The organism is Amycolatopsis acidicola (genome assembly GCF_007713735.2).
Taxonomy (GTDB): Bacteria; Actinomycetota; Actinomycetes; order Mycobacteriales; family Pseudonocardiaceae; genus Amycolatopsis_E; species Amycolatopsis_E acidicola.
In genome coordinates this window covers 1-54,650 of sequence record NZ_VMNW02000060.1, presented here as the reverse complement: position 1 = coordinate 54,650, position 54,650 = coordinate 1, and the positions used below count along the sequence as shown (strand labels likewise).

Annotated in this window: 48 protein-coding genes and 1 pseudogene; 24 read left to right on the top strand and 25 right to left on the bottom strand. The window is 70.3% G+C overall.

Features of this window, described 5'->3' with window-relative positions; all coding sequences use genetic code 11:
• Both FPZ12_RS45790 and FPZ12_RS30765 read left to right on the top strand, forming a co-directional pair.
• Positions 1 to 312: pseudogene (locus FPZ12_RS45790) on the top strand (hypothetical protein); the annotation flags it as partial.
• Positions 313 to 338: 26 nt separating this feature from the next.
• Positions 339 to 1,040: a hypothetical protein gene (locus tag FPZ12_RS30765; RefSeq protein WP_150980565.1), complete on the top strand. Its 702-nt coding sequence runs from the start codon at positions 339 to 341 to the stop codon at positions 1,038 to 1,040.
• Between the two features lie 282 nt (positions 1,041 to 1,322).
• Here FPZ12_RS30765 and FPZ12_RS30760 read toward each other — a convergent pair whose 3' ends face one another.
• Together FPZ12_RS30760 and FPZ12_RS30755 are read right to left on the bottom strand one after the other, a co-directional pair.
• The gene (locus tag FPZ12_RS30760) at positions 1,323 to 2,444 is read right to left on the bottom strand and encodes a DNA glycosylase AlkZ-like family protein (RefSeq protein ID WP_144755503.1); all 1,122 of its coding nucleotides are present in this window, start codon (positions 2,442 to 2,444) and stop codon (positions 1,323 to 1,325) included.
• An 87-nt stretch (positions 2,445 to 2,531) separates the two neighbouring features.
• Entirely contained in the window at positions 2,532 to 2,942 is a 411-nt protein-coding gene (locus FPZ12_RS30755) for a DUF3224 domain-containing protein (protein WP_144755506.1), read from the bottom strand.
• A 63-nt stretch (positions 2,943 to 3,005) separates the two neighbouring features.
• Here FPZ12_RS30755 and FPZ12_RS30750 point away from each other — a divergent pair, with 63 nt between their 5' ends.
• Together FPZ12_RS30750 and FPZ12_RS30745 are read left to right on the top strand one after the other, a co-directional pair.
• On the top strand, positions 3,006 to 3,974 hold the full coding sequence (locus tag FPZ12_RS30750) for a helix-turn-helix transcriptional regulator (RefSeq protein WP_144755510.1): 969 nt from the start codon (positions 3,006 to 3,008) through the stop codon (positions 3,972 to 3,974).
• Positions 3,967 to 4,773 carry a uroporphyrinogen-III synthase gene (locus FPZ12_RS30745; RefSeq protein ID WP_144755513.1) on the top strand — a complete coding sequence of 269 codons (807 nt, stop codon included), beginning with the start codon at positions 3,967 to 3,969 and terminating at the stop codon, positions 4,771 to 4,773. The genes FPZ12_RS30750 and FPZ12_RS30745 overlap by 8 nt, the downstream gene beginning before the upstream one ends.
• Here FPZ12_RS30745 and FPZ12_RS30740 read toward each other — a convergent pair.
• Genes FPZ12_RS30740 through FPZ12_RS30730 form a run of 3 tightly spaced genes read right to left on the bottom strand, consistent with a single transcriptional unit; the run spans position 4,770 to position 6,627 of the window.
• Positions 4,770 to 5,441, bottom strand: coding sequence for an enoyl-CoA hydratase-related protein (locus tag FPZ12_RS30740; protein WP_144755516.1), 672 nt, complete (start codon positions 5,439 to 5,441; stop codon positions 4,770 to 4,772). The genes FPZ12_RS30745 and FPZ12_RS30740 overlap by 4 nt on opposite strands.
• A gap of 50 nt (positions 5,442 to 5,491) precedes the next feature.
• A complete protein-coding gene (locus tag FPZ12_RS30735; RefSeq protein ID WP_144755519.1) occupies positions 5,492 to 6,307 on the bottom strand; it encodes a siderophore-interacting protein in 816 nt (271 codons plus the stop codon).
• Between the two features lie 32 nt (positions 6,308 to 6,339).
• A complete protein-coding gene (locus FPZ12_RS30730; protein ID WP_144755523.1) occupies positions 6,340 to 6,627 on the bottom strand; it encodes an MGMT family protein in 288 nt (95 codons plus the stop codon).
• A 69-nt stretch (positions 6,628 to 6,696) separates the two neighbouring features.
• Between FPZ12_RS30730 and FPZ12_RS30725 the strand changes: the two genes are divergently transcribed.
• From FPZ12_RS30725 to FPZ12_RS30710, 4 genes are all read left to right on the top strand, one after another.
• Positions 6,697 to 9,870 (top strand): ATP-dependent helicase, encoded by a 3,174-nt coding sequence (locus tag FPZ12_RS30725; protein WP_144755526.1) that lies wholly within the window; start codon positions 6,697 to 6,699, stop codon positions 9,868 to 9,870.
• A complete protein-coding gene (locus tag FPZ12_RS30720; protein ID WP_144755529.1) occupies positions 9,867 to 13,082 on the top strand; it encodes an ATP-dependent helicase in 3,216 nt (1,071 codons plus the stop codon). The genes FPZ12_RS30725 and FPZ12_RS30720 overlap by 4 nt, the downstream gene beginning before the upstream one ends.
• Positions 13,083 to 13,178: 96 nt before the next feature.
• Positions 13,179 to 14,180: a potassium channel family protein gene (locus tag FPZ12_RS30715; RefSeq protein WP_144755579.1), complete on the top strand. Its 1,002-nt coding sequence runs from the start codon at positions 13,179 to 13,181 to the stop codon at positions 14,178 to 14,180.
• Positions 14,181 to 14,282: 102 nt separating this feature from the next.
• On the top strand, positions 14,283 to 14,729 hold the full coding sequence (locus FPZ12_RS30710; RefSeq protein ID WP_144755532.1) for a hypothetical protein: 447 nt from the start codon (positions 14,283 to 14,285) through the stop codon (positions 14,727 to 14,729).
• Positions 14,730 to 14,964: 235 nt separating this feature from the next.
• On the opposite strand, the gene FPZ12_RS30705 is transcribed toward FPZ12_RS30710, so the two are convergent.
• Positions 14,965 to 15,873 carry a neutral zinc metallopeptidase gene (locus tag FPZ12_RS30705; RefSeq protein ID WP_144755535.1) on the bottom strand — a complete coding sequence of 303 codons (909 nt, stop codon included), beginning with the start codon at positions 15,871 to 15,873 and terminating at the stop codon, positions 14,965 to 14,967.
• A 301-nt stretch (positions 15,874 to 16,174) separates the two neighbouring features.
• Between FPZ12_RS30705 and FPZ12_RS30700 the strand changes: the two genes are divergently transcribed.
• Genes FPZ12_RS30700 through FPZ12_RS30680 form a run of 5 tightly spaced genes read left to right on the top strand, consistent with a single transcriptional unit; the run spans position 16,175 to position 21,069 of the window.
• Positions 16,175 to 17,122 carry a DUF7847 domain-containing protein gene (locus FPZ12_RS30700; RefSeq protein ID WP_144755538.1) on the top strand — a complete coding sequence of 316 codons (948 nt, stop codon included), beginning with the start codon at positions 16,175 to 16,177 and terminating at the stop codon, positions 17,120 to 17,122.
• The gene (locus FPZ12_RS30695) at positions 17,119 to 17,745 is read left to right on the top strand and encodes a DUF4129 domain-containing protein (protein WP_243770110.1); all 627 of its coding nucleotides are present in this window, start codon (positions 17,119 to 17,121) and stop codon (positions 17,743 to 17,745) included. Before FPZ12_RS30700 ends, FPZ12_RS30695 begins: the two co-directional genes overlap by 4 nt.
• On the top strand, positions 17,742 to 18,848 hold the full coding sequence (locus FPZ12_RS30690; RefSeq protein ID WP_144755541.1) for a DUF4350 domain-containing protein: 1,107 nt from the start codon (positions 17,742 to 17,744) through the stop codon (positions 18,846 to 18,848). The genes FPZ12_RS30695 and FPZ12_RS30690 overlap by 4 nt, the downstream gene beginning before the upstream one ends.
• Positions 18,845 to 19,792, top strand: a complete 948-nt coding sequence (locus FPZ12_RS30685) for an AAA family ATPase (protein ID WP_243770109.1) — start codon at positions 18,845 to 18,847, stop codon at positions 19,790 to 19,792. Before FPZ12_RS30690 ends, FPZ12_RS30685 begins: the two co-directional genes overlap by 4 nt.
• A complete protein-coding gene (locus FPZ12_RS30680; protein ID WP_144755547.1) occupies positions 19,792 to 21,069 on the top strand; it encodes a DUF58 domain-containing protein in 1,278 nt (425 codons plus the stop codon). Before FPZ12_RS30685 ends, FPZ12_RS30680 begins: the two co-directional genes overlap by 1 nt.
• A 1-nt stretch (position 21,070) precedes the next feature.
• Here the strand turns inward: FPZ12_RS30680 and FPZ12_RS30675 are convergent, their stop codons facing one another.
• From FPZ12_RS30675 to FPZ12_RS30665, 3 genes are read right to left on the bottom strand one after another with little or no spacing between them, the layout of a single operon-like run.
• A complete protein-coding gene (locus FPZ12_RS30675) occupies positions 21,071 to 21,310 on the bottom strand; it encodes a hypothetical protein (protein ID WP_144755549.1) in 240 nt (79 codons plus the stop codon).
• Positions 21,311 to 21,350: 40 nt separating this feature from the next.
• Positions 21,351 to 21,569, bottom strand: a complete 219-nt coding sequence (locus tag FPZ12_RS30670) for a hypothetical protein (protein WP_144755552.1) — start codon at positions 21,567 to 21,569, stop codon at positions 21,351 to 21,353.
• Positions 21,570 to 21,600: 31 nt separating this feature from the next.
• Positions 21,601 to 22,608, bottom strand: a complete 1,008-nt coding sequence (locus FPZ12_RS30665) for a stage II sporulation protein M (RefSeq protein WP_144755555.1) — start codon at positions 22,606 to 22,608, stop codon at positions 21,601 to 21,603.
• A gap of 23 nt (positions 22,609 to 22,631) precedes the next feature.
• On the opposite strand from FPZ12_RS30665, the gene FPZ12_RS30660 reads away from it, so the two are divergent.
• The gene (locus FPZ12_RS30660; RefSeq protein ID WP_243770108.1) at positions 22,632 to 23,426 is read left to right on the top strand and encodes an RDD family protein; all 795 of its coding nucleotides are present in this window, start codon (positions 22,632 to 22,634) and stop codon (positions 23,424 to 23,426) included.
• 31 nt (positions 23,427 to 23,457) lie between these two features.
• Here FPZ12_RS30660 and FPZ12_RS30655 read toward each other — a convergent pair whose 3' ends face one another.
• Entirely contained in the window at positions 23,458 to 24,489 is a 1,032-nt protein-coding gene (locus FPZ12_RS30655) for a neutral zinc metallopeptidase (protein ID WP_144755558.1), read from the bottom strand.
• Positions 24,490 to 24,618: 129 nt separating this feature from the next.
• Positions 24,619 to 25,344, bottom strand: a complete 726-nt coding sequence (locus FPZ12_RS30650) for an SDR family oxidoreductase (protein ID WP_144755562.1) — start codon at positions 25,342 to 25,344, stop codon at positions 24,619 to 24,621.
• A gap of 66 nt (positions 25,345 to 25,410) precedes the next feature.
• Between FPZ12_RS30650 and FPZ12_RS30645 the strand changes: the two genes are divergently transcribed.
• The 8 genes from FPZ12_RS30645 (at position 25,411) to FPZ12_RS30610 (ending at position 33,297) form a co-directional block, all read left to right on the top strand.
• Positions 25,411 to 25,986, top strand: coding sequence for a TetR/AcrR family transcriptional regulator (locus FPZ12_RS30645; protein WP_144755565.1), 576 nt, complete (start codon positions 25,411 to 25,413; stop codon positions 25,984 to 25,986).
• 256 nt (positions 25,987 to 26,242) lie between these two features.
• Positions 26,243 to 27,532: a M16 family metallopeptidase gene (locus FPZ12_RS30640; RefSeq protein WP_144755567.1), complete on the top strand. Its 1,290-nt coding sequence runs from the start codon at positions 26,243 to 26,245 to the stop codon at positions 27,530 to 27,532.
• A complete protein-coding gene (locus tag FPZ12_RS30635) occupies positions 27,529 to 28,914 on the top strand; it encodes a M16 family metallopeptidase (protein ID WP_144755570.1) in 1,386 nt (461 codons plus the stop codon). Before FPZ12_RS30640 ends, FPZ12_RS30635 begins: the two co-directional genes overlap by 4 nt.
• Positions 28,911 to 29,906 (top strand): NAD(+) diphosphatase, encoded by a 996-nt coding sequence (gene nudC, locus FPZ12_RS30630; protein ID WP_144755573.1) that lies wholly within the window; start codon positions 28,911 to 28,913, stop codon positions 29,904 to 29,906. Before FPZ12_RS30635 ends, nudC begins: the two co-directional genes overlap by 4 nt.
• Complete coding sequence (locus FPZ12_RS30625; RefSeq protein ID WP_144755576.1) at positions 29,907 to 30,251, top strand: YrdB family protein; 345 nt, start codon at positions 29,907 to 29,909, stop codon at positions 30,249 to 30,251. It begins immediately after the preceding gene.
• A gap of 379 nt (positions 30,252 to 30,630) precedes the next feature.
• A complete protein-coding gene (locus FPZ12_RS30620) occupies positions 30,631 to 32,067 on the top strand; it encodes an MFS transporter (RefSeq protein ID WP_243770107.1) in 1,437 nt (478 codons plus the stop codon).
• Positions 32,064 to 32,471 carry a MarR family winged helix-turn-helix transcriptional regulator gene (locus FPZ12_RS30615; protein WP_243770106.1) on the top strand — a complete coding sequence of 136 codons (408 nt, stop codon included), beginning with the start codon at positions 32,064 to 32,066 and terminating at the stop codon, positions 32,469 to 32,471. The genes FPZ12_RS30620 and FPZ12_RS30615 overlap by 4 nt, the downstream gene beginning before the upstream one ends.
• A gap of 40 nt (positions 32,472 to 32,511) precedes the next feature.
• Positions 32,512 to 33,297, top strand: coding sequence for a putative hydro-lyase (locus tag FPZ12_RS30610; protein WP_166462965.1), 786 nt, complete (start codon positions 32,512 to 32,514; stop codon positions 33,295 to 33,297).
• A 5-nt stretch (positions 33,298 to 33,302) separates the two neighbouring features.
• Here the strand turns inward: FPZ12_RS30610 and FPZ12_RS30605 are convergent, their stop codons facing one another.
• Positions 33,303 to 34,256 carry a GlxA family transcriptional regulator gene (locus FPZ12_RS30605; RefSeq protein ID WP_144757464.1) on the bottom strand — a complete coding sequence of 318 codons (954 nt, stop codon included), beginning with the start codon at positions 34,254 to 34,256 and terminating at the stop codon, positions 33,303 to 33,305.
• Positions 34,257 to 34,327: 71 nt separating this feature from the next.
• Between FPZ12_RS30605 and FPZ12_RS45785 the strand changes: the two genes are divergently transcribed.
• Positions 34,328 to 34,498: a hypothetical protein gene (locus FPZ12_RS45785; RefSeq protein ID WP_166462964.1), complete on the top strand. Its 171-nt coding sequence runs from the start codon at positions 34,328 to 34,330 to the stop codon at positions 34,496 to 34,498.
• Here the strand turns inward: FPZ12_RS45785 and FPZ12_RS30600 are convergent.
• The 7 genes from FPZ12_RS30600 to FPZ12_RS30570 form a co-directional block, all read right to left on the bottom strand.
• The gene (locus FPZ12_RS30600) at positions 34,488 to 35,270 is read right to left on the bottom strand and encodes an IclR family transcriptional regulator domain-containing protein (RefSeq protein ID WP_144757462.1); all 783 of its coding nucleotides are present in this window, start codon (positions 35,268 to 35,270) and stop codon (positions 34,488 to 34,490) included. The two genes, FPZ12_RS45785 and FPZ12_RS30600, sit on opposite strands and share 11 nt — an antisense overlap.
• Positions 35,264 to 36,394 (bottom strand): muconate cycloisomerase family protein, encoded by a 1,131-nt coding sequence (locus tag FPZ12_RS30595; protein ID WP_144757460.1) that lies wholly within the window; start codon positions 36,392 to 36,394, stop codon positions 35,264 to 35,266. The genes FPZ12_RS30600 and FPZ12_RS30595 overlap by 7 nt, the downstream gene beginning before the upstream one ends.
• A gap of 11 nt (positions 36,395 to 36,405) precedes the next feature.
• Positions 36,406 to 37,254, bottom strand: a complete 849-nt coding sequence (catA, locus tag FPZ12_RS30590; RefSeq protein WP_144757458.1) for a catechol 1,2-dioxygenase — start codon at positions 37,252 to 37,254, stop codon at positions 36,406 to 36,408.
• The gene (locus tag FPZ12_RS30585) at positions 37,251 to 38,738 is read right to left on the bottom strand and encodes a 4-hydroxyphenylacetate 3-hydroxylase family protein (RefSeq protein ID WP_144757471.1); all 1,488 of its coding nucleotides are present in this window, start codon (positions 38,736 to 38,738) and stop codon (positions 37,251 to 37,253) included. The genes catA and FPZ12_RS30585 overlap by 4 nt, the downstream gene beginning before the upstream one ends.
• Before the next feature lie 78 nt (positions 38,739 to 38,816).
• Positions 38,817 to 39,371, bottom strand: coding sequence for a flavin reductase family protein (locus FPZ12_RS30580; protein ID WP_243770105.1), 555 nt, complete (start codon positions 39,369 to 39,371; stop codon positions 38,817 to 38,819).
• An 89-nt stretch (positions 39,372 to 39,460) separates the two neighbouring features.
• Positions 39,461 to 40,396, bottom strand: a complete 936-nt coding sequence (locus tag FPZ12_RS30575; RefSeq protein WP_144757456.1) for a phosphotransferase — start codon at positions 40,394 to 40,396, stop codon at positions 39,461 to 39,463.
• On the bottom strand, positions 40,368 to 42,041 hold the full coding sequence (locus FPZ12_RS30570; RefSeq protein WP_144757454.1) for a DUF6461 domain-containing protein: 1,674 nt from the start codon (positions 42,039 to 42,041) through the stop codon (positions 40,368 to 40,370). Before FPZ12_RS30570 ends, FPZ12_RS30575 begins: the two co-directional genes overlap by 29 nt.
• 134 nt (positions 42,042 to 42,175) lie before the next feature.
• Here FPZ12_RS30570 and FPZ12_RS30565 point away from each other — a divergent pair, with 134 nt between their 5' ends.
• Positions 42,176 to 43,498 (top strand): protein kinase domain-containing protein, encoded by a 1,323-nt coding sequence (locus tag FPZ12_RS30565; protein ID WP_144757452.1) that lies wholly within the window; start codon positions 42,176 to 42,178, stop codon positions 43,496 to 43,498.
• On the opposite strand, the gene FPZ12_RS30560 is transcribed toward FPZ12_RS30565, so the two are convergent.
• The 6 genes from FPZ12_RS30560 to glgX all read right to left on the bottom strand — a co-directional run bounded on the left by FPZ12_RS30560 (position 43,495) and on the right by glgX (position 54,027).
• A complete protein-coding gene (locus FPZ12_RS30560; protein ID WP_144757450.1) occupies positions 43,495 to 44,268 on the bottom strand; it encodes an SDR family oxidoreductase in 774 nt (257 codons plus the stop codon). The two genes, FPZ12_RS30565 and FPZ12_RS30560, sit on opposite strands and share 4 nt — an antisense overlap.
• A gap of 37 nt (positions 44,269 to 44,305) precedes the next feature.
• On the bottom strand, positions 44,306 to 46,492 hold the full coding sequence (gene glgB, locus FPZ12_RS30555) for a 1,4-alpha-glucan branching protein GlgB (protein ID WP_144757449.1): 2,187 nt from the start codon (positions 46,490 to 46,492) through the stop codon (positions 44,306 to 44,308).
• Positions 46,493 to 46,495: 3 nt separating this feature from the next.
• Complete coding sequence (locus FPZ12_RS30550; RefSeq protein WP_144757447.1) at positions 46,496 to 47,875, bottom strand: maltokinase N-terminal cap-like domain-containing protein; 1,380 nt, start codon at positions 47,873 to 47,875, stop codon at positions 46,496 to 46,498.
• Positions 47,876 to 47,878: 3 nt separating this feature from the next.
• Complete coding sequence (gene treS, locus FPZ12_RS30545; protein WP_144757444.1) at positions 47,879 to 49,690, bottom strand: maltose alpha-D-glucosyltransferase; 1,812 nt, start codon at positions 49,688 to 49,690, stop codon at positions 47,879 to 47,881.
• A gap of 75 nt (positions 49,691 to 49,765) precedes the next feature.
• Positions 49,766 to 51,745: a maltotransferase domain-containing protein gene (locus FPZ12_RS30540; protein ID WP_144757442.1), complete on the bottom strand. Its 1,980-nt coding sequence runs from the start codon at positions 51,743 to 51,745 to the stop codon at positions 49,766 to 49,768.
• Positions 51,746 to 51,906: 161 nt separating this feature from the next.
• A complete protein-coding gene (gene glgX, locus FPZ12_RS30535; protein WP_144757440.1) occupies positions 51,907 to 54,027 on the bottom strand; it encodes a glycogen debranching protein GlgX in 2,121 nt (706 codons plus the stop codon).
• Positions 54,028 to 54,650: the final 623 nt, after the last annotated feature.

Below are 54,650 nucleotides of genomic sequence, written 5' to 3'. Positions count from 1 at the left end.
CCTGCCACCCCCGGCGCTCCGCCCACCTTCGGCCCGCCGGCCACCCCCGGTGGTCCGCAGCGCCCGGCCAAACCGGCACGTCAGCTCTCCATCGCGATCGCGAGCATCCTCGCGGCCGCCGCGCTCGTCGTGGGTGGCGCGATCGGTTTCGTCGTCGGGCATTCCACCGGCTCCGACTCCTCCACCACGGGGCAGTTCGGCCCCGGCGGCGGGATGGGCGGCTACGGCCCGCCGAGCGGCGGGATGGGCGGCATGCCCGGCCAGCAGCAGCAACAGGGCTCCGATTCGGGGTCCACCCAGTCCACCACCTGAGTTTCCAGGTCCACCGGAGGTATTCGATGAGTCTCGTTCTCCTTCTCATCGTCGTCGTGATCGTCGGCTGCCTGATCATGGCGTTCGGCAAGCGGTCCGGCGCCTCCCGTGGCGGGTTTCCCTTGGGCGGACAGCACAATCTGGGCGACGCCGAAGCCGAAGCGCGCCGGTGGGTGGAACGGCTCGGCGCGGGTATCGCCGGGCTCGACGGTGCCGGGAACACCGCCGCCACCCAAGCCCTGGCGGACGCGTCCGAGCGGTACAACGCGGCGAGTGTGGAGCTGGGGCGGGCGCGCTCGGCTACGCAGTTCGGGCTCGCCGGGCAGACCGCCATCGAGGGGCTGCACTACATCCGCGCGGCACGCACCGCGCTGGGGATGGACCCGGGGCCGGAAGTGCCGGCACTGGGCCAGGTCGAAGGAATCGCCGGGCAGCAGCGCGTCGTCGTCGGCAACCAGGAGCACTACGCCTCACCGCAACCTGGGGACGCGACGCCGTACTACTACCCGGGCGGGCAGGTCGGGGGCCGCCCGGTGCCGGCGGGCTGGTACAGCACGCCGTGGTGGAAGACGGCACTGGTCGCCGGGGCGGCCGGGGTCGGCGGGGCATTGCTCTTCGACGCGCTGCTCGATGGCTTCGGGGGCCATCACCACGGGCCCGGTGGGTTCGGCGGCTTCGGCGGACCCGGCGGGTTCGGGGACTTCGGTGGGCCCGGAGGCCCCTTCTGAGCCCATCCATCGAAGGCTGACCGCACGAACCGCTCGGGGCTCGTGCGGTCAGCCTTTTCGCTGGCGCTTTCGTTGGCGCTTTCGTTGGCGCGTGGGTGAGCGGCGCGGCGGGCCGGGGTGCCCGGCGTGTTTGCCGCTCGCGCTGGTGTGTTGGCGGCTCGTGCTGGCGTGTTTGCGGCTCGCGTGGGCGTGTTTGCCGCGCGCGCTCGTGCTGGCGTGTTTGCGGCCTGCGTGGGCGTGTTGGCCGCTCGCGCTGGTGTGTTGGCTGGTCCGGCGCGGGCGTCAACCCCAGCTCACCCGCAGGTCCGCGAAGCCCCGGGCGACGGCGACTCGTTCGGCCTCCTCCTCGGCGGCCTTCCGCGCCGGCGGCGGCAGCGTCCAAAAAGGACTCACCGTGAAGTCCAGCCGTTTGCGGCCGCTGCCCTTCGTGCGCCACGTTCCTGCCAGCTCGCCCTCCACCAGTAGCGCGCCTGGGTTGCCGAGGATCTTCCACACCTCCTTCTGCCGCGCCTTGTCCGGCACGAGCGTGGCCCGGTCCCGCGACTGCAGGAACGGATCCCACGGCGGCAGCAACCGGACTACATCGGGCTCCGGCGGATTTTCCAGCAACCCCAACGCATCCACGGGCACGAACGCACGACGCCCGCCGAAGCGCACCTCCGCCAGGTCCGCCGGCCACATCTCCTTCGCCTTCGTCGCCGTGGTTCCGACGAACCCCGCCGCCTCCGACGCCGTCGCGGGCCCGTGCAGCCGCAGGTACTCCTCCACCACCGACGTCGCCGCCGCGACGTCCGGCTTCGTGCGCAGCCGTCCGCGCCCCGCGACAGGCGCGAGCGTGGCGGGGAAGGCGCCGGGCTCCAGCCGCGCGCCGCCATGAATCGCGGCCAGGCGCATGACCTGCTCCAGGATGTGCACGGTGTCGCAGCCGCGGCAGAAGTAGCTCAACCCGCCTGGGACGATCTTCGTGACGGCCGTGCTCACCGCGCCCTTGGTCATCGGCTTGTCGACGACCTGCCGGATCGCGCGAGCGGCGGCGAACAGCCCCTCCCGCGCGCCCATCCCGGCGGCCTCCACCTGCTTGCGCTGCCACTGCATCCGCGCCATCGCGTCGGCCTCGTCGAGCGGGACGAGCGCGGCCGTGACCTCCGCCAGTTCCGCCGCGCGGTGGAAGTGCGGCGCGCCCCGATGTGTCCACGCCAGCACGAATCGCGGGTCCTCGCCGAGGGATTCTTCCGTGACCGTGCCGTTCAGCCGTGCCGCGATGGAGACTGCCGCCGTGTCGCGCTGGGTGCTCTGCAGCCCGAGCCCGAACACCGCGAGCGAAGCGACGTCCGTGGTTTCCCGGTGCAGTCCGTGCGCCGCCACCCGGTAGGCCAGCATCTGTTCGCGATCCACTTCCAGCAACGCGGACTCCTTACAGCGTCGTTCTTCACCGATCCGATCACGGCCACGGCGGAAACGGGTCCATTTCGGCAGTTCGGCCGTATCCGCCTACTTCTGACCGGATCGGTCAAGCGAGTACTCGAAGCTGTAGCCCATCGTTTCGCTGGCTCCGCCGATCGTGCCGCGCCCGGTCAGCCCGGCCAGCTCACCGGTGCCGGAGCCCGGGACCACCGTGAACGAGCCCTGGACACCCGTGCTTCCGTAACCTACCTCGTGCCGGATGACGAAACTGCCCTTCCGGCCGGCCACGCTGCCCTCGATGCGCTCGTACCCGGGCGCGGTCTGGCCGCCGCCCTCGTAACCCTCGCCCGCGTAGTACAGCAAGTAGTCGCAGACCGACACGCCCTCGATCAGCCCGCTGTACTCGAAGGTCGCGTGCACGTGGGCGAAGCGCGGCCCGTCCTCCGGTCCCGCGACGACGCCTTCTTCCCAGTTCTTCATGGCGAACGTGTTTGTCATGAACCCAGCATCACGCCGATACCTGTCAGCCAATGTCAGGTTTTCTGAGGGAGAATGAACTCCATGCGGGCGAGCAGGCTGCTTTCGATCTTGTTGCTGCTGCAGAACCGCGGCCGGATGACCGCCGACGAGCTGGCCGCGGAGCTGGAGGTCTCGGTGCGCACGGTGTACCGGGACATCGACGCGCTGTCCGCCGCCGGTGTGCCGGTGTACGCCGATCGCGGCCGCACGGGCGGGTACCAGCTGGTGGCCGGGTATCGCACCAGGCTCACCGGGCTCACCGAGGAAGAGGCGCAATCGCTTGCGTTGAGCGGGCTCCCTGGCGCGGCGGCCGAACTCGGGCTCGGCACTGTGCTCGCGGCCGCCCAGCTCAAGCTGCACGCCGCGTTGCCCGCCGAGCTGCGGCAGCGGGCCGGGCACGTCGCCGCCCGGTTCTTCCTCGACGTCCCCGGCTGGTTCCGCGGCATCGAAAGCCTGCCGAACCTGGCCGAGCTGGCGCGGGCGGTGTGGCAGGACACGAGGGTGAAAGTCCGGTACCGCCGCTGGGACGACAGCGAGGTGGAGCGCGTGCTCGAACCACTGGGGCTGATCCTGAAGGCCGGGAACTGGTATGTTGCCGCGCGCCGCGAAGGAGCGGACCGCACGTATCGGGTTTCCCGGATCCTCGAGCTGGAGGAACTGCCGGGGAAGTTCGAGCGGCCCGCGGATTTCGACCTCGCCGAGTACTGGCAGCGGTGGTCCGAACAGTTCGAGCGGCGGATGTACCCGAGGGTCGCGGTGGTGCTGCTTTCCGCGCGCGGACGCGGTCTCGTACCGTTCTACCTGGGCGCGGTCGGCGCCCGCGCGCTGGCCGGGACGAGCAGTGAGCCGGACGAGGACGGGTGGTTGCGGGTGGAGTTACCGGTGGAGCCGGGCGCCCCGGCGCTCGGCGAGCTGCTGCGGTTCGGTCCTGAGCTGCGGGTGCTCGAGCCGGCCGACCTCCGCGCGGAGGTCGCCGCCGCAATCGCGAAGATGGGCGAGAGCTATGGCTGATCTCTCCGGAGTTACCATCGGGGTGACCGCGGAACGTCGCGCCGAGGAGTTCATCGGCGCGCTGGAACGCAACGGCGCCACGGTGCGGCACGCGCCGTTGATCCACATCGTGCCGCTGCCGGACGACAGTGAACTGCTGGCGGCGACGGAAACCGTGCTGTCCCAAGGCATCGATGCGCTGGCGGTGACGACGGGCGCGGGCTTCCGCGGCTGGCTGGAGGCCGCCGAAGGCTGGGGCCTCGGCTCGCGGCTGCTGGACACTCTCGGCCGCGCGCGGATCTTCACCCGCGGCCCGAAGGGCAAGGGCGCGGTTCGCGGCCATGGGCTGACGGAGGAGTGGTCGGCGCCGGAGGAGAGCAACCGGCAGCTCTTCGCGCACCTGCTCGACGCCGGGGTGTCCGGGCTGCGGGTCGCCGTACAGCTCCACGGTTCCCCGCTGACCGAGCACACGCGGGCGCTCGCCGCCGCCGGCGCGCGGCTGATCGAGGTGCAGCCGTACCGATGGGAGTGGCCGGCGGACCTGGCCCCGGCGAACCGGTTGCTGGACGGAGTGCTGGACAGGCACGTGCAAGCGCTCGCGTTCACGAGCGCGCCGGCCACGGCCAACCTGCTGAGCCTGGCGCGCGAGCGCGGCCGGTACGACGAGCTGCTGCAGGCGTTGCAGGGCGACGTCGTGTGCGCGTGCGTCGGGCCCGTCACTGCCGCGCCCCTGACTGACGTGGGAATCCCGACGCTGCAGCCCGAACGGCAACGCCTGGGTGCGCTCGTGAAGCTCCTCGTCGCCGAACTGGGCTCCTAGCCCATCGGGTTTTCCTTGTCGCCCAACGCTTTCAGGGCCTCGGGGTACATCCGGGTCTTGATCGTGCCCAGCGCCGGGCCCGCCTTCGCCGCGTGCGTTTTCGCGAGTTCCAGCGCCGTAGCACGGACGGCGTTCTCCTCGGTGGCCTGATCCACGATCCCGGCGGCGGCCGCGTCCTGGCCGCCGTAGCGGCGGGCGGTGGTCATCGCCTCGTGCGCCACCCGCGGCGTGAGCCGGGACTGGATCAGCGCGGACATCCCCGGTGTGAACGGGATGTTGATCTCGGACTCGGGCAGGCACCAGAACCCGCGGTCCGCGCGCATGACCCGGAAGTCGTGCGCCAGCGAGAGCATGGCCCCGGCGGCGAACGTGTGGCCCTGCAGCGCGGCGACCGTGATCATCGGCAGCGACAGGACGCGCGCGAACAGGCCGTGCACCGAAACGACGTAGTCCAGTGCCTGCTCGCCGTGTTCCGAAAGCCAGTTCAGGTCGAGGCCGTTGGAGAAGTACTTGCCCGTCGCGGCCGTCACGAGCGCGCGGGGTCCTTCGGCGCGCTCGACCTCGTCCAGCGCGCTGCCCACTTCGGCGAGCCAGTCGGGGTGGAAGCGGTTCTCTCCGTCGCCGAGGTCGAGGACGAACACGTCTTCGTGGCGGTCGAGGGTCGGCATGGTGGCTCCTTCGCGGGTCGCGGTGCCACCGATGTTACTCGTGAGTAACCTCAGTCTTCTTCGAGGGGCTCGCCCGCTTCGTACTTGCGCAGACTCTCGGCGGCTTCCTGGTCCTGGTCGACGCCCTTGCGCCAGTAGCCGGTGAAGGTGATCGCGCGCTTGTCGAGGCCGCGCTCCCGGACGAGGTGGCGTCGCGCGTACTTGACCATTCCCGCTTCGCCCGAGATCCACGCGTACGGCGTCCCGTCGGGGAACTTCGCTTCGCGCACGGCGTCGAGCAACCCTTCGCCGTGCGGGCGCTCGCCGCGGTGCACCCAGTGGATCTCGACGTCGCCTTCGGTGGCGAGCTCCTGTTCTTCGGCCGGATGGTCGACCTCGATGTAGGCGTGCGCGACGGCGCCGCGCGGGAGGTCCGCGAGGATCGCGCCGATGGCAGGCAACGCCGTCTCGTCGCCGACCAGCAACTGCCAATCGGTCTGCTCGGGCACGATGTGCAGACCACCCGGGCCGATCAGGGCGACGTGGTCGCCGGGCCGGGCGCGGTTGGCCCAGCTGCTGGCCGGGCCGCTGTCGCCGTGCAGCACGAAGTCGACGTCGATCTCCGAACCCCGGTGCTCGCGGATCGTGTAGGTGCGCATCGGCGGGCGGACGTCGTCGGGCATCGCGAGGTACGTGCGGTACCAGGTGTCGCCGACCAGGTCCGGGAGCCGTGGCTTTTCCTGGCCCGGCAAGGGAAAGAAGAGTTTGACGTACGCGTCGGCGCAGGTGCCCGCGCACAGGTGGAGCTCGTCGCCGGCGAAGCTGACCCGCGCCATGCCCGGCGTGACCCTGCGCACCGAAGTCACCTGAGCCGCCCTCACGTCCATGAGGTGAGGCTAACCTAATCAAGGGCGAAGACTCAAGGTCGCCATCGGTACGTGCGGAGGTTCACGCGCTGCCCGTCGGCGAGCACTCCCTCCGCGCGCAGCAACTCCAGCTGGCGGTGCGCGAGGTGCGGGGCCGGGGTGCCGTTGGCGCGCAGGATCCGCTGCCACGGCAGGTCATGGCCGTCCTCGGAGAGCACGCGGCCCACCATCCGCGGCGACGGCGCGCCCGCGATCGAGGCGATGTCGCCGTAGGTGGCGACTTTGCCCACCGGAACCCCGGCGATGACCTCCCGGATGCGCTCGTGCAACTCTTCGTCCACATCGCAAACCTACGCTGCAAGGTGTGCCGGTGCGCCGAGTTGTCGGGGTGACGTGATTCCATCGTTTTCGTGAGTGGACGCGGTACGGGGAGCAGGGGCGCGCGGCTCGTCCGGCGCCCCCCGGAGCCGTTGCCTCCGCAAAGCTGGGAGCCGGCGGCGCAGGCGGTGATCGAGCGCCCGTCGGGGTTCGTCCGTGTCCTCGGCGGCCCGGGCACGGGCAAGACGTCGCTGCTGGCCACGGCCGCCGCGAGCCGCATAGACAGCGGAGTGGACCCCGAACGCCTGCTGGTGCTCACGACGTCGCGCCGCGCGGCGAACGCGTTGCGCGCGGAGATCACCCGCCGCGTCACCTCGGGCCTCGACGGCCGCACCATCCGGGAGCCGATCGTCCGCACGGTCCACTCGTACGCGTTCGCGCTGCTTCGCCTGCAGGCCAACGCGCAGGAGATGCCCGCGCCGCGCCTGCTGTCGAGCCCGGAGCAGGACGTGGTGGTCCGGGAGCTGCTGGCCGGTGATCTCGAGGAGGGGGCGGAGTACTGGCCGGAACAACTGCGCCCGGCGCTGCCGATCCCTGGCTTCGCGGAGGAGCTGCGTGACCTGATCCTGCGCGCGGCCGAACGCGGCCTCGGCCCGGAGGACCTGATCAAGCTCGGCAACCGCACCGACCGTCCACAGTGGATCGCGGCGGGCGTGTTCTGGCGGCAGTACGAGGAAGTCACCGTGCTGCAGGGCGCGGGCGGCGCCCCGGCGCTGGACGCGGCCGAGCTGGTGGCCAACGCGCTGGTGGAAATGGAGGGCGACCCGGATCTGCTGGTCCGCGAGCAGGCGCGGATCCGGCACGTCTTCGTCGACGACGCGCAGCACCTGGACCACCTGCAGTTCCGGCTGCTGCGGCTGCTCGGCTCCGCGGCGGAGGACTTCGTGGTGGCCGGGGACCCGGATCAGGCGATCTTTTCCTTCCGCGGGGCGGATCACACGCTGCTCACCGACGCGGATCCCAGCGGGGACAACACGGTCACGCTCAAGCGCACGCACAGGCTGAGCCTCGCCGTGCACTCGGCGGTGAGCCGGTTCGCGGGCACGCTGCCCGGCGCGAACAGGCACCGCACGCCGTCTCCGCGCCCGGATGCCGAGGAGGGCTCGGTCCGGGTCCGGCTGCTGCCCACCCCGTCCGCCGAGGCGAGCTGGGTCGCCGACCAGCTGCGGCGCGCGCATCTCACCGACGGGGTGCCGTGGTCGGAGATGGCGGTGCTGGTGCGCTCGCCTGGCCGGTCTTTCCCGGTGCTGCAACGGGCTTTGCGTGCGGCGGGGGTGCCGATCGCGTCGGCCGCCGAGGAGTTGCCGCTGGCGCGGCAGCCCGCCGTGCGGCCGTTGTTGGCGGTACTGCGGGTGGCGTCGAATCCCGACCTGCTCACGGTGGACATCGCCGAAATGCTGCTCTCCTCGCCGCTCGGTGGCGCGGATCCGCTGGCGCTGCGCCGGATGAGGCGTGGCCTGCGGCGTCTCGAACTCGCCGCCGGTGGTGAGCGATCCAGTGACGAGCTGTTGCTGGAAGTGTTGCGGGACAACGACAAACTGGGTGCGCTGGCGGACGCCGAGGCGCGGCCGATCAAGCGGGTCGGGAACCTGATCGAGATCACGGCGGCCTCGATCCGCCGGGGCGCGCCGGTGGAGCAGGTGCTGTGGGATCTGTGGAAGGCGAGTGAGCAGCAGCCGCGGCTGGTCCGGTTGTCCGCGCGCGGCGGCACGCTCGGGTCGCAGGCGGACAGGGATCTCGACGCGATCGTCGCCCTGTTCCACGCGGCGGGGAACTACGTCGACAGGCTGCCCAAAGCCAGCGTCGCTTCCTTCGCCGACTACCTGTCGTCGCAGAACATCGCCGGGGACAGCCTGGCGCCGGTCGCCGCGCGCGGCGAAGGCGTGGCATTGCTGACAGCGCACGGTGCCGCGGGTCGTGAGTGGACAGTGGTGGCGGTCGCCGGGGTGCAGGAAGGAAGCTGGCCCGACCTCAGGCTGCGGGGATCCCTGCTGGGAGTGGAGAAACTCGTCGACCTTTTGTCCGGTGTGGAGGGTGACGCCATCTCGGCGACAGCACCGATCCTGGCCGAGGAACGGCGGTTGTTCTACGTCGCCGCGAGCCGGGCACGGGAGACGCTGCTGGTGAGCGCGGTGGCGGGCGAGGACGAGCAGCCGTCGCGTTTCGTGGACGACCTGGAGGAGAACAGCGCCGACGAGTCCGGAATGGACTCCCGGATGAAGCCGCCAGGGCGTTCGCTGGTGCTTTCCGAGCTGGTCGGCGAGTTGCGCAAGGCGGTGTGCGACTCGGACACGGAGCCCGAACGGCGAGCGCGCGCGGCCAGGCAGCTCGCCCGGCTCGCCGCCGACGGGGTGCCGGGCGCGCACCCGGACACCTGGTACGGCATCGGGGAAACGTCCTCGACCGAGCCCCTGTACGGCGCCGGTGACGTGGTCCGGATTTCACCCTCCACTGTGGACACGCTGGCCCGCTGCCCGTTGCGCTGGCTGATCGAACGGCACGGCGGGAGCGACCCCGCGCAGCTCGCGGCGATCACCGGGACGCTCGTCCACGGGCTGGCCCAGGCCGCGGCGAGCGGGATGGACGATCAACGGCTCCGCGAGGCGCTCGACGAGGCGTGGGCGAAGGTCGACGCCGGTGCGCCGTGGTTCTCCAGGCGGGAACGCGGCCGCGTCGAGCAGATGGTGCAGAACTTCCTGACCTGGCTGAGCACGAGCCGGGACCAGCTGGCGCAGCTCGGCGTGGAGCAGGACATCGAGGTGGAACTGCCGCTCGGCGAGGACGGGATGCTGGTGCGGCTGCGCGGCCGGGTGGACAGGCTGGAGTCCGACAAGGACGGCCGCCCGGTGATCGTCGACCTCAAAACCGGCAAGACCCCGGTCACCGCCGCCGACGCCGAGCTGCACCCGCAGCTGGCGGCGTACCAGCTTTCCGTGCTGCTGGGCGCTTTCGGCAAGGACAAGCGGCCCGGCGGCGCCCGGCTGGTGTACCTGGCGAAGTCGAACAACAAAACCGGTGCGGCGCAACGGGAACAGCCGCCGCTGGACGACGAGAGCGGCCGTCGCTGGCTGGATCTCGTGCGCGAGGTCGCCGCTTCGGCGTCCGGGCCGGAGTACGAGGCGAACGAGAACGTGGACTGCGATCGGTGCCCGGCAAGGGGATCGTGCCCGCTGCGGCCCGAGGGCAGGCAGGTGACGGACGGATGACCCTGGTCTCGCCCGCCGAAGTCGCCGCGGCGCTGGGCCTGCACCCGCCCACGCCCGAACAGGCCGCGGTGATCGCCGCGCCCGTGGAGCCCGCGCTGGTCGTCGCCGGAGCGGGCGCCGGCAAGACGGAGACGATGGCCGCCCGCGTGGTTTGGTTGGTGGCCAACGGAATCGTCACCCCGGAGCGGGTACTCGGCCTGACTTTCACGCGTAAGGCGGCCCGGCAGCTCGCCGAGCGCGTGCGGGCCCGGCTGCGCCGGCTCGCGGGTTCGGGTCTGCTTGATCGTGTCGACCCGGGTGGTCAGCGGCGCGCGGCCGTGGTCGCCGGTGAGCCCACCGTGCTGACGTACCACGCCTACGCCGGACGGTTGTTGTCCGAACACGGTCTTCGGCTGCCGGTCCAGCCCGGGGTGCGGTTGCTGTCGGAAACCTCGTCGTGGCAGTTCGCGCATCGCATCGTGTCCACTTGGGACGATGACCTCGACACCGATCGCGTACCCGCGTCGGTGACGGCGCAGCTGTTGTCGCTCACCGGCGAGCTGGGGGAGCACCTGGTCACCGAGGAGCAGTTGGCCGCGTATTCGAAGTGGCTGTGCGATCTGATCGAGAACGCCCCGCGCGCGAAGGGGCAGCGGGCCGCGCTGCCCAAGGCGTTGTCGGAAATCGCCGCGGCGCAACGGTTCCGGCTCGCCCTGCTGCCGCTGATCGAGGGCTATCAACGGCGAAAGCGCGCCGAGGGCGCGTTGGACTTCTCCGACCAGATGTCGCTGGCCGCGCAGCTCGCGACCTCGCATCCCGAGGTCGCCACGGGCGAGCGCGAGCGCTACGGCGCGATCCTGCTGGACGAGTACCAGGACACCGGCCACGCCCAGCGCGTGCTGCTGCGTGCGCTGTTCGGCGGGGTGGAGAACCCGCCGTTGCCGGTCACCGCGGTGGGCGATCCGGCGCAGGCGATCTACGGCTGGCGCGGCGCGAGCGCGGCGAACCTGCCGCGGTTCACCACGGACTTTCCCCGGCAGGAGAACGGAAAGCCGGTGCCTGCGCGGAACTACGGGCTGCTCACCAGTTTCCGCAACCCGCCGGAAGTGCTGACGCTCGCCAACGGCATCTCCGAGCCGTTGCGTGCACGTGGTCTCGGAGTCGAGCGGCTGCGCGCCCGCGAGGGCGCCGGGCAGGCGGACATCGAATGCGCGCTTTTGCCGGACGTGCGCAAGGAACGGGAATGGGTCGCGGACGCGATGGCGCGGCGGTGGTTCGGCCGGCTCGAGGCGACGGGGTCGCCGCCGACCGCGGCCGTGCTCGTGCGGCGTCGCGCGGACATGGCGCCGATCGCGGCGGAACTGCGGGCGCGCGGGTTGCCGGTCGAGGTGGTCGGGCTCGGCGGACTGCTCGACGAACCCGAGGTGGCCGACCTCGTCGCCACGCTGCGGGTGCTGTCCGATCCGCTGGCAGGCACGGCGGCGGCACGACTGCTGACCGGCGCCCGGTGGCGGCTGGGAGCCGCCGACCTCGCGGCGTTGTGGCGCCGTGCCAACGAAATCGCCGCCCCGCCGCCGACCGCGGAGTCCAGTGTGGACGAACTGTTCGCGGAGCGTGCCGAGCAGACGGGCCTGATGGACGCGCTCGACGACCCCGGCGACCCGGCCCGGTACTCGGAACAGGGGTACCAGCGGATCAGGCGGATCGCGGCGGAGCTGTCCGCGTTGCGGCGACGGCTCGATCAGTCGCTGCCGGAGCTGGTCGCCGACGTCGAGCGGACGTTGTTGCTGGACGTGGAGTCGCTGGCCCGGCCCGGTGGTGCGGGGCGCGCGCATCTCGATGCGTTCGCCGACGTGGTTTCGGATTTCGCGGAGTCCTCACCGGACGCGACGCTGATGTCCTTTGTGGACTACCTGGCGACGGCCGCGCACGCGGAGGACGGGCTGACGCCGGGCGAGGTCGAGGTGCTGCCGGACAGGGTGCAGGTGCTGACGGCGCATTCGGCGAAGGGCCTGGAATGGCAGGTGGTCGCGGTCCCGCATCTGGTGCGGGAGGTGTTCCCCAACAAGCGCCGGTCGTCTTCTTGGTTGCGCACGGTCACTTCGCTGCCGGCGTCGTTGCGGGGTGACTCGCAGGACCTCCCGAAGCTCCGGGTGTCCGACGGGATGGACCGCAAGGAACTGATCGAGGGTTTCGAGGAACACGAGGCGGATTTCGCCGAGCGTGAGGCGGAGGAGGAGCGGCGGCTCTGTTACGTCGCGCTGACCAGGTCGGAGCACGCGCTGCTGGTTTCGGGGCACTGGTGGAACGAGACGAGTACACGGCCGAAGGGCCCGTCGGACTTCCTCACCGAGGTGCTCGAGCTCGCGGGCGAGGACGCGATCTCGGTGCTCGCCGAGGAACCGCCCGCGGACCAGGAAAACCCGCTGGCGGCCGAATCCCGTTCGGCGCGCTGGCCGATCGACCCGCTCGGCGCGCGGCGGACGGCGGTCGCCGAGGGCGCCGATCTGGTGCTGGAGGCGTTGGCAGCAGGGGAACTCACCGAGGAGGAGGACGACCCGGACGGCTGGATCGCCGACACCGACGTCCTGCTCGCCGAACGCGCTTCGGCCGCACGCGCGGGCGAGGACGTCGTACTCCCCGGGCACCTTTCGGTCAGCCAACTGGTCGAGCTGGCGCGGGACTCTGGCTCGCTCGCGCGCCGGTTGCGGCGGCCGCTTCCCGTGCCCCCCAACACTTTCGCCCGGCGCGGTACGGCTTTCCACGGCTGGCTGGAGCGCCGGTTCGGCGGCGAGCGGCTGCTGGAGATCGACGACCTGCCCGGTGCGGCGGACGACGGCGCGGCGCCGGACGCGGCGCTCGACGAACTGCGTGAGGCGTTCGAGGCGAGCAGCTGGGCGGACCGGACGCCGCACGAGGTCGAGGTGCCGTTCTCGACGGAAGTGGACGGTGTCGTGGTGCGGGGCCGGATGGACGCGGTGTTCGCGGACCCCGACGGCGGCTGGACGGTCGTCGACTGGAAGACCGGCGCCGTCCCGGAGTCCGGGAAACTGCGGCCGCTTTCGGTCCAGCTGGCGGCGTACCGGCTGGCGTGGGCTTCGCTGTCCGGCACTCCGCTGGAGAAGGTGCGCGCCGCCTTCCACTACGTGCGCGACGACCACACGCTGCGCCCCGTGGACCTGCTCGACGGGGCCGGGCTGCGTGAGCTGCTGCGTTCGCTGCCCACGCCCTGACCCGCGTGGGGGTGGCCCCGTGCTGGGTGATCCTTTACGATCCGCGGCGTGCGTGACCCTGACCGAGCGGACTACAAGCTCGTCGGCATCATCAGAATGCCGGAGCCGTCGATCAGCCCGATGCGGTCGATCAGCCGCCGGATCATCGGTGCCCTGCTCGCGCTGGTGGCGGCGGTTTTCATCGTCTACGCCGGCCGGGACGGCTACCGCGACGTCAACGGCGACGGCCTGTCGCTTTTGGACAGTTTCTACTACGCGACGGTCTCGCTCTCGACCACCGGCTACGGCGACATCACCCCGGTGAGCTCGGCCGCGCGGCTGGTCAACGTCCTCGTCGTGACCCCGCTGCGGGTGCTGTTCCTGATCGTGCTGGTCGGGACCACACTGGAAGTGCTCACCGAACGTTCCCGCCAGGCGTTCCGGATTCAGAAGTGGAGGTCCAAGGTGCGGGACCACGTGGTTGTCGTCGGTTTCGGCACGAAGGGCCGGTCCGCGGTCAACACCCTGCTCGGCGACGAGAACGTCGAGGCGAACCGGGTGGTCGTCGTCGACACCGACCAGCAGGCGCTCGACGCCGCGGCGGCGCTCGGCCTCGTCACCGTGCACGGTTCGGCCACCCGCTCGGACGTCCTGCGCGTCGCGGGCGTGCAGCGGGCGCGTGCCGTGGTCGTCGCGACGAACCGGGACGACTCGGCCGTGCTGGTCACCCTCACGGCGCGGGAAATGGCCCCGAAGGCGCATATCGTCGCTTCGGTACGGGAAGCGGAGAACGTCCACCTCCTCAAGCAGTCCGGCGCGAACCAGGTGGTGGTCTCCAGCGAGACCGCGGGCAGGCTGCTCGGCATGGCCACCTCGACCCCGGTCGTCGTGGACATGGTGGAGGACCTGCTGACCCCGGAGTCGGGGCTGGCGATCGCGGAGCGTCAGGTCGAGCAGTCGGAGGAGGGTGGCTCGCCGCGGCATTTGCCCGACATCGTCCTCGGCGTGGTGCGCGACGGGACCCTGCACCGGGTGGACTCCCCGCAGGTGGACGCCATCGAACCCGGCGACCGGTTGCTCTACGTCAAGAAAGTCACCCCGGCCGACCAGAACGAGTGATACCTCTCGGACTCGCCGACTTGCCTGTGCTTCCCCGGCGGGATCTGGAAACATTGAGCGGGTGCAGGTAGTCCAGAGCTCGTTCGCGCCGCGGCCGACGGCATGATCCATCCGCACATCCGGTGGAACTCACTGCTGGTCGCGGTGCTGGTCGGCATCGTCGTCGTGGTCGTCGTCTGGTGGGCGGGCCCCGGCGCGCTCGGCGGTACCGAGGCCCCGCAGGGCACGGTCACCCCGGCCACGGTCAGCGTTCCCGCCGACTGCGCGAACTCCGGCGCCAAGGAGACGGTGGAGTTCGAGTTCGGCAGCCAGAACCACACCGGGTCACTGGACGCCTGCGGGCACGACAAGGGCGACAAGGTGGACATCCTGGTGCCGACCGGCATCGGCTCCGGCACCGCGGACGTGCACCTGGCCGACGTGAACGTCGGCGACAGCCCGCTGCGCCGCCCAGTCGGCCTCGTACTGCTGGCGCTGAGCTGCATCAGCGGAGCCGTGTACGCGTTCCTGGTGCAACGAGGACCACGCCGCCCGACAGTCGCGGCCTAGCCCGGCCCCGGCGCCGGCCTCGACCGGCGTGTTTGCCCCTCCCGCGGGCGTGTTGGCCCCCCGCGTCGGCGTGTTTGCCCGTGGCGTCGGGGTGTTGGCCGTCGGGGGTTGGCGTCTCGGCCACCGTCCGAGGGCGCGCCGCGGGGAGAGGCCAAGCCGTGCGCGCGAGGGGCCAACTCGTGCGCGCGAGGGGCCAACGTACGCGCGGGAGGGGCCAACACGCGGACGGCTTCGGTCAGGAGACTTCCGACGCGGGGGCGGAGAACGTGTTGCACTGGGCGATCCGGTTGTTCTGCGCGCCCTTGCGCCACCAGGCCGCGTAGTTCGCGTTGGTGCCGTGGTCGTGGCTGCCGGAGGTGTTGTCGCCACGGGTGTCCTGGTCACGCCACGCCTTGGCGTACATGTCGTGCGTGACCGAGCCGCCCCGGTCCACCACCGCGCCGAGGAACATCCCGGAGAAGCACTGCGCCTGCAGCTCCTTGCGCCGCGACAGGTCGAGCCCGGCCGGGGTGTTCTCGCCGACCTGGTAGATCTGCTGCCAGACCGCGTCCATGATCCCGGCGACCTCCTGCACGTGATGCCCGTACTCGTGCGCGAACAACGCCAGGTACACGCCGGGGTTGTTGCCGTACTGGTCGATCTGCAGCCCGTTGTACGGCACGTACAGGTTGTTGTCGCAGTAGTAGGCGGCCGTGGCCACCCCGACGCCGATCGTGCCGCACGCGGTCTGGAAGCTCGCGCCGGTCGGGAAGTGCAGGGTCGGCGGGCTGAACGGCAGGTGGTAGTACTCGAGGAACGGGCCCCACGCGTCGTTCAGGCACTGCTCGGCGGCGGTGAAGAACGCCTGCGCCGCGGCTTGGTTGCTCTGCCACGCGGGCAGCCGGCACACGATGTTCTGCAGTCCGGCGTTCGGGTCCTGCAGGATCGGGTGGTCGGCGAGCTTCAGCACCTTCTGCCCGGACGCCGCGCCTCCGCCGGACGCCGGCGTGGGGGTGGTTTCCGGCGGCGGAGAGGGGGTCGTCGAGGTGGCCTGCGCGCTCCCGCCGCCGCTGTCGTCGTGGGTGCCACGATTGACCGTGATGAACACCACGAGCCCCGCCAGCAGCACGGCCAGCGCGCTGAAGGTGAACGCCGTGACCGGCATCGAGGACGACTTCGATCGCCGGTGCCTTCGACCGGGACCCGACGTACCCGGTTTCGGGCGAGGCGGCTGCGTCATCGGCGTCAGCATACTGCGTCATTCGTTACCAATCCGATTACAGCCACGGCGGAAAAGGATCCCGATGAGCGAATCCGTCACGGCCCGTTTCCGCCTACTTTCGATCGGATTGGTAACCAGGCTCCGTCAGGTCACGAATCCGAATAACACGGCGCGCCCGTTGTGGTCGGCGTGCCCCGGCTCTGCGAGAGTGGGCGCGTAAGCAGACGAAGACTGGAGTGTCCCGATGAGCGAGCCCGGGGGCTGGACCAATCCCGACCAGCCAGGCGGAGACCTGCCACCCGCGCCACCGCCCCAGCGCCGCGACCCCGTCTCGGGGTTCGGCAAGCCCGGCGTCATCCCGCTGCGGCCGTTGCGGGTCGGGGAGATCCTCGACGGCGCCGTCGCCACCATGCGCCGGTACCCGGGCCTGGTGTTCGGGGTGTCCGCCGTGGTCGCGATCGTCTCCGTCGCGCTGAACTTCGGCGCCGACTACTGGCTGCTGAGCAATCAGCCCACGCTCCAGGCGCCCGGTGCCGGTGCCACCGAGCAGGAGCAGCTGCAGTACCTGGGTGACGTGTTCAAGCAGAGCTCCAGCCAGCTCGGCATCGCGCTGGTCATTTCCGTGCTCGCCCGCACCTTCCTGTCCGGGTTCATGACGGTCGTCGTGGGCAAGGCCGTACTCGGCCGCCCGGTCACGTTCGGTGAGGCGTGGGCCGAGCTGCGGCCGCGGCTGCTCGCGCTGTTCGGCGTGACGGTGCTGTTCACGATCATGGTCGCGGTGGGCGCGGCGATCTTCCTCATCCCCGGCGTGCTGCTGTACGTCCTGTTCAGCCTCGCGGCCCCGGCGCTCGTGCTGGAGCAGAGCACGCTGGGCGAGTCGCTGCGCCGGTCGCGGGCGCTGGTGTGGGGCAACTGGTGGCGCGTCTTCGGCATCCTGCTGCTGACCGTGATCGCGCAGCTGATCATCGGCAGCGTCATCCAGATCCCGTTCAACCTGCAGGGCAGCCTCACCGGCGCCGACGTGGCCGGTGAGTCGATGGGCGCGCAGTTGCTGTCCGCGCTGGGCTCGGTCGTGGCGCAGACGGTGATCGCGCCGTTCGTGGCCGGGGCCACCGCGCTGCTCTACATCGACCAGCGGATGCGCCGGGAGGGGATGGACATCCAGCTCGCCCGCGCCGCCGGCGCGAGGTGATCCCGGCCGACGTCCCGGTCACGATCGACCGGGACGACGCACGCCGGATGGCGGCCGAGGAGCTGGCGAAGCCCGAGTACCGGGCCGCCGAGCCCAGCTGGTTCCAGCGCGCGCTGAGCTGGCTCGCGCACCGCGTGGGCGAGCTGTTCTCCGCGATCTCCGGGGTGGTGCCCGGTGGGACGCTGGGGTTGCTGGTGCTGCTTGCCGTGGTGGTGCTGGTGATCGTCGTGGTGCGGCTGCGCGTGGGGAAGGTCGCGCGGACGGTGCGGGGGAGTCGCGAGGTTTTCGAAGCCCGCCCGCGTGCGGCCGCGGAGTACCGGCGTGCTGCCGAGGAGGCGTTCGCGGCCGGGGACATCGTCGCCGCCGTGCGGGAAAGGTTCCGTGCGCTCGTGCGGGGTCTGGAGGAACGCGGCGTGCTCGACACCCGCTCCGGCCGTACCGCGGACGAAGCCGCGCGAGACGCGGGAGCGCGGTTGCCGGCGGCGCGCGAGGAGCTCGTCGTCGCCGCGAACCTGTTCGACGCGGTGCACTACGGCGGCAGGCCGGCCACGGCCGAGGACTACGCCCGCCTCGCCGCGCTGGACGAGCGGGTGCGGCGTGAGCGGCCGGGAGTGCTTGCGTGACAACGGTTTCGCCGGACGGGAAGCGGATCTGGCAGGCCGCGAGGGCACCGCTGTTCATCGCCGTGGTGATCATCCTCGGCGCGGTCGGGCTCGCGCTGGTCCGCAGCGGCGAGTCCGGCGGCGCGCTCGATCCCGGTGCTGCCGCGCCCGGCGGTTCCCTTGCGCTGGCGCGTTTGCTGGAGCAGCAGGGCGTGCACATCGTCACGGCGCGGACCTTCGACGAGGCGTCCTCGGCGTTGGGGGACAACGCGACCCTGCTCGTGACGGACCCCGATCTCGTCGAGCCGGGCAAGCTCAGCCTGCTGCGCGGCCGCGCCGGGGACGCGGTGTTCGTCGCGCCCAGCCAGGAAACGCTCGACCTGCTGCTGCCGAGTGTGAGCATCAAAGGCGAGTCCGACGTCGGCGTTCGCTCGCCGGGGTGCACGGTCGCGGCCGCCGTCGCGGCGGGTGACGCTGTCCTGGGCGGCACCGAGTACGAGCCGCACGAGCGCGCGCGGCCCTGCTACGGCGGGTCCTTGTTGCAGCTGAGCGGCAGCACCACCTTGCTCGGCACCGGCACCCCGTTCACCAACGACCGGCTCGACGACGAGGGCGACGCGGCGCTGGCCTTCCGGCTCCTCGGCAAGGAACCGACGCTGGTCTGGTATTTGCCCACAGCGGGCGACACGACGGCGGGCGCGCAACCGCGTTCGCTCACGGATCTGTTGCCCCGCAGCTGGTTCTTCGGTGGCGTGCAGGTCGCCGTTGCCGCCGTGCTGTTCGTCTTGTGGCGGGCGCGTCGGCTCGGCCCTGTCGTGCCCGAGCCGCTCCCGGTAGTGGTGCGGGCCGCCGAGACGGTGGAAGGCCGCGCCCGGCTCTACCGCAGATCCGGCTCCGCCGCGCACGCCGCGGGAATCCTGCGCCAGGCCACGCTTTCCCGGCTGCTGCCGGTGTTGGGGCTCGGCCTCGACGCGGAGCCGGAGGCGGTGTTGAGCGCGATCATGGCGCGGTGCGGCCGTGACGCGGGCGCGCTGCTGTACGGTCCCGCTCCGGGGGACGACGCGTCGCTGGTCCGGTTCGCGGAGGAACTCGACCGGCTCGAAAGTGAGGTACGGGGATTTTGAGCACTCGGGATGCGCTGGTCGCGTTGCGGGCCGAAGTCGGCAAAGCCGTGGTGGGCAACGACGCCGCCGTCACCGGGCTGATCATCGCGTTGCTCTGCCGCGGGCACGTGCTCGTCGAAGGCGTGCCGGGGGTGGCGAAAACCCTGCTGGTGCGCGCGCTCGCGGCGGCACTGGACCTGGAGACCACGCGGATCCAGTTCACCCCGGACCTGATGCCCGGCGACGTGACCGGTTCCCTCGTGTACGACTCGCACAGCAGCGAGTTCTCCTTCCGCGAGGGCCCGGTGTTCACGAACCTGCTGCTCGCCGACGAGATCAACCGAACCCCGCCGAAAACGCAGTCCGCGCTGCTGGAGGCGATGGAGGAGCGGCAGGTCTCGGTGGACGGCAGGGCGCGGGCGCTGCCGGACCCGTTCATCGTGATCGCCACGCAGAACCCGGTCGAGTACGAGGGCACGTACTCGCTGCCCGAGGCGCAGCTCGACCGGTTCCTGCTGAAGCTGACCGTGCCGGTGCCGTCGCGTGAGGACGAGATCGGCATTTTGTCCCGGCACGCCAACGGTTTCGACCCACGCGACCTCACGGCGGCGGGTGTCCGCCCTGTCGCGAACGCCGCGCAGCTGGCCGAGGCGCGAGCGGCGGTCGCGGGCGTCACCGTGAGCCCCGAGGTGCTCGGCTACATCGTCGACCTCTGCCGCGCGACCCGTTCCCTGCCGTCGGTGCGGCTCGGCGCTTCGCCTCGCGGGGCGACGGCTTTACTCGCGGCCACGCGCGCGTGGGCGTGGCTGGCCGGGCGCGACTACGCCACGCCGGACGACGTGAAGTCGTTGGCACGCCCCGCTTTGCGGCATCGGCTGGAGCTGCGGCCGGAGGCCGAGCTGGAGGGCGTGACCACGGACGGCGTGCTCGACAGGCTGCTCGCCTCGGTCCCCGTGCCGCGCTGATGAGCATCACCGCGAGAGTCGGCGTCCTGGCGCTCATCGGCGTCGTGGTGGTGACGCTCGCGCTCCCTTCGTGGACCGGGGTGCTCGCCGTACTGGCCGTGCTCGTGCTGCTGGTGCTGGTGGATCTCGCGCTCGCGGGCGGGGTGCGCGGGCTGAGTTTTTCCCGTGGTGGCGCCACTTCCGGCAGGCTCGGGGAGCCGATCGAGGTGACGCTGACGGTCACCAACCCCGGCAGCCGCGTGGTGCGTGGTGCGCTGCGCGACGCGTGGCCGCCGAGCGCCGGGGTTGAGTCGGACCGGCATCCGCTCGTGGTCGGCCCGGGGGAGTCGCGCACGATTTCGTTGCGGCTGCGGCCTTCCCGGCGTGGGACGCGCTCGGCGCATCGCGTGACGGTCCGTTCGATCGGGCCGCTCGGGCTCGCGGCCCGGCAGGGTTCGCACCGGGTGCCCGGCGAAGTCCGGGTGCTGCCGCCGTTCCACAGCCGGAAACACCTGCCCGCGCGGCTGGCCCGGCTGCAGCAGCTGGACGGCCGCCAGGCGGCGATGGTGCGCGGCGAGGGCATGGAGTTCGATTCCCTGCGCGAGTACGTGATCGGGGACGACGTGCGCTCCATCGACTGGCGCGCGACGGCGCGTTCGGCGGACGTGATGGTGCGGACGTGGCGGCCGGAGCGCGACCGGCATCTCGTGCTGGTGCTGGACACCGGGCGCACGGCGGCCGGCCGGGTCGGCGACGCGCCCCGCCTGGACGCGGCGATCGAGGCGGCCTTACTACTGGGCACGCTCGCTTCGCAGGCGGGAGACCGAGTCGAACTGCTGGCGTACGACCGCGAGCTGCATGCGGCGGCGAAGGGCGCAACGTCGTTCGCGCAGGCTCTCGCGCCTGTCGAGCCGAGCCTCATCGAGACAGACGCGCGTGGCCTCGTCGGCGAAGTGCTGAAGCGGACGCGACGACGCGCTCTCGTGGTGCTGCTGACCGGTCTCGACACCGCGCCGATCGAGGAAGGTTTACTCCCGGTGCTGCCGCTGCTGACCGCCCGGCACCGGGTTCTGCTGGCTGCCGTGCAGGATCCGCGAGTCGCCGAAATGGCCGCGGGCCGCGGCGATGCCGAAGCCGTTTACGACGCGGCCGCCGCGGAACGGACGTTGGCGGAGCGCCGCTGGGTGACGGGATTGCTGGGGCGCCAAGGCGTCGAGGTGGTGGACGAACTGCCCGACCAGCTGGCGCCGGGGCTCGCGGATCGCTACCTGGCGTTGAAGGCCGCCGGCCGGCTGTAGCTCAGGAAGTGGTCAGCACCAGGAAAAGCCGGGTGTTCACCGTCTGCAGCAGCTCCGCCGGAATCTCCCCGACACGCTCCGCCAGCGCGCTCTTCGGCACGTGATCCAGGCGCGTGTACGAGATGTGCACGCCGTCTTCCGTGGTCACGGTCAACGGATCCGGCTCCGCCACGACCTCCATCGTGATCACGTACGGCACGCTGCCGAGCTCGTTGAACATGTCGCCGCTGTAGACCAGCACGCGCCGCCGAACCGGGCCGGCGACAGTCCACAGCTCGCCCCTACGCGGCCGAAGAGCCACGATGGCGGTACTCGTAATCCTCGGTCGCGGCCCGTGCCTCGTCGGGGTGGTGGCGCCACCAGTCGTCCGTCTTCTCGCACAGCTGCCGGAACGCCTCCCGCTGCAGCGCGGCGACGATCCACTCGCCGACGGGCAGCCCGGCGTCCTCCGCGCGGGCCAGCACCTGGGCTTCCAGATCCTCGGGCAGCGGCAGTTCCATCGCGCCACGATAGCGCGCCTGGCCCCTCGGCTCAGCCCGCCTCGGGCCGCGTGTCGCCGCCCGAGCGCGCGTCCACGTCACCCGTCACGCCGGACAGCGCGGCACGCCGTCCGAGCACGAAAACGTAAGCCAGGAAAGCGAGTTCGGCCAGTACGCCGATGCCGATGCGGGCCCACGTCGGGAGCCCGGACGGGGTGACGAAAGCCTCGATCACCCCCGACACGAGCAGCACGCACGCCAGCCCCAGCGCCATCGCGGCGACCGCACGCCCTTCCTGCGCGAGCGCCACCCCGCGCGTGCGGGGGCCCGGGTTGACGACGGTCCACGCGAGCCGCAGCCCGGTGCCCGCCGCGACGAAAACGGCAGTCAGCTCCAGCAACCCGTGCGGGGTGATCAGCCCGAAGAAGATGTCCAGCCGCCCGGCCGCGGCCATCAGGCCCGCGCTCATCCCGACGTTGGCGGCGTTCGCCCACAAGGCGATCAGCACCGGGATTCCGCCCAGTACACCGAAGAACAGGCAGGTCGCCGCCACCCACGCGTTGTTCGTCCAGACCTGCGCCGCGAACGAGCCTGCCGGGTTGCTGGAGTAGTAGGTCTCGAAGCTGCCGCCCGGCTCGGTCAGCTGTTTGATCGCGTCCGGGGTGGCGAGGCTGCCGCGCACCCCGGCGTCGGCCGCGATCCACGCGGCGAGCAGGGCGCTCACCACGATCGTCACCACCGCGGTGGACAGCCACCACCGCCGCGAGCGGTACACCGCGGCCGGAAACCGTTGGGAGAAGAACAAACCGACCTCGCGCCAGGCCGGGTCGTGGCTGCCGGCGACTGCCGAGCGGGCCCGCGTGACGAGAGTGGACAACCGGGCCAGCAGCGCCGGATCCGGCGCCGAAGCCCGCACCATCGACAGGTGCGTGGCGCTGCGCTGGTACAGCGTGACCAACTCGTCGGCCTCCGCGCCGTCCAGCGAACGGCTGCGCTCGACCAGCTGCGCCAGCCTGTCCCATTCCGCGCGATGGTTGGCGGAGAACAGGTCGACGTCCACGCCGCTCAGACTACAGTTGCCGGGTGCAGTCCGACTCCGAGTTGGTGACCGGCGACGCGGTCGTGCTGGAGCTCCGCCTCGCCCGGCTCGCCAGCCGCGCGCTCGCGTTCGCGATCGACATCGTCGTGCAGGCCGTGGTCCTGTTGCTGTTCGTGCTCGTGATCACGCTCGCCGGGGTGCACGACGAGGCGCTCGGCATCGCGCTTTCGCTGGCCGCGCTGGTGCTCGTCCGGGTGGGCTACCCCGTGCTGTTCGAAACGCTGACGGGCGGCCGGACGCTGGGCAAGCTCGCGTTCGGACTGCGCGCCGTGCGCGACGACGGCGGCCCGATCCGGTTCCGGCACGCGCTGACCCGCGGCCTCTCCGGCGCGATCGTCGACTTCGGGCCGGTCGCGGTGTGGAGCATCGTGGCGCTGGTGGTTTCCTTGTGCTCCAGCAAATCCAAGCGGGTCGGGGACTACCTGGCGGGCACCGTGGTGATCCAGGAGCGGGGGGAGGAGCCCGCGGCCCCGCTCATCGTGATGCCACCGGCGCTCACGGAGTGGGCCGCGCAGCTGGACCTCTCCGGGCTGAGCGACGAACTCGCGCTCGCGAGCCGCCAGTACCTCGCGCGCTACCAGCAGATGCGGCCGCAGGCGCGGGACGCGCTCGGCAGCGAGCTGGTGAACGAGCTGTCCGGGCAGATCGGCGCCCCGTGGTGGTCGGCCGACGTGCCGCCGTGGGCGTACCTGATGGCCGTGCTCGCCGAACGCCGCAACCGGATCACCGGCCTGCCCGCCGGACGCGAGCCGCAGGGCCCCTTCGACCCGCCTGGCTGACGTCCCCGCTCGATGCCGAGTTCGCCGCTTCCTAGCTGACGTCTCCGCTTGATGCCGAGAAGGTGTTGCACTGCGAGATGCGGTCGCTCTGCGCGCCTTTGCGCCACCAGGCCGCGTAGTGCGCGTTGGTGCCGTGGTCGTGGCTGCCGGAAGTGTTGTCGCCCCGGGTTTCCTGGTCGTTCCACGCCGTGTCGAACACCTTCTGCGAAACCGTCCCGCCGCGGTTCGCGGTGGAACCCATGAACAGCCCGGAGAAGCACTGCGCCTGCAGCTCCTTGCGGCGCGACATGTCCAGCCCGCCCGCGCTGTCCTGCCCGTCGGCGTTGATCACCTGCCACGCGGCGTCCATCAGGCCGACGAGGTCCTGCACGTGGTGGCCGTACTCGTGCGCGAACAGCGCCAGGTACACGCCGGGCTGGTTGCCGTACTGGTCGGTCTGCAGGCCGCGGTACGGGACGTAGAGGTGGTCCTTGCAGTAGTAGGCCGCGGTGGCGATGCCGACGTCGATGGTGCCGCAGTCGGTGGTGAAGCTGCTGCCGGTGGGGAACTCCAGCTGCGGCGGGTGGAACGGCAGGTTCATCGAGTCGAGCAGCTCGCCCCAGCGCGCGTTGAGGCACTGGGCGGCGGCGGTGAAGAAGGCTTCGGACGCGGCGGGGCTGCTCGGCCAGCCGGGCACCGAGCAGGCCGCGTTGGACAGGCCCGCGTTCGGGTTGGCCATCAGCGGATGGTCGGCCAGCGTGACGATCTTGCGCGGCCCGCTGGAGGTGACCGTCGTGGTGGTGCTGCTCGACGAGCTGCTGCTGCGGCTGGTGGTGGTCCGCGAAGACCGGGTGGTGGTCGGCGTGTCCGAGGTCGTGCTGATCGGCGTGGCGTAGGCCGCCGCGCTGTTCCCGCCGCCTGAGGGCACGGTCACCACGATGATCACGACGGCAAGGCTGACCAGCACCGCGCTGAACAGGCTCACCGCGACGATGAGCGGGGTGTTGTACTTCTTGACCGGCGGCCGTGGCGGGTACGGGCCCCATTGCGGGGGCGGCCACTGGCCGTAGGGCGGTTGGCTCATCGCCGGCTGATCTCCCGGTGCTCAGGCACACCCGCGGCTGCTCGGCGGGCGCTTTGCAGCATAGAGGGTGCCTGAGCCCATCCGGGTGATCTTGGCAAGAACCGGAAAAAGACCTGTTAGAAGGTCACGTCACGCCGGAGAAGCCAGCCGCGCCCCGCCGTCGACGCGGAGCACCACACCGGTGGTGAAGGTGTTGTCGATCAGGAAGCCGATCGCCGAGGCGATGTCGGCCGGCTCGCCGACGCGGCCGGCAGGCGTGCCGGAAGCCAGCTGTGCGAACGTTTCCGTCCGCGCTTCGCCGAGGAAGTCCCACCAGCCGGTGTCGACGATGCCGGGAGAAACGGCGTTGACCCGCACCGGCGCGAGCTCCACCGCCAGCACCGGCACCATCGCCTCGATGCCCGCGTTCACCGCCGCTAAGGCCGCGGTGCCTGGCATCGCGGCTCCCGCCGACGCCGCCGTGATGAAGGTGATCGAACCGCCTTTTTCGAGCACGGGCAGCGCGGCCCGCGCCGTCATGGTGTGGGGCTGCAGCTTCCCTTCGACGCCTTCGCGCAGGTCCGCGGCTTCCAGTTCGGCGAACGCCTTCGTACCCGGCTCGCCCGTCACCGTCACGACGACGTGGTGGATCGGGCCGAGCCCGGCGAAGAACGCCGTCAGCGCCTGCGGGTCACGCGCGTCGACCGGCTGACCGCTCGCGTTCTTGCCGAGCTGCTCCAGCGCTTTCTCGAGCTTCGCGGTGTTTCGCCCGGTCACCACGACCTCGCGGCCACCGTCGACCAGCCGCTGCGCGGTGGCCAGCCCGATGCCCGAGGTGCCACCGACGATCACGACACGTTCGGTCAAGGTACCCATCTCCCTTTTCGAGTCACTGTGCCTCGTAAATATATTCGAGGCACAGTGTCTTGTAAAGTGCCGCCCATGAACCGCGGACGTCCCCGAAGCGAAGAAGCCCGGCGCGCGATCCTCGACACCGCGCTGCGGCTGTGCGAGCGCGACGGCTACCAGCAGCTGACGATCAAGGCGCTGGCCGACGAAGCGGGCGTAGGGCGGCAGACGGTCTACCGCTGGTGGCCGGACAAGGCGCAGGTGCTGCTCGCGGCGCTGATAGACCTGCGTGAACGCGAATTACCGGTCCGCTTCGAGGAAACCGGCGAAACGCTCGAAGACGTCGAGAAGCTGCTGAAGCTCACTTACGAGCTCACGCACGAAATCACCGGCAAGGCACTGATCGGGCTGATGGCGGACGCCCAGCACGACGCGGCGTTGTCCGAGCAGTTGCAGAGCACCGTGATCGGGCCGCGCCGGGACGCGCTGCGCGAAATGCTGCAGCGCGGCGTAAAGGCCGGGAAGCTGCGCGAAGCGGTGCCGCTGCCGCTCGTGGTGGACTTCGCCTTCGGCACGATGTGGTACCGGATGCTGTCCCACCACGGTCCGGTCGACGCGAAGCTGGCCCACGAGATCACCGCCGCGATCGGGTTGATGCTCAGCGTGTGAATCCCGCGACGGGCACCGTCGTGTAAGCCGTGATGTTGCTGCGCGGTATGGGCGCACCGTTCGACGGCTGAATCCGCCGAGGGACACCTTCGTGTAAGCCGTGATGTTGCTGCGCGGTATGGGCGCACCGTTCGACGGCTGAATCCGCCGACGGGCACCTTCGTGTAAGCCGTGATGTTGCTGCGCGGTATGGGCGCACCGTTCGACGGCTGAATCCGCCGAGGGACACCTTCGTGTAAGCCGTAAGGTGGGCAGCATGGGCGCACCCGAAATCATTCGCTTCACCCTGGACAACGGCCTCCGCGTGGTGCTCGCGCCGGACGCGACCGCGCCCGTTGTCGGGGTGTCCGTGCACTACGACGTGGGCTTCCGTTCGGAGCCGGAGGGGCGCACCGGGTTCGCCCACCTCTTCGAGCACCTGATGTTCCAGGGCAGTGAGAGCCTCGAGAAGCTGGCCCACTTCAAGCTGGTGCAGTCCAGCGGCGGCACCTTCAACGGGTCCACGCATCCGGACTACACCGACTACTTCGAGGTGCTGCCCTCGGCCGCGCTGGAGCGCGCGCTGTTCCTCGAGGCCGACCGGATGCGCGCGCCGAAGCTGACCCAGGAGAACCTGGCCAACCAGATCGACGTGGTCAAGGAAGAGATCCGGCTCAACGTGCTGAACCGGCCGTACGGCGGGTTCCCGTGGATCCTGCTGCCGCCGGTGCTCTACCAGACCTTTCCCAACGCGCACAACGGGTACGGCGACTTCTCCGACCTCGAACAGGCCACTCTGGACGACTGCGCGGCCTTCTTCGACACCTATTACTCGCCAGCGAACGCCGTGCTCACCGTCGCCGGTGACTTCGAGCCGGACCGCGCCCGCGAGCTGATCGACAAGCACTTCGGCGACGTCCCGCACCGCCCTGTCCCGCCGCGCCGCTCGTTCGCCGAGCCGCCGCCCACCGGCGAAGTCCGCGACAGCCACGTGGATCCGCACGCCCCGCTGCCCGCGCTCGCGATCGGCTATCGGATGCCGGACCCGGTCAACGAGCTCGACGCGTACCTGGCGAATCTCGTACTGGCTGGTGTGCTCAGCGACGGTGACGGCTCCCGTCTGCAGCAGCGCCTGGTGCACCGCGAGCCGCTGGTGGTCGACGTCGGCGCGGGCGCCGGGCTGTTCGGTCCGTTCGAGGCGCGTGACCCGGACACGTTCTCGGTCACCGCGATCCACCCGCCGGACGTCTCGCCGGACCAGGTGCTGGCCGCGGTCGACGAGGAGCTGGAGAAGCTCGCCGTGACCCCGCCGGACGAGCAGGAGCTGAAGAAGGTCACCGCGCGCTGGGCGGCCGCCCTGCACGGCGAGCACGACAGGCTGGTGTCCCGCACGCTCGGCCTCGGCTCGTTCGAACTGCTCTACGGCGACCCGTCCCTGATCTACGCGCTCGCCGACCGGATGGCGGGCGTCACCGCGGCGGACGTTTCAGCGGCGGCCAAGGCGTTGCGCCCCGACTCGCGCGCGGTCCTGCTGGTCGAGCCGTCCACCACCGAAGGAGAGAAGTGACTTCAGCGACGCATCGCGACGCGGCCGAGATCGGCCGGACGGCGCAGGGCCCCCGCGAGGTCCCGCCGCTCGGCGAGCAGCGCGCGGCCGCCGATCTGTCCCATGTGGACACCACGCTCGCCAACGGCCTGCGTGTGCTGGCCGTCCGCAAGGCCAACGTGCCGCTGGTGGAGCTCCGGCTGCGCATCCCGTTCGCGGGTGGCGAACAGCTGCACGCGGCGACGGCCGAGGTGCTGGCCGAGACCATGTTGACCGGCACGGCCCGGCGTGACCGGATCGGCGTCGACACCGAGCTGGCGCTGATCGGCGGCGAGCTGAGCACCTCCGTCGACCCGGAGCGCCTGGCCATCAGCGGCAACGCGCTCGCGAGCGGGCTGCCCACGCTGCTGGACGTGCTGTCCGATGTGCTCACTTCGGCGTCCTATGTGGACAACGAAGTCGCGCGCGAGTCGGCACGGCTGGTCGAGCGGCTGGCTGTCTCGCGGACGCAGCCGCGGGTGATCGCGCGCGAGGCGCTGCTGAAGCACGTCTACGGCGAGCACCCGGTGACCAGGGAGATCCCGCAGGCCGAGGACGTCTCGCGGGTGACGCCGGAGGGCGTGCGCGCGCTGCACGCCGCGGCGGTGCTGCCGCGCGGTTCGGTGCTGGTCCTGGTCGGCGACATCGACCCGGACAACGTGGTCGGTGAGATCGAGAAAGCCTTGCAGGGCTGGAAATCCGAGGGTTCGGCGGCGGTGCTGCCCGCGCTGCCGCAGGTCACCGGCGGCGACGTGCTGCTGGTGCCGCGGGACGGCGCGGTGCAGTCGCAGATCCGATTCATCGCGCAGGCGCTGCCCCGCACGGACCCGGGATACGCGGCGCTGCAGCTGGCGAACCTGGCCTACGGCGGCTACTTCTCGTCGCGGCTGGTCGAGAACATCCGTGAGGACAAGGGTTACACGTACAGCGCGCATTCCGGCTTCGAGTTCACCGGCGCCACGGCGACGGTGGGCGTGGACGCCGACACCGCGAACGAGGTGACGGCGGCCGCGGTCCTGGAAACCCAGTACGAACTGGGCAGGCTCGGGCTGGTTCCGCCGACCGCGGAGGAGGTGGAGTCGGTGCGCCAATACGCGATCGGCTCGCTGCTGACCTCCACGGGTTCGCAGACGGGGCTGGCCAGCCAGCTGGCCGCGCTCGCGTCGACCGGGCTCGGCGAGGAATGGCTGGCGGCGCATCCGGCGCGACTTGCCGCGGTGACGGTGGACGAGGTCGCGCAGGCGGCGCTGGAGTTCTTCGCTCCCACCAGGTTCACCGGTGTGGTGGTCGGGGACGCCGAGTCCCTCGCGCCGAAACTGGGCGCGCTGGGCGGGTTCACCGTGGGAGAGCCTGCCGCCTCATGAGTGCCCCCTTCTCGCTGAACACGGTCCCCACCCTCTCCCGGTCCACTGTGGACCGTCAGGAAGCATTGCGGAACAACCCGGACCGGCTGCGGGCGCGCTGGCCCGAGGCGCAGGTCCTGGTGCTCGACGACGGTTCCCGCACCCCCGTCCGCGAGGACGGCGTGATCGCCACCCGCAAGGCGCTGGCCTTCGGCGACACTCCGCCCGACGAGGCGGTGTTCCTCGGCGAATGGGAGGGCGCGGACTACTGGTCGCTGCCCGGAAACCCGGTCGGTGAAGCCGAAACCGAGCGGATCGCGGGCAGCTGGGGCGTGGTCGAGGAGGTCCCGAAGGTCGACGGCGAGCTGTGGGTCGACCTGCGCGGGTACGGCGACCGGCTGGACGACACCTCCGCCGGGCTGTACACGACGGCGATCGCGCTGCGGAACTGGCACCGGCGCGGGCGGTTCTGCGCCCGTGACGGCAGCCCCACACGGCGCGTGCAGTTCGGCTGGGCCACCCGGTGCGAGGCGAAGGACCACGAGGAGTACCCGCGCACCGACCCCGCCACGATCACCCTCGTCCACGACGACGCCGGGGTGAACGGGGAGCGCGTTCTCCTTGCGCGGCAACCGATCTGGCCCGAGGGCCGGTACTCGGTGCTGGCCGGGTTCGTCGAGGCGGGGGAGTCGCTGGAAGGCTGCGTGACCCGCGAGATCCGGGAGGAGGTCGGCGCCGAGGTGTGGGATGTGCGCTACCTCGGCAGCCAGCCGTGGCCGTTCCCGCGCTCGATCATGCTGGGTTTCACCGCCCGCGCGGACGCTTCGAAACCGCTGACCCCGGACGAGTCGGAGATCGAGGAAGCCCTGTGGGTGCCCCGCGCCCACGTGCGCGCGGCGTTCGAGAACGACGGCGCGCCGACCCCGATCGGTGGCGGCAGGCACATCATGCTGCCGGGCAACTCGTCGATCGCCAGAGTGATGCTGGAATCCTGGGCCTACGCGGAGGCGTGAGTGCGGCTGGTCAACGAAGGACTGGCGTTCCTGCTGGAACTCCTGGCGTTGGCGGTGCTGGCGTACTGGGGTTTCGAGACCGGTGACGGGATGGCGCTGAAGCTGGTCTTCGGCATCGGCGCTCCCGTGCTGGCCGCTGTGGTGTGGGGCCTGTTCGCGGCCCCGCGCGCCTCGTTTTCGTTGCCACTGGCCGGAGTCCTGCTGGTGAAGGCGATCGTGTTCGGTGCCGCGGTGGCGGCTCTCGTCGCCACCGGGCACCTCGTACTGGCCATCGTCTTCGCGGTTCTCGTGGTCGCGAACACCGCCTACGTGACGGTGACCCGCAAACCACCCCGCCCCGCGTAACCTTCCCCGGCTTGCGTTGGCCGTTCGTGGTGGTGTGTTGGCCGCCCGCGTTGGCGTGTTGGCCGTTCGTGGTGGTGTGTTGGCCGCCTGCGTTGGTGTGTTGGCTCCCGAGGCAGCAAACACGCGCCGGGGAGGGGCCAACACGCCAACGGGAGGGGCGAACTCGCGCGCGGGAGGGGCGACACGCCCGCGGGAAGGGCAAACACGCCAACGCGGGCGGCCAACACGCCAGGGCGAGTCGCCAACACGCGCGCGGGAGGGGCAAACACGCCCGCGGGAGGGGCAAAGAAGCGCGTTCCACCTCACAAGGTGCATCCCCGCCATGCGCACCGAAAAAGTTGTACAGTGCTAACTGTTATAGACCTACAACTATCGGGGAGTGTCCTTGGCGGAGCCGAACCAGAAGCGCCGGTGGCTGATCCTCGCCATCTGCTGCCTCAGCCTGTTCCTCGTCTCGATGGACAACACGATCGTCAACCTCGCCCTGCCCGCGATCCAGCGCGACTTCGGCGCGCGGGTGTCGAGCCTGCAGTGGACGATCGACGCCTATTCGCTGGTGGTGGCGAGCCTGCTGATGCTGTCCGGCTCGACCGCGGACCGGGTCGGCAGGCGGCGTGTCTTCCAGACGGGGCTGGCCGTGTTCACCCTCGGCTCCCTGTTGTGCAGCATCGCCCCGAGCGTGACGTTGCTGATCGTCTTCCGGATGGTGCAGGCGGTCGGCGGCAGCATGCTGAACCCGGTCGCGATGTCGATCGTCACCAACACCTTCACCGACGCCCGCGAGCGCGCGAAGGCGATCGGGATCTGGGCCGGCGTGTTCGGGGTGAGCATGGCGCTCGGGCCGGTGATCGGCGGGGCGCTCGTGGACACGGTCGGCTGGCGGGCGATCTTCTGGATCAACGTGCCGATCGGCGTGGCGGCGCTGGTGCTCGCCGCGGTGTTCGTGCCGGAGTCGAAGGCGTCGCGGGCGCGGCGGGTGGATCCGGTGGGGCAGGCGCTGATCTTCGTGATCCTCGGCGTGCTGACCTACGGGATCATCGAGGCGCCACGCGCGGGCTGGCTGTCCGTGCAGACGCTCGGCTGCTTCGCGATCGCCCTGATAGCGCTGATAATCCTTGTCCCGTACGAAAAACGCCGCGAAGAGCCGTTGATCGACCCGCGCTTCTTCACCAGTGCGCCGTTCTCCGGTGCCACGCTGATCGCGGTGAGCAGTTTCGCCTGCATGGGCGGGTTCCTCTTCCTCAACGCGATCTACCTGCAGAACGTGCGCGGGTTTTCGCCGCTGCACGCGGGGCTGCTGACGCTCCCGACGGCGGCGATGATCTTCGGGCTGGCGCCGGTCGCGGGCCGGATCGTGGCCGGCTGGGGGCCACGGTTGCCGCTGATGACCGGCGGCGCGGGGATCCTCGTTTCCGGGCTGTTGCTCACGCGCCTTTCCGCGGACACGTCGCTGGGGTACCTGATCCTGACGTACCTGGTGTTCGGGATCGGCTTCGGCATGGTCAACCCGCCGATCACCAACACCGCGGTGTCCGGGATGCCGCGCGAACAGGCCGGGGTCGCGGCCGCGGTCGCCTCCACGAGCCGGCAGGTCGGCGGGGCGCTGGGCGTCGCGGTGCTCGGTGCGGTCGTGACGTCGAGGGTGCAGGGCCCGATCCAGACCGGGTTCGCCCAGGCGAGTCACGTCGCGTGGTGGATCATGGCCGGATGCGGGATCGCGGTGGTGACGCTGGGCTTTGCCACGACGGGGCACTGGGCCCGGCGGACAGCGGCCAGGTTCGTGCACGAGGAGCAGGTGGCGGTGAGCACCCGGTGAGCGAAACGGCGGAGCGCGTCTGGGAGCGGATGCGCGTGCTGGTGATGGAGCGGCACGACCGCCGCAAGTTTCTGGTCGACGAGCTCGGGATGAGCTTCGTGAAGACGAAGGTGTTGCGGCGCTTGGCGAATCGCCCGATGACGATGCGGGAGCTCGCCGAGGAGCTGCTCACCGACCGGCCGTACGCCACCGTCCTGGTGGACGACCTGGAGGAGCGCGGGCTCGTCGAGCGCACGGTGCACCCGGACGACCGCCGCAGCCGGATCGTGCACGTGACCGCCGAGGGACGCGTGCTCGCCGAGCGTGCCTCGAAGATCCTGGCCACCCCGCCGGAGCCGTTACTCGCCCTGCCGGCGGCGGAACTGGCGAAATTGGACGAAATCCTCGCACGAGTCACCGGTTGAGGACTTGGTATCCACGGCCGGTATCTGGTGCAGTGGGGCGATGACCATCGTAGAAGACCCGGCTGCCCTGTCTCCGGTCCAAGCGCGGGCGCTCTTCCGCGAGGGCACTGTCAGTCCCACGGCGGGCTGGGTGAGCGGGTACACACAGGCCAACCTCATCGCCGTGCCCCGGGATTGGGCGTTCGACGTGCTGTTGTTCTGCCAGCGCAACCCGAAACCCTGCCCGGTGCTCGACGTGACGGACCCCGGCAGCACGGCCACCGTGCTCGCCCCGGGAGCCGACCTGAGCACCGACTTCCCGCGCTACCGGGTGTGGCGGGACGGGGAGCTGGCCGAGGAAACCACCCGGGTCGACTGGGGCGAGGACCTCGTCGGGTTCCTGATCGGCTGCAGCTTCACCTTCGAGAGCGGGCTCGCCGCGGACGGAATCCCCTTGCGCCATTGGGAACAGGGCCGGAACGTGGCGATGTACGTGACCGACCGCGAGTGCCGACCGGCGGGCAGGCTGCACGGGCCGATGGTCGTGTCGATGCGCCCGATCCCGGCGGCCCAGGTGGAGCGTGCGATCGAGATCAGCGGCCGGATGCCCGCGGTGCACGGCGCGCCCGTGCACGTCGGCGACCCCGCGGAGCTGGGCATCGAGAACCTGGACAAGCCGGATTTCGGGGAGGCGCTGGACTTCCGCGACGGGGACGTGCCGGTGTTCTGGGGCTGCGGGGTGACGCCGCAGGCGGCGTTGATGGCCTCCCGGCCGCCGTTCGCGATCACGCACGCGCCGGGGCACATGTTCGTGACCGATGTGGAGGACGGGGAGTACCGGGTCTGACCCCCTCAGGCGGGGGAGAACGTTCGTCGGTAGTCGTGCGGGGAGACGCCGACCACGCGGTTGAAGTGGTGGCGCAGCAGGGCGGCGCTGCCGAAACCGCATTCCCGCGCGACCTCTTCGATGCCCAGCGCGGTGTCCTCCAGTAGCGCCCGCGCGTGCAGAACCCGTTGCCCGGAAAGCCATTTGTGCGGCGTCGTCCCGGTTTCGGCGACGAAGCGGCGGGCGAACGTGCGCTCGGACATCTGCGCGCGCTTGGCGAGCGCGGCGACGGTGTGCTCCTCGGCGAGGTTCTCCAGCATCCACGCCAGCACCGGCTGCAGGCTGTCCGCCGTGCATTCCGGGATCGGCTGCTCGACGAACTGACGCTGGCCGCCGTCCCGCTGCGGCGGCACCACCATGCGGCGGGCGATGGCCGTGGCGACGGCGGAGCCGAGTTCGCGGCGGACCAGGTGCAGGCAGGCGTCGATGCCGGCGGCGGTGCCCGCGCTGGTGATCAGGTCGCCCTCGTCGACGAACAGGACGTCGGGATCGACCTTCGCCTCGGGAAAACGCTCGATGAAGGCGTCGATCTCGTGCCAGTGCGTGGTGCAGTGCCGCCCGTCGAGCAGGCCCGCGGCGCCGAGCAGGTACGCGCCGCTGCACACGGACAGGATCGTCGCACCGCGCGCCGACGCCTTGCGGACCGCGTCGAGGACGGCGGGCGGGTACTCGTCGCGGACCTTGACCGCCGGGACGCAGACGAGGTCCGCGCCCTTCAACGCGTCGAGGCCGAGCGCGGGCGTCAACAGCGCGCCGGGGACGGTGGAGCGCAGCGGCTCACCAGGGCGTTCGCCGCAGACGCGGAACTCGAAGGGCGGCACCCCGTCCTCGGTGCGGTCGATGCCGAACACCTCGCAGATGAGCCCGAACTCGAAGGGGGCGATCCCGTCGATCAGCACCACGGCCACCGTCTTCAACATGGCAGTATTTTAGCGCACTGGGTCAGTCCTGCCACTGGTGGCAGGAAATCGGCGGGCCAACAATTAGTGCCATGATGATTCTGCTGATCCTGCTGGCCGTACTCGGACTCGTCGTCTACGGCCTCGAGCGCAACCACCGCCGCACCATGCCCGGCCGGATGGCCGGCAGTACCGATGTCGAAAACCGTGACGAGGCAAGAGTTTCCGCGGAGCTGGCCGCACGCGACCGGGTCAGCGGCTGACGCTCGCGCCGAGCCGTTTGCTGATCTCGTGCGCGTTGTCCCGGACCACCGGCAAGAGATTTTCCTTGATGTCCTCGAGTGAGTACTGCCGGGCGGGCACCGACATCGACAGGGTGGCGATCACCCGGCAGCCGGTGTCCCGCACCGGCGCGGACAGCGAGCGCACGCCTTCCTCGAACTCCTGGTCCACCAGGGCCCAGCCCTGCTCGCGCACCTCCGCGAGCCGTTCGCGCAGGGTGGCCGTGTCGGTGACGGTGTGTGCCGTGAGCGGGGAAAGCGTGAGCCCGCAAAGGGTTTCTTCGAGCTGGTGCTCCGGCAGCCCGGCGAGCAGCACCCGTCCCATCGAGGTGGCGAACGCGGGGAGCCTGGTGCCGGTGGTCAGCGTCATCCGCATGACCTGCTTGGCCGGGACCCTGGCCAGGAACACCGCGTCATGACCGTCCAAAGCGGACAGTGAGCAGGTCTGCCCGGTGATCTTGGTGACCTCCTCCATGAACGGCTGGGCCACCTCCGTCAGGTTCAGCGACGAGAGATACGCGTAGCCGAGTCCGAGGACGTGCGGCGTGAGGGAGAAGTACCGGCCCTCCGAACGCACGTAACCCAGTTGCTCCAAGGTGAGCAGCAGCCGGCGCACGGTGGGCCGGGACAGGGCGGTCAACTCCGCCACCTCGCTCAGCGTCAGCTGCGGCCGGTGGTCGGAGAACGCCAGGATCACCGACAGGCCCCGCTCCAGGGACTGCACGTAGTCCTTCTGGTCCTCCGTTTTCACCACCGGGAACCTCCCCTGCCGTGTCTGCCGACCTGGTCCAGATCGAGCTCGACGCCGAGCCCCGGCCCGTCCGGGACGCGGAGCCCGCCCTCCTCGTAACGTACCGGCTCGGTCACCAGGTCTTCGGCCAGCAGCAGCGGGCCGAACAGTTCGCAGCCGAAGGTGACGTTCGAGATCGCCGCGTAGGCGTGCGCGGCGGCCGCGGTGCCGAGCGAGCTTTCGATGCTCGACCCGCCGTGGCAGGGCAGCCCGGCCGCTTCGGCAACCGCGGCGGTCTTCTTCGTCGCGGTCAGGCCGCCCAGCTTGTGGATTTTCAGCGAGAAGATGTCGGCGGCTTCGGTGCGGCACAAGGTGAACGCGTCGTGCACCGACTGCAGGCTCTCGTCGGCCATGATCGGGATGTCGAGCCGCGCGGCGAGCCGCCGCATCGCCTCGACATTCCAGCCCGGCACCGGTTGTTCGACCAGTTCGACCCCGGCCTGGGCCAACGCGGGAAGCCAGCGCGTCGAGGTCGGCTCGTCCCACGCCGCGTTGAGGTCCACGCGGACGCTTGCCTTGTCCCCGAGCGCTTTCGCGACCGCGACGATCCGCTCGGCGTCCGCCCGCGGCTCGCTCGCGCCCATCTTCAGTTTGAAACTGGAATGCAGCCCCGCGGCGAGTTTCTCCTCGGCCTCGGCGATGACGATGTCCGCGTCCTCCGCGCCCAGCGCCCAGGTGACCGGGATCCTGTCCCGGTAAAGCCCGCCGAGCAACCGGTACACCGGCACGCCGAGCGCGAGCCCGCAGGCGTCGTACAACGCGATCTCGATGGCCGCCTTCGCGAAGGAGTTGCCCGCGGCCACCCGGTCGAGCCGGTGCATGAGCTGCTCGACCCGGGTGGCGTCCCCGCCGACCAGTTCGGCGGCGAAGTAGGCGTCGATGATGCCGCGCATGGTTTCGACGCTTTCCCCGCCCCACCAAGGACCACCGGGCACGACGGACTCGCCGGTCCCGGTGATGCCGTCCGCGGTGCGCACCCACACCAGCAGGTAGCTCTGGTGCGTGGCGGTCATCGACTTGAACCGGTGCGGTCGCCGCAACGGCAGGTCGACGATCGCGGTGTCGACCCCGGTGATGGTCAGGGACATGGGCCGGCTCCTCAGGCGGGTTCGAGCACGAAGTCGTACCGCGCGCGGAGCCTGGCGTCCTCGCCCTGCCGCGGCGCGAGCACCAGTTCCGGTTTGGTGGCCTGCGCGACGTCGTCGTCCACCCATTGCCCGCCCTCGAAGTAGAGCTGGGTGGTGATGTCGCGGAAGCCGCCGGCGCGCACGATCAGGTGCAGGTGCGCGGGCCGCCACGGATGCCAGCCAGCCGCCTCGATGAGGTTCCCGGTCGGCCCGTCGGTCGGGATCTGGTAGGGCGCGGGCCGGATCGTGGTGACCTCGAACCGGCCTTCGGCGTCGGTGACGATCACGCCGCGCAGGTTTCCCTCGGGCAGGTGCGGGGCGAACCCGGAGTAGTAGCCCTCGTCGTCGGCCTGCCACAGGTCCAGCTCGGCGCCCGGCACCGGGTTGCCCGCGGTGTCGCGGACCTGCCCGGTGAACACCAGCGGCGTGCCCTTTTCGTTGGGGCGCATGGGAAGCGTGCTCACCGATGGGAGTTTGGGCGCGTCCGGCAGGTAGTACGGGCCGAGGATGGTGCCGACCGTGCCGTGCTGGGTTTCGGCCGCGACCTCCTCGACGACGTGCTCCACGAACACGTCGAGGAACAGCGGCCATTCGCCGCCCTCGCCGAGTTCGATCAGCCACTGCTTGGCGGCCTGGTACTCGGGGTAGGTCACCTTCTCGGTGCGGATCGCTTGGTGCACACCGGAAAGCACGGCGCGCACGACCGCACTGACCCGCTCGGGCGAGGTCGTTCCTCCGGCGTGCTGCCGCGTGGCCTGGAAGGATTTGGTGGCGTTGGCGCCCGAACCCGCTGCGGTGGGCGCGTTTCCCGTGGTGGTCATCGTGGGCTCCCGGGGTTGATCAGGTCGGGTACCGTCCAGCCGTCGAGGTCGTACTCGGCCATGCACTGTTCGGCGAAGCCCTTCATCGAATCGGCCTGGCCGGATTGCTGGGCGGCGAAGAGGAGTTCGGCGCGGACGCCTTCGTGGTTGCCGGAGTAGTTGCGTTCGTAGAGCTCGTGGCGGCCGCCGAATTCGCTGCCGATGGAGTCCCAGATCAGTTTCATGAGCTTCACGCGTTCGACGGCGTCCATGCCGTTCGAGCCGCGCACGTACTGGTCCAGGTACGGCCGGATTTCCGGGGATCGGAAATCGCTGGCGTGCGAGGGCAGGTAAATGAGCCCGGACCCGAGATCCTGGAGGATGATTTCGCGGACGCGGGGGTAGCCGACGGTCATGAACCAGCGGTAGGCCAGCCCGTAGTCCAGGTGCGGGAGGACGGCGCCGTCCTTCCATTCGTCGGGGCGGGCGGCCATCGCGTCGGAGAGGGCCCAGAACATGTTGCGCCAGCCGATGACCTCGCCGACGCGGGTCTGGATGCCGCGGAAGTCCTTGGTGCCGGTGGCTTCCACGCCTTTCATCAGCAGGCCGGCGATGAAGTCGAGTTTGACCGCGAGCCGGGTGACGCCGTGGAAGGTGAACCGGTGCAGGAAGCCGGAGCCGGGGAAGAAGGTGCTGGCCTTTTCCGCATCGCCGTAGATGAACACGTTCTCCCACGGGATCTTCACCTTGTCCAGGATGAAGATCGTGTCGTTCTCGTCGAACCGGGACGACAACGGGTAGTCGAACGGGCTGGACGCGTTCTGCGCGTAGGAATGGCGGCAGATCAGCTTCATCCCCGGCGCACCCATCGGCACCGTGCACACCAACGCGAATTCGCGCTTCTTGATCGGCAGGCCGTAGTGCGCGATGAAATTGTAGTGCGTGATCGCGGAACCGGTGGCCACCACTTTGGCGCCGGAGACGATCAGGCCGTCGTCGCGTTCTTCCTCGACGTGGATGAAGATGTCCTTCACGTCGTCGGGCGCGCGGTCGCGGTCCACCGGCGGATTGATGATGGCGTGGTTCCAGTAGAGAACCTTCTCCTGCGATTCGGTGTACCAGCGGCGGGCGTTTTCCGCGTAGGGCTCGTAGAAATCGGCGTTGGCGCCGAGCGTGCCGAGGAACGCGGCCTTGTAGTCGGGGCTGCGGCCCATCCAGCCGTAGGTCATCTTCGCCCACTCCGCGATCGCGTCACGGTCGGCGTACAGGTCGGCGCTGCTGTGCGGGGTGCGGAAGAAGGGGTGTGTGACGCCTTTGCTGCCGGTGTCGGTGGGCGCGGTGAGCACGTCCCGTTTGGCGGGGTCGTGCAGGGCGTCGTACAGGCGGGCTGTGGTCCGCACGGAGTTGCGGAAGGCGGGGTGGGTGGTGACGTCGTCCACCTTGTCGCCGTAGATGAAGATCTCGCGGCCGTCCCGGATGCTCTCGATGTACTCGTCGCCGGTCATCGGGCTGGTCACCCGGGTGCTCTGGTCCTGGATGGTCACGGGTATTCGCTCCTCGTCGTTGAGTGCGCGGTGGTGGGACTACGAGACCGGCCGCAGCCAGCTGAAGTCCAAAGTGGATGGACAGTCGGCGGATTCCATCCAGGGCACGGTTTCGAAGGCTGTGCCGAGGTGGCGGAACTCGCCGAGGTAGAAGACCAGCGGGTCACCTCCGGTGAACTCGAACTCCTCGACCCTGCCGAGGAACAGCACGTGGTCCCCGCCGTCGTAGCTGCGCCACGGTGAGCAGGCCACGTGGGCGAGCGAGCCGGGCAGGCGCGGGCCGAACTCGCCGTGGGCCCACTCGACCGGCTCGGTGCGCGGTTTCCCCGCGAAATGAAGCGCGACGTCGTCCTGCGGCTCGCGCAGCAGGTTGACCGTGAAGGGGCGGTCCTCGAGGTAGCCACAAGCCTTCGTGCGGCGGTCGAGTGAGACGAGCACCAGCGGCGGGTCCAGCGACACCGCGGTGAAGCTGTTGACCGTGGCGCCGTGCGGGTGTCCGTCGACCTCGGTGGTGATGACGGTGACGCCAGTGGCGAAGTGTCCCAGGCAGTTCCGGAGCTGACGCGTGTCGACCTTCATGATGTCCGTCCGCATTGCGTACAATTTGTTCACTATCCGGCGATGTCAGCTACTGTGACCCCGGCCACTCCGGGCTGTCAAGAGCGAGTACCGCGCATGGGTGGCTACGCGTTCGCGCGGCGGAGGCGTTCGGGTCCTTGCTCGCGAAGGGCGTCGCCGGACACAGGGGCGTCGCCGTGCAGCGCTTCCCAACGGGCGTTGTGGGCGGCCGACCACAGGCTGGCGGCCCAAGCGACCTCCCGCTCCGCGTCGGTGAACGAGCGCCCGCGGCCTTCCTGGTAGGTCAGCAGGAAGGCGGCCGAACTCCCGATCGGGGCCAGCGTCGCCGGCCGGGCACCGGCGAAACCTCCGCTCGCCGCGCCGACCAGGGCCGCCTCCGGCTGCCAGGCCAGGCTGTCCCAGTCGTGCACCGCCCACACTCGCGAGCCGTGCCATCGCAGGTTCTGGGCCTCGAAGTCGCCGTGCCCCAGTACGCGCGGCAAGTCCGCGGCCAGCAAACGCTTGCGGGCCCGGGTCGCGGTGTCGACGACGTGCGCGGGCACAGTGCTCTGGTCCCGCTCGTCGAGGAACGCGATGGCGGGCCACAGCCCGGAATCCGGGTGATCCCACCGTATCCAGCGCGGGTTCGGCAGCGGCGGCGCGAGGTCCACGCCGTCCAGCCCGGCCATCAACCCGGCGAACACCTCCGCGTACCGCGCGGCCACATCGGGCGAATCACCGCGCAGCATTTCGCCGCCGGGCCGGTATTCCTCGGCGTGCACGGCCATCTCGCCGACGACGGTCACCGGTGTAAGCGGGCGGGCGCAAGGAAAACCACGCTCGGCCAGCCGGGTTTGCGCGGCTAGGCACGACGCCGCACGGCCGTCGTCGGGGCGGGCCTTGAGCACGACCTCCGCGCCATCGGCCAGGCGGAGGCCGAACACTTCCGACAGCTGCCGCAGCCGGAACAGCACGCCCACCGGCTCATTGCCCAGATGCTCGACGCACCAGGGCCGTAACCAGTCCGGCCAGTCAGCCGCGCGTGATTTCGTAGCCGACATCGAATTCTTCGAGCTGCCACAGCTGATCCCGCGTCAGCCGATGCCCGGTGAACCGTTCGACCGCGGTGAGGCCCTTCGCCTCGTGGTCGTGGTAGTCCTCCAGCTCCAGGCCCGCCAGGTACTCCGCGATCTCCTCCGGCGTGCCCTGCAGGCCGGGTTCGAACGAGGCCAGCAGGGTGCCGTGCGCGGCGAGTGAAAGCCGGGTCAGCGCGTTGACATTCCAGAACATGCTGCCCGCCCGGCCCTTGCGGGACAGCGCGCGCAGCACTTTCCCGTCGCTGCCACGGTATCCGTTGATCTCGATCGCGATCACCGCATCCTCGGCCGGGAGCACCGCGACCCACTGCGGATGCGTGTGATCCGACGCGAGATCGCCCAGCGGCAGCGGTTCGGCCGGGTTCGCGCCGAACGCCGCCACCACCTCGTCCGCCGTGGAACCGGTCACGATGGTGACCGTCGCCGCCACCTGCAGCGAGCTCGTGCGCACCCAGTGGTAGTGCTGCCAGGGCTTCGGCACGACCATCGGCGCGGGCTCGCCACGCAGCCGGTGGCCGAGCCGGTCCGTCCGCTTGTGCACGATCGGCGGGGCGGCCGGCGCGCTCCACACCACCAGCTCGTACTCCTCGTCGTCTGCTTCGTCGCGGCCGCGCGCGTGCACCCGCACGCGGTAGTCGCCGGGCCACGGCGGCGTCTGCTCGCGCAGGCCGTCGTGGGTCGGGCGGACGGTGCTGAGTACGGAGGCGAAACCCCGCGCCGCCGTCCAGCTCACCTCGACGATTTCGTCCCAGTGCGCGACATCCACCTCGCCCGGCGCGTCGGCGAGCACGTGCAGCCGGACCGCGACCGTGCTATCGGTCAGCCCGGTTCGGATCGTGATCCCGCCCTCGGCCACGTCGACGAGCCCGTTGGCCGAGAAGTCCGAATGCGCCGGAAAATCGTTCTCTGACAACGCGAACCGGTGCTCGCCGGTCCACACCGAGCCGGCCGCGCTGCGCGGCAGGAGGTACTTGGCGCGGCGGGTTTCCAGCAGCGCCTCGGCGTAACCCTCCGGCTGCGGCACCACCGCCAGCACGTCCACGACCGCTTCGACCGACGCGCCGACGATCACCGCCGGTTTCGCGCCCACGATCGGCGGATCCAGTTCGCGCAGCACCGCCGTCGCGACGATGACCGTCAGCGCGAGGTGCCCGGCGCCGTGCCGGTCCGCGAGCTGTTCCTCGCCACCTGCTTCGGGCGCGAGCAGCGCGGAAACTGTCGGGTTCGTGGCGATTTCCCTGGCCAGCAAGGAAATCAGCTGGGTGGTGCCGGGCCACAATTGTTCGAGGATGCGGACCGCGCTTGCTGCCGCGCCTTCGTGCGAGCCGACCGCGTAAGCGAAATTGCCGGACCGGAAGCCTTCCGGCAGCGTGGCCGTCAGGCCAGGGGGAGCGGAGAGGGGCAGTCGTTCGAGGCCGAGTTCCAGCGCGCCCAGCAGCCGTTCGGAGGCGAGTTGGTCGATGGTCCGGCGTCGGCCCAGCTCGGTGGCCGCGCCGGGCGGGATCAGCGCGATCACCGTGGGCAGCGCTTCGGCCACGACGGGTACCAGCGGCTCGAGTACGCCTTCGGGCAGGGTGATCGCCGCTCGGCGCCTGCGCTGGCTGTTCATCGCACGACCTCTGGTGTCGACTCCTTGGCGCGGCCAGGCTAGCGAAACCGGCGCCGCGATGCGGCCGTTTCGGGGGCCTCTTTCCGGGCGGAACCTAGAATGGCGGCTCGACCACCAGTAACGGAGGAACCGTCGTGACCGACGAGGGCGAGCTGATCGCGGGGCGCTACCGCGTGGTGTCCCGAATCGGGCGCGGCTCGATGGGCGTCGTGTGGCAGGCGCGCGACGAACGCCTGGACAGGGTGGTCGCGGTCAAGGAACTGGTGCTGGCCGCGGGGATCGATCAGGCGGAGGCGGAGCAGGCGGTGCGCCGTGCCGTCCGCGAGGGCAAGGTGGCCGCGCGGCTGCGGCACCCGCACGCCATCACGGTGCACGACGTGGTCGAGCACGCCGGGAAACCTTGCCTGATCATGGAATTCCTGCCGTCGCAGAGCCTCGCCGCGCTGATCGCCGAGCGGGGCACGCTGTCGGCGGAGTACGTGGCGGACGTGGGCAGCCAGATCGCGTCCGCGCTGGCGGCCGCGCACGCGGAGGGCATCGTGCACCGGGATGTCACGCCGGGCAACGTGCTCATCGGCGAGGACGGCACGGCCAAACTCGCCGATTTCGGGATCGCGCGCGCGTTCGGTGATGCCACGGTCACCGACGGCGGCGTGATCGCGGGCACCCCGGCTTTCCTGGCGCCCGAGGTCGCCGGGGGAGCGGAGGCGAGTTTCGCGTCCGACGTGTTCTCGCTCGGCGCAACGCTCTACAACGCGCTGGAGGGCGCGCCGCCGTTCGGCACCTCCGAAAACCCTTACGCGCTCCTGCAACGCGTCGCGGGTGGCGAGATCGTCCCGCCCCGGCAGACGGGGCCGCTGGTCGACGTGCTCGGCCGAATGCTGCGCCGCGACCCGGCCGAACGCCCGGCCGCGGACGAGGCGCGGGAGCTGCTTTCCGCTGTGGCACAAGGAAAACCCGTGCCACCGCCGCACAATCCCACGCTGCTGCTTCAGCCCCGGCGCCGTCCGTCCCGGCGAGCGGTGGTGATCGGGTCCGGTGCCGTTGCGCTGGTGGCTGTCGGCGTGCTGATCGGCAGCCTGCTGGGCGGTGACGGAGACGGAAACCCGGTCGCCGCACCGGAAACCACGCCGCCGCCCACGACCACGGCCCCACCCGCCTGCGAAGCGACGTACGAGGTGACGAACTCCTGGCCGGGCGCGTACCAGGCACAGGTGACCGTGCGCGGCGAGAGCAAGCAGGTGACGGGGTGGACCGTCAGCTGGCGGGTCCCCGCCGGGCACAAGGTCGGCAACCTGTGGAACGGCACGCTGCAGCAGAACGGAACCTCGGTCACCGTCTCCAATGCCGCCTACAACGCCGTCCTTTCCCCCGGCGCGACAACGACGTTCGGGTTCATCGCAAGCACCCCGGACGATCAGGCCGCACCCCCGGAAGTCACCTGCCAGAGCCCTTAGCCGCCGGCTGACATACCGCCGTCGACGGTGAAGATGACGCCCGTCGTGTAGGTGGAGCGGTCGGAGGCGAGGAACGCGATCAGGTCGGCGATCTCGCGTGGCGCGGCGGGCCTGCCGAGGGGGAAGGACGTCAGCAGCTCCGGGTACCGGCTCTCGTCGCCGAAGCGGGCCTTCGCGTGTGACTTCATGAGCGTCACGATCCGGTCGGTCTCCACCGGGCCCGGGTTCACGCCGACCACGCGGATCCCGTCGCGCAGGCTGCGGCTGCCGAGCGCGCGCGTGAAGGCCATCAGCGACGCATTGCCGCTGCTGCCCGCGATGTAGTCGAAGTCGAAGCGTTCCCCCGACGCGCCGATGTTGTTGACGATCACGCCCGCGCCGCGTGCCTTCATCCGCGCGTACATCTCGCGGGCGAGGTTGATGTAGCCGAACACCTTCAACTCCCAGGCGTGCCGCCACTTCTCCTCGTCGACCACCTCGACGGAGCCGCCAGGGATGTCGCCGGCGTTGTTGACCAGGATGTCGACGTCGCCCGCCGCCTCGGCGAGGCGCGCGGCCGCGCCTTCTTCGCGCAGGTCCGCAGGGTGGATCTGCACGTCCACGCCGTGCTGTTCGCGGAGCCGCCGCGCGAGTTCGTCCAATGTGGACTCGCCGCGCGCGGTGAGGTGCAGGTGACACCCCTCCTCGGCGAGTGTTTCGGCGATGGCCGCGCCGATCCCGGACGAGGCGCCGGTCACCAGGGAGCGCTGGTCCTTGAGGTGGAGATCCATGGATTCAGTGTTGCCAGAACCGCGAGTCTCGTCAAGGTCAGGACTCCTCAGGCGCCAGCCACAACACGCCGTTCGGCGGAAGCTGGAGCACCGCGGAAGCCGGCTGACCGTGCCAGGGCTCCGGAACCGCTTGGGCCATCCCGAAGTTCCCCACACCCGAACCGCCGTAGGACCACGCGTCGGTGTTCACCACCTCGCGCCACCGGCCGGCGTGGGGGAGCCCCACCTGGTAATCGTGGTGCGGGGCGCCGCTGAAGTTGGCCACACACGCCAGTTTCGAGCCGTCCTCGCCGTGGCGGAGGAAGCTGATCACGTTGCCGTTCGCGTCGTTGGCGTCGATCCACTGGAAGCCCTCGGGCCGCGTGTCCCCGTGGAACAACGCCGGCGTCGCGCGGTAGACCCGGTTCAGGTCCGCCACGAGCTCACGCACGCCGCCGTGCAGAGGCTGTTCCAGCAGATGCCAGTCGAGCGACCGCTCCTCCGACCATTCCTGCTCCTGCGCGAACTCGCCGCCCATGAACAACAACTGCTTACCGGGGTGCGCCCACATGAAAGCCAGCAGCGCGCGCACGCCCGCGGCCTTGTTCCAGTCGTCGCCCGGCATCCGCCCCCACAGGGAACCCTTGCCGTGCACCACTTCGTCGTGCGACAACGGAAGCACGAAGTTCTCGCTCCACGCGTACACCAACGAGAACGTCAGCTCGTTGTGGTGGTACGAGCGGTGCACCGGGTCGTGCTGCAGATAATGCAGCGTGTCGTGCATCCAGCCCATGTTCCACTTGAACCCGAACCCGAGCCCCCCGAGGTGCGTCGGCCGCGTGACCCCAGGCCACGCCGTGGACTCCTCGGCCACCATCACCACGCCGGGGTGTCGCTTGTAGACGGTCGCGTTCAGTTCCTTCAGGAACCGCACCGCGTCGAGGTTCTCCCTGCCGCCGTACTCGTTGGGCACCCACTGGCCGTCCGGCCGCGAGTAGTCCAGGTACAGCATCGACGCGACGGCATCCACCCGCAGCCCGTCGAGGTGGAACTCCTCCAGCCAGTACAAGGCGTTGGCCACCAGGAAGTTCCGCACCTCGTTGCGCCCGAAGTCGAACACGTACGTGCCCCAGTCCGGCTGCTCACCGCGCCGCGGGTCCGCGTGCTCGTACAACGGCGTGCCGTCGAAACGGGCCAGTGCCCAGCTGTCCTTGGGGAAGTGCGCGGGCACCCAGTCCACCAGCACGCCGATCCCGCGCTGGTGCAGCCGGTCCACGAAGTACCGGAAATCGTCCGGCGAACCGAACCGCGCGGTGGGCGCGTAGTACGAGGTGACCTGATATCCCCACGAACCCCCGAAGGGATGCTCCGCCACCGGCAGCAGCTCGACGTGCGTGAACCCGGTTTCCGTTACGTAGTCGGCCAAAGCCTCGGCCAGCTCGCGGTAGCCGAGACCGGGCCGCCACGAGGCGAGGTGCACCTCGTAGACGCTCATCGGCGCGTTGGCCCAGTTCGTCGCGTCGCGCTCGGCGAGCCACGGCTCGTCGGCCCATTCGTACGAGGACTCCGTGATCACCGAAGCCGTCTTGGGTGGCATTTCCGTGGCGAACGCGAGCGGGTCGGCCTTCTCCCGCCACGCGCCGTCCGCGCCGAGAATCCGGAACTTGTAACACATCCCGGACTCGAGACCCGGAATGAACAGCTCCCACACCCCGGACGAGCCGAGCGAGCGCATCGCGTGCCCGCGCCCGTCCCAGCCGTTGAAATCCCCGATCACGCGCACGCCGCGAGCGGTCGGCGCCCACACCGCGAACGAGACGCCGGAGACCTCGCCGTGCGGGGTGTCGTACCGGCGGACGTGCGCGCCGAGCGCGTCCCACAGCCTCTCGTGCCTGCCTTCGCCGATGAGGTGCAGGTCCAGCTCGCCGACGGTGGGCAGCCAGCGGTACGGGTCGTCGATCTCCGTGACGCGCCCGTCGTAGTCCACGGCCAGCCGGTAGTCGCCGGGATGCTCCGGCAGTACGCCGGCGAACAGGCTGTCCACCACGCGGTCCAGCTCGAACTTGTGGTCGGCGCCCAGCACCGTCACCGTCCTCGCGCCCGGCAGCAGCGCGCGCACCACCACCTGGTCGCCGAGCCGGTGCACGCCGAGCACGGAATGCGGATCGTGGTGCGAGCCCGCCAGCAGCCGGTCGATGTCCGCGGGCGGCGGTGCCCCTTCGGGCAGGGTGCCGGGTGGGTTCACGGGTTATTCGCCTCCTGAGCAGATCCTGGCTATCGAGTCCAGCGGGATGCGCAGCCAGTCCGGCCGGTTCGCGTGTTCGTAGGCGACCTCGTAGACCGCCTTGTCCAGTTCCAGCGCGCGCAACAGCCGCGGCCACCGGCGCGGGTCGCCGAGCGGCTGCGCGGCCTGGGCGTAGCCGTCGCAGAACGCCGACCTGTTGCGGCCGGCCCATTCCAGCGCCCGCTCGGCCTGCCGTTCGTCCTCGGGCTGGCCGACGAGCATCTGGTGTGCCGCGTAGTCGAAGGAACGCAGCATGCCCGCCACGTCACGCAACGGCGAGCGCAGCGCGGCCCGTTCGCTCAACGGCGCCGCGGGCTCGCCCTCGAAGTCGATCAGCAGCCAGCCGTGCACGGTGCGGAGCACCTGGCCGAGGTGCAGGTCTCCGTGGATGAGCTGCATCGGCACCGGCTGGTCCACTTTGTACAGTTCGTCGAACGCGGCACGCAGCGTGGGCGCGAACTCCGCCAGCTCCGGCACTTCCCGCGCCACCGCGTCCAGCTTGCTGTTCATCGCCTTGACGGTGCGTTCGAGCTCCTCGGCGTCGGCCCGCTGTTCGCCCAGGGCCTCACGGAGGTCGTTGTGCACCGTCGCCACCGCCGTGCCGAGCCGCTGCGCCTCGCCCGCGAAGTCGCCGCCCACCTGGTCCGGCGGCAGCTCGGGGTCGGCCAGCAGGTCCCGGACGCTGGTCGTGGCCATCGCCCAGCCGTCCACCGCGTCGGCCATGAACCGGTGCAGCATCCCGAAAGTGGCCGGCGCGCCGCCCAGCTCGCCGGTGATACTGCCCAGCAGCGGCGCGATGTGCTCGCTGCCCGCGTCCTGCAAAGCCCGGTGCAGCAGCAGATCCGGGTTCTCGCCCGTGGTGAGTTTCCGGAACAGCTTGAGGATGTACTGGCTGCCGTAGACCAGCGAGGTGTTGGACTGCTCGGCGCCGACCGGCCGGGCCCGCAGGCCGCCGGTCACGTCCGCGCCGGGTTCGTGGCGGAACCGCAGCGGGCCGATATCGGCGTCCTCCGCGATGAGATCCAGCAGCACGCCGGTCACGTCCGCGTCGTTCGCCGCCTCGTAGCAGGGCCGCCCGTTCTCCGTGCCGAGCCAGCTCGAACCCAGGTACTCCGGCAGTTTCTCGCGGCCGGCGATCAGCAGCTGGTAGTGCTCCCGCCGGGCGCCCTGCACCACCTCCACGACGAGGTGCAGCAGGAGCGGGTCGCCTTCGGTGAGCACGGTGGCGCGCACGGGAAGGACCGCGTCGACCGGGCGGTCCTTCCCGGCGAACCAGCGCTGCCCCGGCAGCCAGCCGGGCAGCTCCGCCACCAGTGCGGTGACCAGGTCACGGGAGTCGGTCAAGGTCTATTCACCTCGCATTGCCTTGGCCTCCGGCGCGAGGAGCTGGAACCAGTAGAACCCGTGGCCGGGCAGCGTCAGCAGGTAGGGCAGCTCCCCGACGTCGGGGAACCGCACTCCGCCGGTCAGCTCCAGCGGGGTACTGCCTTCGTGCTCGGACAGGTCCAGCTCCACCGGCTGCGGGAAGCGGGACAGGTTGTTCACGCAGAGCACCACGTCCAGCTGCCCGTCGGGCCGGATCCAGCGGCGTTTGTAGGCCAGCACGCTCGGATTGGACCCGCCGAGCTCGATGAACTCGCCCTCGGCGAAGGCGTGGTGCTGTTTGCGCACCTCGATCATCCGCCGGGTCCAGTTGAGCAGCGAGGAGGCACTGTCACGCTGCGCCTCCACGTTGATGGCCTGGAAACCGTAGATCGGGTCCATGATGACGGGCAGGTAGATCCGGCCAGGGTCGCAGGACGAGAAACCGGCGTTGCGGTCGGGGGTCCACTGCATGGGCGTGCGCACGGCGTCACGGTCCCCCAGCCAGATGTTGTCGCCCATGCCGATCTCGTCACCGTAGTACAGCACGGGGGAACCGGGCAGCGACAACAGCATCGCGGTGAACAGCTCCAGCTGGTTGCGGTCGTTCTCCAGCAGCGGCGCCAGCCGTCGCCGGATGCCGATGTTGGCCTTCATCCGCGGGTCCTTGGCGTACTCCGCGTACATGTAGTCGCGTTCCTCGTCGCTGACCATCTCGAGCGTCAGCTCGTCGTGGTTGCGGAGGAAGATGCCCCACTGCGCGTTGTCCGGGATCTTCGGCGTCTGCGCGAGTATCTCCGAAATCGGGAACCGCGACTCGCGCCGCACGGCCATGAAGATCCTCGGCATCAGGGGAAAGTGGAACGCCATATGGCATTCGTCCCCGCCGGTGGCCGGGTCGCCGAAGTACTCCACGACGTCGGATGGCCACTGGTTCGCCTCGGCCAGCAGCACCCGGCCGGGGTACTCGTCGTCGACCGCCTTGCGGCAGCGCTTGAGGAACTCGTGCGTGCGCGGCAGGTTCTCGCAGTTGGTGCCCTCCTGCTCGAACAGGTACGGCACGGCGTCGAGGCGGAACCCGTCGATGCCGAGATCCAGCCAGAACCGCAGGACGTCGAGCATGGCCTCCTGCACGTCCGGGTTCTCGTAGTTGAGGTCGGGCTGGTGGGTGAAGAAGCGGTGCCAGTAGAACTGGCCGCGCACCGGGTCGTAGGTCCAGTTCGAGGTTTCGGTGTCGACGAAGATGATCCGCGCGTCGGCGTACCGGGAATCGTCGTCGCTCCAGACGTAGTAGTCGCCGTACGGGCCGTCCGGGTCCGAGCGGGACTGCTGGAACCACGGGTGCAGATCGGAGGTGTGGTTGAGGACCAGGTCGGTGATCACCCGGATGCCGCGGCGGTGCGCTTCGTCGAGCAGGTAGACGAAGTCCTCCACCGTGCCGAACTCCGGCAGCACCGCGCGGAAGTCGCTGATGTCGTATCCGCCGTCGCGTAACGGCGAGGCGTAGAAGGGTGGCAGCCAGAGGCAGTCGACGCCGAGCCACTCCAGGTAGTCGAGCCTGCTCGCGAGCCCGCGCAGATCGCCGGTGCCGTCGCCGTTGGAGTCGGTGAACGCGCGCACCAGTACCTCGTAGAAGACCGCGCCCTTGTACCAGGCCGGGTCGTCCGGGGCGTCCTGCGCGTGCCGGAACTCGTCGGCCTGCGGTTCGACGAGCATCCCTTCGGCGGTCAGCGCTTCCCCGGTGTGGGGCACGTCGTCCAGCCCGAGTGCCGCGTCGGGCCGGGAGTCTTGGTCCATATTTCCACCTTCGTCCGGGTATGGCTGCTCGCCCCGGCGCGTTCGCGGCGGGGTTCTCTTAGGCGGTCGTTTCGGTTATTCGGAAAGGCGTCTCGTCAGGCTGACCACGTGGGCGACGGCGCGCCACGGTTCGAGGCGCACGTAGTCGGCCTGGCCCCAGTCCCAGGTTTCGCCGGTGACCTCGTCGTGCGCGATCAGCCGGTCACCCCAGCCGAAACCGAGCGCGGGCAGGTCCAGCCAGAGGGTGCCCTCTTCGGCGCCGTACGGGTTCAGCGTGACCACGACGACGACCGTGTCGCCGGTCGCGGGATCCTGTTTCGAATAGGCGAGCAACGCGTTGTTGTCGACGGTGTGGAAGTGCAGCGTGCGCATCTGCTGCAGCGCCGGATGCGACCGGCGCACGGCGTTCAGCTTGGTCAGCCACGGCTCCAGTGAGCGGCCTTCCGCACGCGCCGCGGCGAAGTCACGCGGGCGCAGCTCGTACTTCTCCGAGTGCAGATACTCCTCGCTGCCCTCGCGCACCGCTTCGTGTTCGTACAGCTCGTATCCGGAGTACACGCCCCACGTCGGCGAGAGCGTGGCGGCGAGCGCGGCGCGCAACGCGAACATGCCGGGCCCGCCGTGCTGCAGCGACGCGTGCAGGATGTCCGGGGTGTTGACGAACAGGTTCGGCCTGCCCTCGTCCCAGTGCGCCACCAGGTCCTGGCCGAACTCGATCAGTTCTTCCTTGCTCGTGCGCCACGTGAAATAGGTGTACGACTGGGTGAACCCGAGCTTCGCCAGCCCCCACAGCCGCGCGGGCCGCGTGAACGCCTCGGACAGGAACAGCACGTCCGGATGCGCGTCCTTCACGGTCGCGATCAGCCAGGCCCAGAAGTCCGGGGGTTTGGTGTGCGGGTTGTCCACCCGGAAGATCCGCACCCCGTGCTCGACCCAGTGCAGGACGACGCGCAGCACCTCGTTGTAGATGCCCTGCGGGTCGTTGTCGAAGTTGATCGGGTAGATGTCCTGGTACTTCTTCGGCGGGTTTTCGGCGTACGCGATCGTGCCGTCGGGCCGCATCGTGAAGAACTCCGGGTACTTCAGCACCCAGGGGTGATCCGGCGCGGCCTGCAGCGCGAGGTCGAGCGCGACCTCCATGCCCAGCTCGTCGGCGTGCGCCACGAACTCGTCGAAGTCCTCGATCGTGCCGAGGTCGGGGTGGACCGCGTCGTGGCCGCCGTCGTCCGAGCCGATGGCCCACGGCGAGCCGACGTCGTCCGGCCCGGCGAGCACGGAGTTGTTGCGCCCCTTGCGGTTCACCCGCCCGATGGGGTGGATCGGGGGCAGGTACACCACGTCGAAACCCATCCGGGAGATCCGGTCCAGCTCGCGGGTGGCGGTGGCGAAGGTGCCGTGCACCGGCTCGCCCTTTTCGTCCACGCCGCCCGTCGAGCGCGGGAAGAACTCGTACCAGGAACCGTAGGCGGCGCGTTCGCGGTCCACCCACAGCTTCATCGGCTTGCCCTTGGTGACGAGTTCGCGCACCGGGTGCTCGTGCATGATGTGCTCGACGTCGGCCGAGAGCGCGGGCCCGATCCGCTCCGCGAGCATCCGCTCGTGATCGCGCAGCGCGGCCGCGGCGCTCATCAGCTGGTGGCGTTCGCGGCGGCGGTCGGGCCTGCGGGAGACCCGGTCGAGGAGCTGCGCGCCGGCCTCGAGATCGTTGCCCAGCTCGGAAACCTCTTGCCCGGCGGCCACTTTCACCTTGATGTGGTGCCGCCAGGTGGCCCACGGATCGCTCCACGCGTCGACGCGGTAGGTCCACGGGCCCTCGGTGTCCGGGACGATCACGGCGCCGAACCTGTCGAGCCCGCTGCCCTGTTCGCTCATCCGGGTACGGCGGGCCACCCGGTCGTCGGGGCCGCGCCACGTGACCGTGGCGGCGACGGCGTCGTGGCCCTCACGCCACACCGTCGCCGCCACCGGAACGTGTTCACCCACCACGGCTTTGGCCGGGTACCGGCCGCAGCTCACCACCGGGGTCACTTCGTCGATGCCGAGCCGGCCGGTCATCGGCAGCGCCCCTTTCCGTTGTGCTCCTACGCGAAAGCCACGGCGTTACTGCCTCTGCTGGGGAGTGCCCGACCGCGGACGAGCGCAAACCTATCTGGTGCCACTTTCCGCCGCAGGACAGGGAGTGTCCAGACAACGGCTCGTAACCCGCGCGTAAACGTTCAGCGGGGTGCGCGCAACAGAAGGAGTGAGCGGGCGGGCAGGGTGAGCACCCCGCCCGCCTTCACGGGGCGGTGCTTGGTGGGGCTTCCATCGGCGGATCCCGTGTCCAGCATGGGTTTGAAGGTCTCGCCGTACTCCGGGCCCGGCATCGTGAACTCGACCGGCTCGGCGCCGGCGTGCAGGATCAGCAGCCACGAATGGTCCGGCACCAGCTCGCCGTCGCGGGAGCGGGACTGGCTGTTGGAACCGTCGATCCACATCCCGAGCGTGCGGCGGTCGCCGTCGAACCAGTCCTTCTCCGTCATCTCGGTCGCGTCCGGGCGCAGCCAGATCAGGTCCGGTTTCCCGGTGGGAGTCCGACGGCCGTCGAAGAAATGGGGCTGCCGCAGGGCGGGGCTGCTCGCGCGGAGCTGGATCAGCCGCCGGGCGAAGGTGAGCATCGACTCGGCTTCTTCGCCGCCGAACCAGTCCACCCACGAGATTTCGTTGTCCTGGCAGTAGGCGTTGTTGTTGCCGTGCTGGGTGCGCCACAGCTCGTCGCCGGAGGTGATCATCGGGGTGCCGGTGGACAACAGGAGCGTGGCCAGCAGGTTGCGCGCCTGCCTGCCGCGCAGCGCGACGATGTCCGGCTCGTCCGTCGGGCCCTCCACGCCGTGGTTCCACGACCGGTTGTCGTCGGTGCCGTCGCGGTTGTCCTCGCCGTTGGCCTCGTTGTGCTTGTGGTCGTAGGAAACGAGGTCCCGCAGGGTGAACCCGTCGTGCGCGGTGACGAAGTTGATCGACTGCCACGGCCGGCGCAGGTTGTGGTCGTAGAGGTCGGAGGAGCCCGAGAGCCGGAAGGCGAGATCGTCCACCGGCGCCATCCCGCGCCAGAAGTCGCGCATCGTGTCCCGGTAGCGGCCGTTCCACTCCGCCCACTGCGCCCCGAAGTCGCCGACGCGGTAGCCCTGCCCGGTGACGTCCCAGGGTTCGGCGATCAGCTTGCAGCGGGAGAGAACCGGGTCGGTGGTGATCGCCGTGAGCATGGCGGAATCGCGGTCGAAGGCTCCTCCGCCGGGGCGGCCGAGGGTGCTGGCGAGGTCGAAGCGGAACCCGTCCACGCCCATCTCGGTGGCCCAGTAGCGCAGCGAGTCGGTGACCATGCGGATGACCGTGGGGGAGCAGGCCTCGAGCGTGTTGCCGCAGCCGGTGAGGTCGAGCCCGTGCCCGCGCGGGCCGTGGAGGTAGTAGGCGGGGGCGTCGAGGCCGCGGAAACTGAGTGTGGGCCCTTCGAAGCCGCCCTCGCAGGTGTGGTTGAAGACGACGTCGAGGATCACCTCGATGCCGACCGCGTGCAGCGCCGCGACCATCGTGCGGAACTCTTCGACCTCCCGCCCCGGCTCGCTCGCGTAAGCGGCGTGCGGGGCGAAGTAGCCGAGTGGCGAGTAGCCCCAATAATTGCGGCGGCGCTGGCGGACGAGGTGCGGTTCCTCGGTGAACCAGTGCACGGGGAGCAACTCGACCGCGGTGACGCCGAGGCGCACGAGGTGCTCGATGACCACGGGGTGCGCGAGGCCGAGGTACGTGCCGCGGAGGTTCTCGGGCAGGAACGGGTGCTGCTGGGTGAAACCCTTCACGTGGAGCTCGTAGAGGACGGACTCCTCGAACGGCACGTCGGGCTTGACGCCCGTGTCCGGTCCACCGTGCGAGCCGACGACCGAAAGCGGCACACTGCCGAGCGAGTCCACTTTGGAGGGTTGCCCGTGCATGGGGTCCCCGACGTGGCCGAGCGCGGCGTCGAGGTCGGTGAGCGCCCCCGTGATGCGTGTGGCGTACGGGTCGACGAGCAGTTTGGCGGGATTGCAGCGCTGACCGCGGGAGGGTACGTAGGGGCCGTGCACGCGGTAGCCGTACCGCTGGCCGGACGTGACGCCGGGGACGAGGCCGTGCCAGACGCCGAAGGTCCGCTCGGTGAGCTCCACCCGGCGCTCGGACCCGTCCTCGCCGATGAGACACACCTCGACGGCCTCGGCGATCGTCGACGTCACGGCGAAGCGGACGCCCCCTCCCTCGGGGTGCGCCCCGAGCGGGAACGGCCGGCCGGCGAGCACGGGCACGCCGGCGGCGGGTGGTAGTGCCATCTATCGATCTTCTCAGGCCGGGTCCGTATTGCCTATTGTCACGGAGTCGGTGCAGGTGAGGCTTGTTTCCCGGCGTGCCACCCAGCCAACCACCGCCACCCACCACCCCGGAACCGTCACCCGGCGATGCAACGCGAGCCACCCGCGACCGCCCCGCACTCCCGATGGCCACCCCGGCACCGCGACCCGGCGACGCGAAGCGAGCCGTCCCGACGACCACACCCCTCCGCCGCTCCGATCCCCAGCCTGCTTTTGCGATCTTGGGGCTGGGTCAAGGTACTCTTTCCCGCCTTGACGCAGCCCCAAGATCGCCGACACTTACGGGTCGGGGCGGCGGAGGGGTCCACACAGCGCGGCCACGCGCGTCCGTTGTTGTCGCAGGTTGAGAACAGGCCGAGGGGAAAAGACGAAAGATCCCCTCGCCGGGAGGCAGGCTCCAGGATGGGCACCGCCCGTAGCTCGGCCACCGGTTGCGAGGGGGGAGAGGTGGGTGCTCATCCCGTCGCCTGCGAAAGCGCTATCACTTTCCCCTGGACCCGCAAGCTTTGTGCAGTCGGGCGCGCGTCGTGTAGAGGGGTTGCGGGCCCAGGGCAAAGTGATGTGGGCCTGGGCAGGCGACGGGA

Bases quoted from the DNA above. Each gene is read 5' to 3' on its own strand.
- FPZ12_RS30755 (WP_144755506.1), bottom strand. From the start codon at position 2,942: ATGACAAACACGTTCGCCATGAAGAACTGGGAAGAAGGCGTCGTCGCG.
- FPZ12_RS30670 (WP_144755552.1), bottom strand. From the start codon at position 21,569: ATGGAACTGCCGCTGCCCGAGGATCTGGAAGCCCAGGTGCTGGCCCGC.
- catA (WP_144757458.1), bottom strand. From the start codon at position 37,254: ATGACCACCACGGGAAACGCGCCCACCGCAGCGGGTTCGGGCGCCAAC.
- treS (WP_144757444.1), bottom strand. From the start codon at position 49,690: ATGGACCAAGACTCCCGGCCCGACGCGGCACTCGGGCTGGACGACGTG.
- FPZ12_RS30580 (WP_243770105.1), bottom strand. From the start codon at position 39,371: ATGCGGACGGACATCATGAAGGTCGACACGCGTCAGCTCCGGAACTGC.
- FPZ12_RS30715 (WP_144755579.1), top strand. From the start codon at position 13,179: ATGCCGGAGCCGTCGATCAGCCCGATGCGGTCGATCAGCCGCCGGATC.
- FPZ12_RS30575 (WP_144757456.1), bottom strand. From the start codon at position 40,396: ATGTCGGCTACGAAATCACGCGCGGCTGACTGGCCGGACTGGTTACGG.
- FPZ12_RS30765 (WP_150980565.1), top strand. From the start codon at position 339: ATGAGTCTCGTTCTCCTTCTCATCGTCGTCGTGATCGTCGGCTGCCTG.
- FPZ12_RS30640 (WP_144755567.1), top strand. From the start codon at position 26,243: ATGGGCGCACCCGAAATCATTCGCTTCACCCTGGACAACGGCCTCCGC.
- FPZ12_RS30585 (WP_144757471.1), bottom strand. From the start codon at position 38,738: ATGACCGGCGACGAGTACATCGAGAGCATCCGGGACGGCCGCGAGATC.
- FPZ12_RS30540 (WP_144757442.1), bottom strand. From the start codon at position 51,745: ATGACCGGCCGGCTCGGCATCGACGAAGTGACCCCGGTGGTGAGCTGC.
- nudC (WP_144755573.1), top strand. From the start codon at position 28,911: ATGAGTGCCCCCTTCTCGCTGAACACGGTCCCCACCCTCTCCCGGTCC.
- FPZ12_RS30735 (WP_144755519.1), bottom strand. From the start codon at position 6,307: ATGGACGTGAGGGCGGCTCAGGTGACTTCGGTGCGCAGGGTCACGCCG.
- glgX (WP_144757440.1), bottom strand. From the start codon at position 54,027: ATGGCACTACCACCCGCCGCCGGCGTGCCCGTGCTCGCCGGCCGGCCG.
- FPZ12_RS45785 (WP_166462964.1), top strand. From the start codon at position 34,328: ATGATGATTCTGCTGATCCTGCTGGCCGTACTCGGACTCGTCGTCTAC.
- FPZ12_RS30650 (WP_144755562.1), bottom strand. From the start codon at position 25,344: ATGGGTACCTTGACCGAACGTGTCGTGATCGTCGGTGGCACCTCGGGC.
- FPZ12_RS30595 (WP_144757460.1), bottom strand. From the start codon at position 36,394: ATGTCCCTGACCATCACCGGGGTCGACACCGCGATCGTCGACCTGCCG.
- FPZ12_RS30680 (WP_144755547.1), top strand. From the start codon at position 19,792: ATGAGCATCACCGCGAGAGTCGGCGTCCTGGCGCTCATCGGCGTCGTG.
- FPZ12_RS30605 (WP_144757464.1), bottom strand. From the start codon at position 34,256: ATGTTGAAGACGGTGGCCGTGGTGCTGATCGACGGGATCGCCCCCTTC.
- FPZ12_RS30560 (WP_144757450.1), bottom strand. From the start codon at position 44,268: ATGGATCTCCACCTCAAGGACCAGCGCTCCCTGGTGACCGGCGCCTCG.
- FPZ12_RS30645 (WP_144755565.1), top strand. From the start codon at position 25,411: ATGAACCGCGGACGTCCCCGAAGCGAAGAAGCCCGGCGCGCGATCCTC.
- FPZ12_RS30655 (WP_144755558.1), bottom strand. From the start codon at position 24,489: ATGAGCCAACCGCCCTACGGCCAGTGGCCGCCCCCGCAATGGGGCCCG.
- FPZ12_RS30720 (WP_144755529.1), top strand. From the start codon at position 9,867: ATGACCCTGGTCTCGCCCGCCGAAGTCGCCGCGGCGCTGGGCCTGCAC.
- FPZ12_RS30700 (WP_144755538.1), top strand. From the start codon at position 16,175: ATGAGCGAGCCCGGGGGCTGGACCAATCCCGACCAGCCAGGCGGAGAC.
- FPZ12_RS30710 (WP_144755532.1), top strand. From the start codon at position 14,283: ATGATCCATCCGCACATCCGGTGGAACTCACTGCTGGTCGCGGTGCTG.
- FPZ12_RS30705 (WP_144755535.1), bottom strand. From the start codon at position 15,873: ATGCCGGTCACGGCGTTCACCTTCAGCGCGCTGGCCGTGCTGCTGGCG.
- FPZ12_RS30570 (WP_144757454.1), bottom strand. From the start codon at position 42,041: ATGAACAGCCAGCGCAGGCGCCGAGCGGCGATCACCCTGCCCGAAGGC.
- FPZ12_RS30745 (WP_144755513.1), top strand. From the start codon at position 3,967: ATGGCTGATCTCTCCGGAGTTACCATCGGGGTGACCGCGGAACGTCGC.
- FPZ12_RS30610 (WP_166462965.1), top strand. From the start codon at position 32,512: ATGACCATCGTAGAAGACCCGGCTGCCCTGTCTCCGGTCCAAGCGCGG.
- FPZ12_RS30750 (WP_144755510.1), top strand. From the start codon at position 3,006: ATGCGGGCGAGCAGGCTGCTTTCGATCTTGTTGCTGCTGCAGAACCGC.
- FPZ12_RS30740 (WP_144755516.1), bottom strand. From the start codon at position 5,441: ATGCCGACCCTCGACCGCCACGAAGACGTGTTCGTCCTCGACCTCGGC.